General features: G+C 48.3%; 51 protein-coding genes and 1 tRNA gene (2 of these 52 cut by a window edge). 24 read left to right on the top strand and 28 right to left on the bottom strand.

The window, feature by feature from the left end; translation table 11 throughout:
- The 10 genes from KJS94_RS06255 to KJS94_RS06210 all read left to right on the top strand — a co-directional run.
- A protein-coding gene (locus KJS94_RS06255; protein WP_214446454.1) for an aminotransferase class I/II-fold pyridoxal phosphate-dependent enzyme crosses the window boundary here: on the top strand, nucleotides 1-956 show its 3' portion. 154 nt of this gene lie to the left of the window's left edge; only the last 956 of its 1,110 coding nucleotides appear in the window; its start codon lies off the left edge, out of view; the stop codon is at nucleotides 954-956.
- Nucleotides 957-1,314: 358 nt separating this feature from the next.
- Entirely contained in the window at nucleotides 1,315-3,771 is a 2,457-nt protein-coding gene (locus KJS94_RS06250) for a penicillin acylase family protein (protein WP_214446453.1), read from the top strand.
- 28 nt (nucleotides 3,772-3,799) lie between these two features.
- On the top strand, nucleotides 3,800-4,150 hold the full coding sequence (locus KJS94_RS06245) for a hypothetical protein (protein ID WP_214446452.1): 351 nt from the start codon (nucleotides 3,800-3,802) through the stop codon (nucleotides 4,148-4,150).
- 160 nt (nucleotides 4,151-4,310) lie between these two features.
- Nucleotides 4,311-6,791, top strand: coding sequence for a DUF5686 and carboxypeptidase regulatory-like domain-containing protein (locus KJS94_RS06240; RefSeq protein WP_214446451.1), 2,481 nt, complete (start codon nucleotides 4,311-4,313; stop codon nucleotides 6,789-6,791).
- Nucleotides 6,792-6,978: 187 nt separating this feature from the next.
- Nucleotides 6,979-8,010 carry an oxygen-dependent tRNA uridine(34) hydroxylase TrhO gene (trhO, locus tag KJS94_RS06235; RefSeq protein ID WP_214446450.1) on the top strand — a complete coding sequence of 344 codons (1,032 nt, stop codon included), beginning with the start codon at nucleotides 6,979-6,981 and terminating at the stop codon, nucleotides 8,008-8,010.
- Nucleotides 8,011-8,145: 135 nt separating this feature from the next.
- Nucleotides 8,146-9,492, top strand: coding sequence for a sensor histidine kinase (locus KJS94_RS06230; protein WP_214446449.1), 1,347 nt, complete (start codon nucleotides 8,146-8,148; stop codon nucleotides 9,490-9,492).
- 165 nt (nucleotides 9,493-9,657) lie between these two features.
- A complete protein-coding gene (locus KJS94_RS06225; RefSeq protein WP_214446448.1) occupies nucleotides 9,658-10,227 on the top strand; it encodes a hypothetical protein in 570 nt (189 codons plus the stop codon).
- 72 nt (nucleotides 10,228-10,299) lie between these two features.
- Nucleotides 10,300-12,408: an endonuclease MutS2 gene (locus KJS94_RS06220; protein WP_214446447.1), complete on the top strand. Its 2,109-nt coding sequence runs from the start codon at nucleotides 10,300-10,302 to the stop codon at nucleotides 12,406-12,408.
- Between the two features lie 166 nt (nucleotides 12,409-12,574).
- Nucleotides 12,575-13,927, top strand: a complete 1,353-nt coding sequence (locus KJS94_RS06215) for an OmpA family protein (RefSeq protein WP_214446446.1) — start codon at nucleotides 12,575-12,577, stop codon at nucleotides 13,925-13,927.
- 751 nt (nucleotides 13,928-14,678) lie between these two features.
- Entirely contained in the window at nucleotides 14,679-15,524 is an 846-nt protein-coding gene (locus KJS94_RS06210; protein ID WP_214446445.1) for an endonuclease/exonuclease/phosphatase family protein, read from the top strand.
- A gap of 75 nt (nucleotides 15,525-15,599) precedes the next feature.
- On the opposite strand, the gene KJS94_RS06205 is transcribed toward KJS94_RS06210, so the two are convergent.
- Nucleotides 15,600-16,031, bottom strand: coding sequence for a CBS domain-containing protein (locus tag KJS94_RS06205; RefSeq protein ID WP_214446444.1), 432 nt, complete (start codon nucleotides 16,029-16,031; stop codon nucleotides 15,600-15,602).
- Nucleotides 16,032-16,135: 104 nt separating this feature from the next.
- Here KJS94_RS06205 and KJS94_RS06200 point away from each other — a divergent pair, with 104 nt between their 5' ends.
- The 5 genes from KJS94_RS06200 (at nucleotide 16,136) to KJS94_RS06180 (ending at nucleotide 21,605) form a co-directional block, all read left to right on the top strand.
- Nucleotides 16,136-18,742, top strand: a complete 2,607-nt coding sequence (locus KJS94_RS06200) for an MGH1-like glycoside hydrolase domain-containing protein (protein ID WP_214446443.1) — start codon at nucleotides 16,136-16,138, stop codon at nucleotides 18,740-18,742.
- Between the two features lie 204 nt (nucleotides 18,743-18,946).
- Nucleotides 18,947-19,031: transfer RNA gene (locus KJS94_RS06195), tRNA-Ser, on the top strand.
- A gap of 708 nt (nucleotides 19,032-19,739) precedes the next feature.
- On the top strand, nucleotides 19,740-20,234 hold the full coding sequence (locus KJS94_RS06190) for a heavy-metal-associated domain-containing protein (protein WP_214446442.1): 495 nt from the start codon (nucleotides 19,740-19,742) through the stop codon (nucleotides 20,232-20,234).
- Nucleotides 20,235-20,255: 21 nt separating this feature from the next.
- Complete coding sequence (locus tag KJS94_RS06185) at nucleotides 20,256-21,068, top strand: hypothetical protein (protein ID WP_214446441.1); 813 nt, start codon at nucleotides 20,256-20,258, stop codon at nucleotides 21,066-21,068.
- 129 nt (nucleotides 21,069-21,197) lie between these two features.
- Entirely contained in the window at nucleotides 21,198-21,605 is a 408-nt protein-coding gene (locus KJS94_RS06180) for a DUF6010 family protein (protein ID WP_214446440.1), read from the top strand.
- Nucleotides 21,606-21,827: 222 nt separating this feature from the next.
- On the opposite strand, the gene KJS94_RS06175 is transcribed toward KJS94_RS06180, so the two are convergent.
- From KJS94_RS06175 to KJS94_RS06125, 11 genes are all read right to left on the bottom strand, one after another.
- Nucleotides 21,828-22,688 carry a hypothetical protein gene (locus KJS94_RS06175; protein WP_214446439.1) on the bottom strand — a complete coding sequence of 287 codons (861 nt, stop codon included), beginning with the start codon at nucleotides 22,686-22,688 and terminating at the stop codon, nucleotides 21,828-21,830.
- A gap of 294 nt (nucleotides 22,689-22,982) precedes the next feature.
- Nucleotides 22,983-23,963: a CapA family protein gene (locus KJS94_RS06170; RefSeq protein ID WP_214446438.1), complete on the bottom strand. Its 981-nt coding sequence runs from the start codon at nucleotides 23,961-23,963 to the stop codon at nucleotides 22,983-22,985.
- Between the two features lie 129 nt (nucleotides 23,964-24,092).
- Complete coding sequence (locus tag KJS94_RS06165) at nucleotides 24,093-25,394, bottom strand: YeiH family protein (RefSeq protein ID WP_214446437.1); 1,302 nt, start codon at nucleotides 25,392-25,394, stop codon at nucleotides 24,093-24,095.
- Nucleotides 25,395-25,487: 93 nt separating this feature from the next.
- Nucleotides 25,488-28,034 carry a TonB-dependent receptor gene (locus tag KJS94_RS06160; RefSeq protein WP_214446436.1) on the bottom strand — a complete coding sequence of 849 codons (2,547 nt, stop codon included), beginning with the start codon at nucleotides 28,032-28,034 and terminating at the stop codon, nucleotides 25,488-25,490.
- A 454-nt stretch (nucleotides 28,035-28,488) separates the two neighbouring features.
- On the bottom strand, nucleotides 28,489-29,298 hold the full coding sequence (locus tag KJS94_RS06155) for a hypothetical protein (RefSeq protein ID WP_214446435.1): 810 nt from the start codon (nucleotides 29,296-29,298) through the stop codon (nucleotides 28,489-28,491).
- A gap of 121 nt (nucleotides 29,299-29,419) precedes the next feature.
- On the bottom strand, nucleotides 29,420-30,136 hold the full coding sequence (locus KJS94_RS06150; RefSeq protein WP_214446434.1) for a hypothetical protein: 717 nt from the start codon (nucleotides 30,134-30,136) through the stop codon (nucleotides 29,420-29,422).
- A 202-nt stretch (nucleotides 30,137-30,338) separates the two neighbouring features.
- Nucleotides 30,339-31,217: an SMP-30/gluconolactonase/LRE family protein gene (locus KJS94_RS06145; RefSeq protein ID WP_214446433.1), complete on the bottom strand. Its 879-nt coding sequence runs from the start codon at nucleotides 31,215-31,217 to the stop codon at nucleotides 30,339-30,341.
- 164 nt (nucleotides 31,218-31,381) lie between these two features.
- A complete protein-coding gene (locus KJS94_RS06140; RefSeq protein WP_214446432.1) occupies nucleotides 31,382-32,527 on the bottom strand; it encodes a Gfo/Idh/MocA family protein in 1,146 nt (381 codons plus the stop codon).
- Nucleotides 32,528-32,587: 60 nt separating this feature from the next.
- Nucleotides 32,588-33,343 (bottom strand): SDR family NAD(P)-dependent oxidoreductase, encoded by a 756-nt coding sequence (locus tag KJS94_RS06135; protein WP_214446431.1) that lies wholly within the window; start codon nucleotides 33,341-33,343, stop codon nucleotides 32,588-32,590.
- A 20-nt stretch (nucleotides 33,344-33,363) separates the two neighbouring features.
- Nucleotides 33,364-35,079 (bottom strand): IlvD/Edd family dehydratase, encoded by a 1,716-nt coding sequence (locus KJS94_RS06130; protein WP_214446430.1) that lies wholly within the window; start codon nucleotides 35,077-35,079, stop codon nucleotides 33,364-33,366.
- A gap of 607 nt (nucleotides 35,080-35,686) precedes the next feature.
- Nucleotides 35,687-35,959, bottom strand: a complete 273-nt coding sequence (locus tag KJS94_RS06125) for a DUF4242 domain-containing protein (RefSeq protein ID WP_214446429.1) — start codon at nucleotides 35,957-35,959, stop codon at nucleotides 35,687-35,689.
- 79 nt (nucleotides 35,960-36,038) lie between these two features.
- Between KJS94_RS06125 and KJS94_RS06120 the strand changes: the two genes are divergently transcribed.
- Both KJS94_RS06120 and KJS94_RS06115 read left to right on the top strand, forming a co-directional pair.
- Nucleotides 36,039-36,941: a helix-turn-helix domain-containing protein gene (locus KJS94_RS06120; protein ID WP_214446428.1), complete on the top strand. Its 903-nt coding sequence runs from the start codon at nucleotides 36,039-36,041 to the stop codon at nucleotides 36,939-36,941.
- A gap of 93 nt (nucleotides 36,942-37,034) precedes the next feature.
- Entirely contained in the window at nucleotides 37,035-38,417 is a 1,383-nt protein-coding gene (locus KJS94_RS06115) for a vanadium-dependent haloperoxidase (protein WP_214446427.1), read from the top strand.
- Between the two features lie 119 nt (nucleotides 38,418-38,536).
- Here the strand turns inward: KJS94_RS06115 and KJS94_RS06110 are convergent, their stop codons facing one another.
- Nucleotides 38,537-39,052 carry a hypothetical protein gene (locus KJS94_RS06110; protein WP_214446426.1) on the bottom strand — a complete coding sequence of 172 codons (516 nt, stop codon included), beginning with the start codon at nucleotides 39,050-39,052 and terminating at the stop codon, nucleotides 38,537-38,539.
- Entirely contained in the window at nucleotides 39,049-39,342 is a 294-nt protein-coding gene (locus KJS94_RS06105) for a hypothetical protein (RefSeq protein ID WP_214446425.1), read from the bottom strand. Before KJS94_RS06105 ends, KJS94_RS06110 begins: the two co-directional genes overlap by 4 nt.
- A 459-nt stretch (nucleotides 39,343-39,801) precedes the next feature.
- Here KJS94_RS06105 and KJS94_RS06100 point away from each other — a divergent pair, with 459 nt between their 5' ends.
- Nucleotides 39,802-41,106, top strand: coding sequence for a vanadium-dependent haloperoxidase (locus KJS94_RS06100; RefSeq protein WP_214446424.1), 1,305 nt, complete (start codon nucleotides 39,802-39,804; stop codon nucleotides 41,104-41,106).
- A 306-nt stretch (nucleotides 41,107-41,412) separates the two neighbouring features.
- Here KJS94_RS06100 and KJS94_RS06095 read toward each other — a convergent pair whose 3' ends face one another.
- The 3 genes from KJS94_RS06095 to KJS94_RS06085 form a co-directional block, all read right to left on the bottom strand.
- Nucleotides 41,413-42,300 carry a DMT family transporter gene (locus KJS94_RS06095; RefSeq protein WP_214446423.1) on the bottom strand — a complete coding sequence of 296 codons (888 nt, stop codon included), beginning with the start codon at nucleotides 42,298-42,300 and terminating at the stop codon, nucleotides 41,413-41,415.
- Nucleotides 42,293-42,739: a DUF1572 family protein gene (locus KJS94_RS06090; RefSeq protein WP_214446422.1), complete on the bottom strand. Its 447-nt coding sequence runs from the start codon at nucleotides 42,737-42,739 to the stop codon at nucleotides 42,293-42,295. Before KJS94_RS06090 ends, KJS94_RS06095 begins: the two co-directional genes overlap by 8 nt.
- 189 nt (nucleotides 42,740-42,928) lie before the next feature.
- Complete coding sequence (locus KJS94_RS06085) at nucleotides 42,929-43,489, bottom strand: hypothetical protein (RefSeq protein WP_214446421.1); 561 nt, start codon at nucleotides 43,487-43,489, stop codon at nucleotides 42,929-42,931.
- A 218-nt stretch (nucleotides 43,490-43,707) separates the two neighbouring features.
- On the opposite strand from KJS94_RS06085, the gene katG reads away from it, so the two are divergent.
- Nucleotides 43,708-45,930: a catalase/peroxidase HPI gene (gene katG, locus KJS94_RS06080; RefSeq protein ID WP_214446420.1), complete on the top strand. Its 2,223-nt coding sequence runs from the start codon at nucleotides 43,708-43,710 to the stop codon at nucleotides 45,928-45,930.
- A gap of 114 nt (nucleotides 45,931-46,044) precedes the next feature.
- On the opposite strand, the gene KJS94_RS06075 is transcribed toward katG, so the two are convergent.
- From KJS94_RS06075 to KJS94_RS06045, 7 genes are all read right to left on the bottom strand, one after another.
- The gene (locus KJS94_RS06075; protein WP_214446419.1) at nucleotides 46,045-46,380 is read right to left on the bottom strand and encodes a hypothetical protein; all 336 of its coding nucleotides are present in this window, start codon (nucleotides 46,378-46,380) and stop codon (nucleotides 46,045-46,047) included.
- Nucleotides 46,381-46,585: 205 nt separating this feature from the next.
- Nucleotides 46,586-47,293: a hypothetical protein gene (locus KJS94_RS06070; protein WP_214446418.1), complete on the bottom strand. Its 708-nt coding sequence runs from the start codon at nucleotides 47,291-47,293 to the stop codon at nucleotides 46,586-46,588.
- An 80-nt stretch (nucleotides 47,294-47,373) separates the two neighbouring features.
- On the bottom strand, nucleotides 47,374-47,724 hold the full coding sequence (locus KJS94_RS06065) for a bleomycin resistance protein (RefSeq protein ID WP_214446417.1): 351 nt from the start codon (nucleotides 47,722-47,724) through the stop codon (nucleotides 47,374-47,376).
- 157 nt (nucleotides 47,725-47,881) lie between these two features.
- Nucleotides 47,882-48,106, bottom strand: a complete 225-nt coding sequence (locus KJS94_RS06060; protein ID WP_214446416.1) for a (4Fe-4S)-binding protein — start codon at nucleotides 48,104-48,106, stop codon at nucleotides 47,882-47,884.
- A gap of 209 nt (nucleotides 48,107-48,315) precedes the next feature.
- A complete protein-coding gene (locus KJS94_RS06055) occupies nucleotides 48,316-48,975 on the bottom strand; it encodes a DUF6891 domain-containing protein (RefSeq protein ID WP_214446415.1) in 660 nt (219 codons plus the stop codon).
- Between the two features lie 122 nt (nucleotides 48,976-49,097).
- On the bottom strand, nucleotides 49,098-49,877 hold the full coding sequence (locus KJS94_RS06050; RefSeq protein ID WP_214446414.1) for an RMD1 family protein: 780 nt from the start codon (nucleotides 49,875-49,877) through the stop codon (nucleotides 49,098-49,100).
- An 87-nt stretch (nucleotides 49,878-49,964) separates the two neighbouring features.
- The gene (locus tag KJS94_RS06045; RefSeq protein WP_214446413.1) at nucleotides 49,965-50,354 is read right to left on the bottom strand and encodes a hypothetical protein; all 390 of its coding nucleotides are present in this window, start codon (nucleotides 50,352-50,354) and stop codon (nucleotides 49,965-49,967) included.
- Between the two features lie 128 nt (nucleotides 50,355-50,482).
- Here KJS94_RS06045 and KJS94_RS06040 point away from each other — a divergent pair, with 128 nt between their 5' ends.
- Complete coding sequence (locus tag KJS94_RS06040) at nucleotides 50,483-50,998, top strand: YciE/YciF ferroxidase family protein (protein WP_214446412.1); 516 nt, start codon at nucleotides 50,483-50,485, stop codon at nucleotides 50,996-50,998.
- 106 nt (nucleotides 50,999-51,104) lie between these two features.
- Here the strand turns inward: KJS94_RS06040 and KJS94_RS06035 are convergent, their stop codons facing one another.
- Together KJS94_RS06035 and KJS94_RS06030 are read right to left on the bottom strand one after the other, a co-directional pair.
- Nucleotides 51,105-51,719, bottom strand: a complete 615-nt coding sequence (locus KJS94_RS06035; protein ID WP_239804309.1) for a phosphoribosyltransferase — start codon at nucleotides 51,717-51,719, stop codon at nucleotides 51,105-51,107.
- Nucleotides 51,720-51,729: 10 nt separating this feature from the next.
- Nucleotides 51,730-52,368 carry a dienelactone hydrolase family protein gene (locus KJS94_RS06030; protein ID WP_214446411.1) on the bottom strand — a complete coding sequence of 213 codons (639 nt, stop codon included), beginning with the start codon at nucleotides 52,366-52,368 and terminating at the stop codon, nucleotides 51,730-51,732.
- A gap of 162 nt (nucleotides 52,369-52,530) precedes the next feature.
- Here KJS94_RS06030 and KJS94_RS06025 point away from each other — a divergent pair, with 162 nt between their 5' ends.
- The 3 genes from KJS94_RS06025 to ftsH all read left to right on the top strand — a co-directional run bounded on the left by KJS94_RS06025 (nucleotide 52,531) and on the right by ftsH (nucleotide 55,317).
- Entirely contained in the window at nucleotides 52,531-52,716 is a 186-nt protein-coding gene (locus KJS94_RS06025) for a hypothetical protein (protein ID WP_214446410.1), read from the top strand.
- A 120-nt stretch (nucleotides 52,717-52,836) separates the two neighbouring features.
- A complete protein-coding gene (locus tag KJS94_RS06020; protein WP_214446409.1) occupies nucleotides 52,837-53,325 on the top strand; it encodes a YbhB/YbcL family Raf kinase inhibitor-like protein in 489 nt (162 codons plus the stop codon).
- Nucleotides 53,326-53,343: 18 nt separating this feature from the next.
- Entirely contained in the window at nucleotides 53,344-55,317 is a 1,974-nt protein-coding gene (gene ftsH / locus KJS94_RS06015) for an ATP-dependent zinc metalloprotease FtsH (RefSeq protein WP_214446408.1), read from the top strand.
- 68 nt (nucleotides 55,318-55,385) lie between these two features.
- On the opposite strand, the gene KJS94_RS06010 is transcribed toward ftsH, so the two are convergent.
- Together KJS94_RS06010 and KJS94_RS06005 are read right to left on the bottom strand one after the other, a co-directional pair.
- Complete coding sequence (locus tag KJS94_RS06010) at nucleotides 55,386-55,772, bottom strand: hypothetical protein (RefSeq protein ID WP_214446407.1); 387 nt, start codon at nucleotides 55,770-55,772, stop codon at nucleotides 55,386-55,388.
- Nucleotides 55,773-55,898: 126 nt separating this feature from the next.
- Nucleotides 55,899-56,912, bottom strand: a complete 1,014-nt coding sequence (locus tag KJS94_RS06005) for a type-X family DNA polymerase (RefSeq protein WP_214446406.1) — start codon at nucleotides 56,910-56,912, stop codon at nucleotides 55,899-55,901.
- A 43-nt stretch (nucleotides 56,913-56,955) separates the two neighbouring features.
- Between KJS94_RS06005 and KJS94_RS06000 the strand changes: the two genes are divergently transcribed.
- On the top strand, nucleotides 56,956-57,671 hold the 5' portion of the coding sequence (locus KJS94_RS06000) for a carboxylesterase family protein (RefSeq protein WP_214446405.1). 76 nt of this gene lie beyond the right edge of the window; 716 of the gene's 792 nt are visible here — the first part of the coding sequence; its start codon is at nucleotides 56,956-56,958; its stop codon lies off the right edge, out of view.

Here is a 57,671-nt window from a genome sequence, read left to right as displayed (position 1 = left end):
CCCATAACGGTCATGGCAGTGCAGGGTCCAGGCTCCTGGCCGGCAATACTGCCTTCGCCCTTGAGGTAGAAGCCATGATCGCCCGGTTTCATGAAGGGGAAGCAGCTTTGATCTATAATTCAGGCTATGATGCCAATCTTGGTCTACTCAGTTCGGTGGCACAGAAAGCTGATACCATCATTTACGACCAGTTATCGCATGCCTCCATCCGGGATGGGATCCGACTGGGGTTCGCCCAGTCCTTTTCTTTCCGGCATAATGATGTTGAAGACCTGGAAAAGAAACTGGCTTCGGTAAAGGGTGAAGGCGAGGTGTTCGTAGTAACGGAATCGGTCTTCTCCATGGATGGCGACCAGGCTCCCCTGGCTGCAATAGTTGCACTTTGCAAGCGGTACAATGCCCACCTTATTGTGGATGAAGCCCATGGGTTTGGCGTTATCGGGGACAGGGGGGAAGGCTTGCTGCATTCGCTGGGTATCCACCAGGAAGTATTCGCCAGGGTATATACCTATGGAAAGGCGGCAGGTGTGCATGGTGCTTCGGTTGTGGGTAGCCGTTTGTTGAAGGATTACCTGGTCAATTTTTCCCGGTCGCTGATCTATACCACAGCCTTACCACCGGTAGCCATTGATGCCATCAGGTGTGCCTACCAGCTCATCCCTCAGCTGCAGGCAGAGCGGCAGCAACTCGGGGAACTTATCCAATGCTTCAGGAATGCATCCATCCCTTTCCAGAAACTGGATTCCTATACCCCTATCCAGGGGGTTGTGGTTCCCGGGAACGAAGCGGCCAGGAAGGTGGCCAGCTCATTGGCTGAAAAAGGAATGGATTCGCGGGCTATCCTTTACCCTACCGTACCCAAGGGTGGGGAGCGTTTAAGGATCGTGCTGCATGCCTTCAATACGGTTGAACAAATAAATGACTTGCTCACTGTATTGGCCGGTGCCGGGCAATAAAAAATCCCGGAGCAAAGGCCCGGGATTCCATGGCTGAGATAACCAAAACAACAAACGATACTTATTTGAATAGGCTGATGGCAAACAGTCCGATGAAAAGCAGCCCCAGCACTAGTTTCCAATTAATTCCCTTTTTGGTAGATAAGGTGTCCATAACGTCGGTTTTATAAGGTTAACGAATACGATTACCTATATGACATCTGACGCTTTGGTTGGTTTAAAGGTTACCCCTTCTTAACACAAATTTCTGGACTTTGTTGATGGACCGCAATACCCTGAAGGTGGTAGCCAACAAACCGGACGGGCTATTGCGACATTTCAAATAAATGGTACTTTTAACAGGTTATAATTGCTACATATGAGAATTGTATTCCTTACCCTTTCGGCTCTGGTAACAGTCGGTCTGGTCTATTTGCTGGATACCCGTTCTGTATTACCCGCCCCGTTAGGCAGATTGCTTAGTCCCCAGCATGGTGTTTGGCAGAATGCCGAGCCTGCTTATGCCTCTTTTGACGAAGACCTGAGCTTTCCCCAACTCAAGGGAAAAACAGAAGTCTATATTGACGACAGGCTGGTACCGCACATTTTCGCGGAGCAGGAAGAAGATGCCTATTTTGTTCAAGGTTTCCTGCATGCCAGGTTCAGGCTATGGCAGATGGAGTTCCAGACCCATGCGGCCGCAGGCAGGCTGGCCGAGATCCTGGGGGAAGGCCCGGGAGGAAGGATTCTGGAATACGACAGGAGTATGCGCCGCCTGGGCATGATCTATGCAGCGGAGCGTTCCCTTGAAGAGGCAGAGAAGAATCCAGCTTCCAAAATGCAGTATGATTCTTATGCTGCAGGCGTGAATGCCTATCTGGAACATTTACCGGAAAGCCAGCTGCCACTTGAATACAAATTGCTGGGCTATAAGCCTGAAAAATGGAGTCCCCTGAAAACGGCGCTCTTCTTAAAGTACATGAGTTATGACCTCGCGGGCCATGAAGATGACCTTGAGTTTTCCAATGCCCGCAGTTATTTTTCCAAGGCCGACTTTGAGAAGCTTTATTATTACCTGGCTGACTCCTTAAAGCCCATTGTTCCCAATACCCCGGAAACAGCCTATCCAACTACAGGGGCGGTTGATCTGACACCACCCGCAGATGCGGACTCCCTGTATTTTGCCTATAAGAACGATTCGCTGACAAGGGTGGATCCCAATAAACCCAACCCGGAGAACGGAAGCAATAACTGGGCAGTTGGAGGTAGTAAGACCAGCAGCGGAAGACCAATCCTGGCTAATGATCCGCACCTTGGATTGAACATGCCTGCCCTATGGTTTGAGATGCAGATCACTACACCCCAGTTCAGTGCCTATGGGGCCACTTTCCCGGGCTCGCCGAATGTGATCATTGGATTCAACCAGGATATTTCATTTGGTTTCACCAATGCAGGAAGGGATGTAAAGGACTATTATTCCATTGAGTTCAGGGATAGCAATATGGACAGCTACCTGTTCAATGGCGAATGGAAGCAGGCCGACAAAAGGATCGAAGTGATCAAGGTAAAGGGTAAGCCGGATTTTTATGATACGGTAGCTTACACAATATATGGACCGGTGATGTATGACCATTCCTTTAAGGCATCAGAAAAGGACAACCAATACCTGGCCGTACGCTGGAAAGCGCATGATCCCAGCAACGAAGGGGTAACCTTTTATGGATTGAACCATGCAAAGAACTATGATGATTACCTGGCCGCGATCAAGAATTTCACCTGTCCGGGGCAGAACTGCCTCTTTGCCTCCAAGACCGGCGATATAGCCATCTGGCAACAAGGGGAATTCCCGGCGAAATGGCGCCGCCAGGGCGATTTCATCATGCCCGGCAAGGATAGCAGTTACATGTGGAGGGGAATGATCCCACAGGAAGAGAATCCACATATGATCAATCCTTCGCGAGGGTATGTAAGCAGCGCCAACCAATTGTCCGTTGATGGAACCTATCCTTACTATACAGGAACGGTATTTCCCATCTACCGCGGGTTGATCATCAACCGGATGCTGGAAGGGCTCAACCAGATCACACCGGAAGACATGATGGAGATGCAGGTGGATAATTACAATGTAAAAGCCGAGTTTGCAAGGGATGTATTGATCCGCACCCCTGAAGCATCATTGGGTGCTGTAGCTAAAAAGTATTTTGAGATCTGGAAGGCCTGGGACCTGCGCAATGATGTAGACAGCAAGGGTGCAACAGTTTTCAATCTTTGGTGGGGTGCGCTGGAACAGTCGGTGTGGAAGGATGAGTTTGATAAGGCGGGCCTTCCAGTGCCATGGCCCAATGAATATGCGTTGGTGGAAAGCCTGAAGCGGGATAGTGCCTATAGCTTTATTGATGACATCAATACCGGTGAGGTGGAAAAACTGGAAGATATCCTGGCCCTCTCACTCACCAGCGTTGCAGATTCTTTAGCTAAGATTGAAGCATCAGGCAGGCTGGAGTGGGCAAAGTTCAAGGATACCAAGGTAAACCACCTGTTGAAAGTGATGGATCCGCTAAGCAGGCTTCACTTGCCTGTTGGCGGCGGAAGGGGTATCATCAATGCGACGAACCATGACCATGGCCCGAGTTGGCGAATGGTGGTGCATATGACAGATGAGATAGAGGCCTACGGTGTTTATCCTGGTGGCCAGAGTGGTAATCCCGGCAGCCGGTTCTACGATAGCTTTGTGGACCAGTGGGCAGCAGGCAAATACTACAAGCTCTGGTTCATGAAGCCCGGTGAAAAAAATGACCCAAGGGTAAAATGGAAAATGACTTTTTACAAAGGATAAGGATCGATCAACAACAAATAGCACTCATATGAAAATATTCATTTCAATAGTATTGACCGCTTTATTGGCTTTTGCCTTGAGCATTTACCTTCCCTGGTGGAGCATTGCCGTGGCCGCCTTCCTGGTGAGCCTGTTCATTCCCATCAAGCCATGGCAGTCCTTCCTTACCGGTTTCATTGCACTCTTCCTTTTATGGGCAGTAATGGCCTGGTTCATCAATGATGCCAATGAAGGACTGTTGGCATCAAAGGTTTCACAGATCATCCTGAAAAAGGATAACCCAACCATGCTGGTGTTGCTAACAGCATTGCTCGGTGGGTTGGTAGCCGGATTCGCTTCACTGACCGGCAGTTTGGCGAGGGGACTCAGGAATTCCTGATCATCAATCATGATACCTATCAAAACCGGGAACCAGCATTCCCGGTTTTGTTTTTATGGAATGTTAAAACCAGTATGATCCACGAGGAATACCAATTTGCCCTGAAGGTTCTTCTTGCAATGCTGATTATTTTCACCCCCAGACCTAAATGACCACCCGTATGCTTAAACGATTACTCAATGTTGTCTTAGTTCTGGTCTTAACCCTAAATGCCATTGCGGCCACCATTACCGGGAAAGTGTTGGATGCCCAGGGCAAGGCTTTGCCTTATGCATCCATCTTTGTAAAGAATGGCAGGCAGGGTACTACTGCGGGGGTGAATGGGAATTATGCCTTAACCCTTCCCCAGGGAAAGTATGTGCTGGTGGCACAGTATGTTGGGTATGGCCGGCAGGAGAAGGAGATTGTGGTGGAGGAAGGGAAGGATATGGCAGTGGATTTTATCCTGGCCCTGCAACAGGTAAGCCTTAATGAAGTGGTGGTAAAGGCAGGTGGAGAGGACCCGGCCTACGAGATCATCCGTAATGCCATCAGGAAGCGGAAGGAATATGCCAACCAGCCGGCATTCTTCCAATGCGAAGTGTATACCAAGGGTCAGTTGCAATTGCGTGATTTTCCAAAGAAATTCATGGGGCAGAAAGTGGATTTTGAGGATGGGGATACCAGCAAAAGAAAGATGATCTACTTGTCGGAATCCCTTGCGCGTTATTCGGTGAAAGGGGGAAACAAGTCAAAGATCGAAGTATTGTCCACAAGGGTGAGTGGCCAAAGCAATGGATTTGGATTCAGTAACCCGGAAGTGATCAGCTTCTACGAAAACAATATCAAAATCGGCTCCAGCCTCAATCCCCGCGGGTTTATTTCACCTATAGCCGATAATGCCCTCCAGTTCTACCGTTATCGATATGAGGGAAGTTTTTTTGAAGATGGCAAGGAAGTCAATAAGATAACGGTTATCCATAAACGCAAATATGAACCTGTTTTCAGTGGCACCATCAACATAACGGAAGGCGACTGGAGGATCCATAGCCTGCAACTAAAGTTGCTGAAGACATCGCAGATGGAACTGGTCGATACCCTCAGGCTGGAACAGCTCTACACCCCATTGACAAAGGATCAATGGGTGATCCGCAGCCAGGTGATCTATCCTTCAGTGAAGTTTTTCGGTTTCGACGCATTTGGCAGTTTTGTGAACGTCTATTCAAAGTTTGACATCGATCCTGCCTTCCCGACTAAATTTTTTGATAATACGGTCATTAAGTATGAAAAAGGGTCCAATAAATTGCCGGAAGCTTATTGGGATTCCATCCGGCCTTTGCCCCTGGAGCCGGCAGAAATAGTGGATTACAGGAAAAAGGACAGCCTTGAACAGGTACGGCGGGACCCTCATTACCTTGATTCAATTGACCGTAAGCGAAATAAACTGAGTGTTGTTGGATTGTTGCTGACAGGCCAGGGTATCAGCAAGCAGAAAAGGAGGGAGAATTATTTTGTTAGCGGCCTGCTTCAATCGGTAGGATTCAATACAGTAGAGGGCTGGTACCTGAATCTAACAGGGAACTACACCCGAAGACTGGATAGCCAGTTCACGGGTAGGCGGATCAGTATTGAACCGGTGCTTCGTTATGGTTTCAGCAACAGGCATTTCAATCCCTCCATTACCGCCAGGTATAATTTTGGGGAGAAGTATTATACGCAGTTGGAGGTGTCAGGCGGAAAGAAAGTATTCCAGCTCAATAATGCCAATCCCATCAGCAATTTTGGCAATAGCTGGGAGACCCTGTTCCGGGAGAACAATTTCATGAAGATCTATGATGCCTGGTATGGCAGGCTCAGGTACACCAGGGGAGTGGGAAGCGGGTTTACGCTATTGGCTTCGGCCCAATACCAGGACAGGATGCCGTTGGAGAATACGACAGATTATGTGTGGCGCGATTTCAAGGACAGGACCTATTCCCCCAATTACCCTACTGATATCGCCACCAGCAATTTCAGCAGGCACCAGGCTTTTATATTGACTGCGGGATTTAACTGGAGTCCCGGTACGCGTTATATCGCCTTCCCTGACCGCAATGTGAACATAGGTTCGAAGTATCCCAGTTTTTCAGTGTCCATGACCAAAGGCGTAAAAGGGATCCTTGGTAGTGATGTCAACTACCTCAAATGGCGGGTAGGGATGCGCGATGACCTTGACCTGAAGTTGGGAGGGCAGTTGCGCTACCGCTTGTATACCGGTGGATTCCTCCAACAGGATAGGGTAGAGCTGCCTGACCTGCTGCATTTCAACGGTAACCTCTTGCTGCTGGCGACCAATTACCTGAATAGCTTCCAGATGCTGCCTTACTACAAGTACAGCAATGCCAATAAACTTTACGGGCAGGGGCACCTGGAATACCACCTGAATGGGCTCCTCACGAACAAGATACCGGGCTTCCGTAAACTGAACTGGCACCTGGTAGGGGCAGCCAATGCCTTCCTGCTGGATGGAGGGACCCATTATGCCGAACTTTCATTGGGTCTGGAAAACATATTCAAACTGGTTCGGGCAGATGTTGTCTGGGGCTTTGAACAAGGGCTGTTCAGGGGAGCCTATTTCAGGATAGCTGTACCCGGCATTTTGAGTGGAAGTGGTGAGGAGTAAGGAATTGGGTGAGGACATTCCTTTGTAGCCTGGCATTTCCCCTTATCGTTTTTCGTGTAAACTCCTGCCGTCAGGACCTGCCTGGAACAGCCTGATTTAACTGCTGGCAACCTGCCTGAAAAGCCCTATCTTTGCGGCGTTTAAGAAATTTTGTTCACCAGGCAAGTGTCCTTAAAATTTCCATTTAATGGCAGTTTTACACAATCGTATCTCCCAGGCGGAGTTGAAAAAGCGTTTATTCGAAGAAACCGAACCACGCACCACTATTTCCTTCTACCAGTATTTCCCGATTGAGGATCCCCAGCAATTCAGGGATGAACTTTACAAGCATTTGTACGAGCTCAAGGTCTTTGGCCGAATCTATGTTGCCCATGAGGGTATCAATGCACAGATCAGCGTGCCAAGTCCCCATTTCGAGGCCCTGAAGCAATACCTCTATTCCATTGAACCATTGAATGGCATCAGGCTGAACATAGCCGTTGATGATGATGGCAAGTCATTCTGGGTGCTGAAGGTGAAAGTGAGGGAGAAGATCGTTGCGGATGGTATTACTGATCCCGGTTTCGATATGCGAAATAAGGGTAGGTATGTGAATGCCGAAGAATTCAACAAACTGACAGAAGATCCAGACACCATTGTGATCGACATGCGCAACCACTACGAATATGAAGTGGGCCATTTCGATAAGGCCATTGAAGTGCCCAGTGATACCTTCAGGGAGCAATTGCCCATGGCGGTGGAGATGATGAGGGATAAAAAGGACAAGAACATCATCATGTATTGTACCGGCGGTATTCGTTGTGAGAAAGCCAGTGCCTATATGTTGCACAATGGTTTTAAGAATGTGTTTCACCTGGAAGGCGGGATCATCCATTATGCCAATAAGGTGAAAGAACAGGGATTGCCCAATAAGTTCAAGGGAAAGAATTTTGTGTTCGACGAACGGTTGGGTGAGCGCATCAGCGAGGAGATCATTGCCAAATGCCATCAGTGCGGTAAACCTGCAGACACCCATACCAACTGCGCCAATGAAGGCTGTCACCTGTTATTCATCCAGTGTGAGGAATGTGCAGCCAAACATGAAGGTTGCTGCAGCACTGAATGCCAGGATATCATCCACTTACCGGAAGAAGAGCAGGTGAAGATCAGGAAAGGCATTACCAAGGGCCCGAATATCTTCAATAAATCCCGTAGCCGTCTCCGTCCACGATTGAGCTGAGCAGATGCGCTGGTTGGTTTCTGGTCAACCAGTGCAACAGTTTTGCAGCTTTTGGAAGAGCAAAGGAACAATAGGTCCGATTGATTGTTATGTTTGGCATTGTTTAACCATACATTGCTCATAAACAGCCGGCCCATGATCGATCAGTTATTGCTCCAATCAGGTTGGATCCGGGAGGATGCGGTAGAAAATATAGATAAGTTGGTAGATCCTTTGGAGAAACGAAGGATGCGCATTTTCAACCGGCTTAATTTCCTTGGCCTGTTAACCGGTATCCTGTTGCCCATCGCCGGCTTATTGAATAATGATGAACTTCCTGCCATTGCCTGGGTAGTAGCCTGTTCACCGGCCTTTATCAGTGGCACGGTACTTTGGTTAAGTATGCTGGGTCATACCACGGCAGCCCTGATGGTCTATTTTACCAGCTATCCTGTCCTGAGTTCATTGGTATATGCTGCCAACCTTGACCTGGGTATTGAATTGTTCTTCATTCTTTACGGCGTGCTTTCCGTATTCTTCCTGCCCAAATTGTGGCAGGCCTTTTTCTGTGGTGCCATAGCAGCCCTTTGTTACATCCTGGTGTATGTATTGAAAAGGGATTATACCATTCAACTCTCCAGTTTGAATTACCCATTCTTTGTGGGAAATCATTTGCTGGCCCTCTTCTTTATTTTCTATGGCCTTTACCTGATCAAGAAAGAGAACACGGGATACCAGGAAGAACTGATACAGTTCAATGAGAAACTTCAGGCCCAGAAGTTACTGGTGGAAGAGCAATCAGCCCAGTTGAGTGACCTCAATAATTTAAAGGACAAGTTGTTTTCGGTGATCGCGCATGACCTGCGGACACCTATGTATGCTTTGAAGAACCTGTTCCGCAATATTGAGAAATATGACCTCCCTGCAGAAGAGGTAAAGTTGATGATACCCGATATCAACAAGGAGATGCAATTCACCACCAACCTCATGGAAAACCTGCTGCAATGGGCGAAAAGCCAGTTACAGGCAGCAGCGGCCCATCCGGAAGAACTGAACCTTGCCATGGTTACCGAAGAGGTGTTGAACCAGGTGCATCTGCAGGCTTCCGGAAAATCCATTGAGATCCGCAACCGTCTTCCAGGGGAAATAGGGGTTTGGGCGGATCGGGACATGACGCAACTGGTACTCCGCAACCTGCTGTCCAATGCATTGAAGTTTACCCCTGAAAATGGAATGGTGATAATAGGCTCTCGCGAATTAGATGCGCATGTGGAAGTTTATGTAAAGGATAATGGTGCGGGAATGTCGGCCGAAACGATTGAAAAATTACAGGAGAATGCATTTTTCACTACGCAGGGTACCAATAAGGAAAGTGGCACGGGACTGGGGTTGATGTTGTGCCGGGAATACCTTCACCGTAACGGCGGCTGGCTGTCAATCCGTTCCGATTTAGGCCAGGGCAGTGAATTCTGTTTCACCCTTCCAAAGCGCCGGTTGGCCTGATCCCTGCCGTCAACAGCATAGAGGGCAGGTGTCCGGCTTCCGAAACGGTGGTGGATCCTATCCCTTCCCGCAAAGCGGGATTGGCTTGTTTAATCTTTGTTGGACTTCACCAGATCCAGCCTATTCATTTTTTTTCATGCCCTGAATATTTGGTAAATTACTAATATGAAAATCAGGCAAAAAAACCAGGCAGCTGGCATCTTACCATTGGTAGTGCTGGTGATATTTTCCTCCTGTGCCAATTCTTACCGTTATGTTGAGAAAGCCAGGAATAGTCCGGAGTTGAGCGAGGTGAAGGTGTTGGTGCGATCATCGGGTAAGGGCTATGCCAATGGTTTCCTGAACGACGTGCATACCCGTGCACTCAGGCATTTTACAAGGGACTTCCCCGGTGCTACGGAAGTGACATGGTACCAGGATATTGACTCCTCCATCGTTTATGGAAAGCTTCCCCAAATGCGTTTCAAGGCCGCTTATTCAAAGAAAGGGGAAAGGTTATACACCCTTCGTTATTACCTGGATAATTCCTACCCATATTACCTCGATCGTGCGGTATCGGAAGCCTACCCCGGTTCCAGAGTGGGAAAAGTGGCGGAATGGGCCTCCAGCCAGAAAACCATTTACCGCTTGTGGGTGGACCAAAGGGACGGTGCCTCCTTCGAAATGGAGTATGACAACGGGCGCCTCTCGAAGGTAGGTCCGGCAGCAGGATTCTACGGTATCGCTATGTATTAGCCCCTCCTTAAATAGGGTAATTAGGACTAACTTTGCCCCGCGAACCCAAAAGGGTTGGCGGAGTGAAAGAGTATGAGATTATTCCCGGAATCGGCCGTTGTTCAACTGGAGTTTGATAAGATCAAGACCCTACTGGAAGCCCATTGCAAGACCGAGTATGCAAAGGCCAAGGCAAGGGAGTTGCGTATCCATACCCGTCAGGAATTCATCGAGAAGGAACTCAAGCAAAGCCATGAGTACAAGCAACTGCTGCTGAATGGCGTGTATTTTCCCAATGACCATGTTTTGAACCTTTCCCGCGACCTGAAGCTGCTTTCCATTCCCGGTGCAGTTTTGAGTGGGGAGCAGTTCGTGCATATCCGCAAACTGGCGGAGAGCCTGCAAAGCATATTCCGCTGGTTCGATAATGAACGCCGTGTGGCCAATGCCGGCCTGGCCGATGTGATCGAAGGAACCTATTATGAGAAGACGATACAGGAGTTGATCAATGATGTGTTGGATGAGCATGGCAATGTACTCGACAATGCTTCGGAAGAATTGCGCAGGATCCGGATCAGTCTTTATAAGAAACGTGCTGACCTTCGCCGGATGTTCGAGCGGGTGGTACAGAAACTCAATAAACAAGGCTACCTGGCTGATATCGAAGAATCCTTCCTCAATGGCCGTAGGGTAGTGGCCGTATTTGCCGAGAACAAGCGCATGATCAAAGGTATCCTGCATGGCGAAAGCGATACCAGGAAGACTGCCTTCATCGAGCCGGAAGAGACCATTGAGCTCAATAACGAAGTGTATTCCCTCGAGAATGAAGAGAGCAGGGAAGTGTACAGGATATTGCGGGAACTTACTGCCAGGCTTTCCGTATATGCGGAATTGCTAAAAACCTATCACGATATCCTGGGCGAATATGATTTCATCAGGGCGAAGGGAAAATTCGCCCTTGATTATAACGGTGAATATCCACAGGTGAGTGAGAAGCCTTTGATCAAACTGGTGAATGCTTATCACCCTTTACTATTCCTCTATAACAAGAAATCGGGTAAGCCCACCATTCCGGTCACCATCCAGCTGGATGACAAAAGCCGGATACTGGTGATCAGTGGGCCGAATGCGGGCGGTAAAACAGTAACGATGAAGACCGTGGGGTTATCGCAGATGATGGTGCAGGCAGGCTTGCTGGTGCCTGTCCATCCGTCCTCCCAGTTCGGCATCTTCAAACAACTCATGATCCATATTGGCGATACCCAGAGCCTGGAGTTTGAGCTGAGTACCTATAGCTCCCATCTCAAGAACATGAAGTATTTCATGGAGATGGCCAATGGCCGGACCCTTTTCTTCATCGATGAATTGGGTAGCGGTTCAGATCCCAACCTGGGTGGAGCCTTCGCGGAAGTGATCATGGAAGAGCTGGCAAGAAAGCATGCCATGGGTATTGTGACCACCCACTACCTCAACCTGAAGGTGATGGCCAACAAGACCCCCGGTATCATCAACGGCGCCATGGCCTTCGATGAGCATAGTCTTATGCCCTTATACAAACTCATTATCGGTAAGCCGGGAAGTTCCTATACCTTCTCTATTGCCGAGCGCATCGGGTTGGAAAAGCGATTGATCGATCGGGCGAGGAACCTGGTGGATGAAGACCATTTCCGTCTCGATAAACTCCTGAACCGTACCGAGCAGGACCTGCGCGAATTGGAAAAGAAGGAGAAGGAACTGAACAAAATGATCAAGGAAAATGAGCGCCTGAAAAAGGAGATGGAGCAGGTGATGAACAAGGAGAAGCACCAGCAACAGGTAGAACTGTTGAAGCACCAGAATAAGATCACTGAAGATCGGATCAATTACCTCAAGGATATGGATCGCAAGATGAAGCAGATCCTGATCGAATGGAAGAAATCGGAAGACAAGGAAAAGGTGATGAAGGAAATGTTCGCGCTGCTCTTCAAGAAGGATGAGAATAAGGTGGTGAACAAACTGCAGAAGAAGATCGAGTCGAAGTTCGATGAAGTGGGTGGTGAGATCGCGGTGGGGGTTAAAGTAAAGATGCGCCGCAACCACCAGGTGGGAGAAGTGATCGAGATGAGGGGCAAGCGGGCAGTGGTGAAGATCGGGCTCCTGCCCATGCAGGTAGATATTAAAGACCTGGTGGTAGTAAAGGAGAAGAAGGATGTAGAAACCTGATGCCTTTAACAGGGGCGGATTTTATCGATTTATTGCTGCTGTGATACTGGTGATACCCAATCACCTTTTTAATACTGGGACTGCCAATAATTTGGTAACTTATGGTATCCTATTGATAAGCCATTTCCGGTTGGTAGCGATTTCTTTAACCCAAAAAAGAAAAAGCATGAAATGGTTTCATCGGTTATTGGTTGCCGCTACACTTTTCCTTTTCCCCTCTGTCTATTCCACTAGTGAAGCGCAATTTATTAAGGATATCAAACGCCGGGCGGAAGAGAAGCTCAAGCGCAAGGCCGGCGATAAGGTGGAAGAGGGTATTGATAAGACCATTGATGGCACCGGCAAGAAGAAGCCCGATGGCAGTGGCAATAATTCCGGCACAGCTTCTTCAGACAAGACCGGAACTGCAAACAAGAAGGGTGGTGCAGTGGTAGTGGAGGATGATGCTAATGCTAATGCTAATGCAACCCCAACACTAAAGTCCTATTCCAAGTTTGATTTTGTTCCCGGCCAGAAAGTGGTGGCCATGGAAGATTTCGGCCAGGATGCCATTGGTGATTTTCCTGCCAAATGGAATACCAATGCAACAGGGGAGATCGTGAACCTGGATGGGCAGCAGGGAAAATTCCTGATGTTATCTAAGGAAGGGGTATTCATGCCGGAATTCATCACCAAACTGCCAGATAATTTCACCCTTGAAATGCAGGTGTTCTGCAATCCAGAGTTCAGTTTCTACAGTAGCGGACTTTATTTCATGTTTGCCGCATTAAAGGACAGGGATAAAGAATTTGGCAACTATAAGATGTATGGCCAGGCCAACCGTGAGGCGGTGGAAGTGTCCATCCATCCAACCGATGCCGGTGGCAACAGGGGACATTCCACCTTTAAGGTTTGGGTGGACAATAAGGAGACCATTAAGAATGAGGCCAGCAATAGCAAGTTCCATGCGAAGACCCATAACCAGGTGAAGGTTTCTATCTGGCGGCAGAACCAACGCCTTAGGGTTTACCTGGATGATGAAAAGATTTGGGACATCCCGCGGGCATTCACGATGGGTAAGGATTACAACAGCCTGCTCTTCATGATGGGCGGCACCCACCAGGCCATCGACCGGTATGTGATCGGTTCCATCCGCCTGGCCATCGGGGCTCCGGATACCCGCAACAAACTGATCAATGAAGGTAAGTATTCTACTACCGGTATCCTCTTCGATGTGAACAAGGACCAGATCAGGCCGGAAAGTTTTGGCACCCTGAAGGATATCGCGAATGTATTGAACGAGAATGCAGCAGTAAAAGTGAAGATCATCGGCCATACCGATAGTGATGGGGATGATGCGGCCAATCTGGAACTTTCCAAGCGCAGGGCCGCAGCGGTGAAGAGTGCCCTGGTGAACGAATTCGGAATCGCTGCCGACCGCCTGGAAACCGATGGCAAGGGCGAAACCCAACCCGTTGGTGACAATACCAAGCCCGAAGGCAAGGCGCAGAACAGGAGGGTGGAGTTTGTGAAGATGTGAATTTTGCGCTAACCAGGGGAGGATGTGGAAATGTGGAAATGTGAAAATGTGATCTTTGCGCCAACCATAGGAAAAGGTTTGGGGACTTGCCTGAGCTTTTGCGTAAGCAAGAGTCCAAATCTTTTCACCTCATCAGGGTCTCCCGCAGGGGACCCTGATGAATGGAAGGATGGAATTCCATCGGGGGCCTCTAGGACCGCGCCCGCTGAGGTATTATACTTTCATATCAGCAAGCAAAGTTGACACAAGTTGACTTCAGGAGCTGTTGGTGATAACGCACAACAGCGGCTCAGAATATAATTGCTTCTTTATAATCAACGACGCAGATCACTTATACCCGCCCCCGTTGCGTCTTATGACCAACGGGTAGTTGGAATCGGATGTACTCTAGATGTTTTTTCACAATAAGAATAGACGATGATGATGGTTTTGCTTTTATTAGCTTTTAATGATAGAAAAAACTTCGGCGATCGGTGGTATTAGCGTACATCGTTTTAGTTACCAAGCAAAAGGCTCTCGTTAAGGATCCATAAGGGTATCATCCTACTATTCATCAGGGTCCCTTTCAGGAGACCCTGATGGGGTGAAGAGTATACCCTGGTGGGGAATATGAATCACCTCTTCACGCATCGCCCGCAACAGCTTTAGCGTACACAAGAGTCTACATCTTTACACCTCGCCCGCCGCAGCTTTAGTGCAGGAGGGTGTTCACATCCCCACATTTCCTACCTTCACCCAACAGTACTACCATATGAAAAAGTTGTTTTTTATCCTTGCCGTTCAATTATCAATCGCCGCTGCCATGGCACAGGACCTCAATGTAATGAGCTTCAATATCCGCCTCCATACGGCGGCGGATAGCCTCAATGCCTGGCCCTACCGCAAGGACCTGGTTGCTTCCCAGATCCTTTACCATGAGGCCCATATCATTGGCGTGCAGGAGGCCTTGCACGACCAGATGATGGACCTCCAGCAGCGGCTGCCGGGTTACCAATATGCAGGTGTGGGCCGGGATGACGGTAAACAAAAAGGGGAGTATTCCGCGATCTTTTACGACACCAAACGACTGGAGGCCCTGGAGAGTGCCACCTTCTGGTTATCGGAAACACCGGAAGTGCCGGGAAGCAAAAGCTGGGATGCAGCCATCACCCGTATTGTGACCTGGGTGAAATTCCGGGACAGGAAAACGAAGAAGACCTTCTACGCCTTCAATACCCATTTCGACCATATGGGCAAGCAGGCCAGGAAGGAGAGTGCCCAACTCTTACTCCGCCAGGTGGAAGCCATTGCCGGTAAGATCCCGGCGGTGATCACCGGTGATTTCAATGCCACCCCTTCCGATGAACCCATCAGGGTGATCCTGGATAACAGCAATTCCCTGCACCTGAAGGATTCCAAAGGGTTATCCGCAAGCCCGCATTACGGACCAACCGGTACATTCAATGGCTTTACCAGTAAGGAGCTGAATAATGAACCGATCGATCATATTTTCCTGAAAGGAAACTGGAAAGTGGGCAGCCATGCCACGATCTCCCAAACCTGGCAGGGCCGATTCGCTTCTGATCATTTTGCGGTCATCGCGCGGCTCGTTTTGTAAAGAATGAGTTTTCCTCAAATGAAAAATGCTTACCACTTGGGTAAGCATTTTTTATGCAGGGTCAACGTAGAGACTTCAGGAATGGATATAGGACTGCAAATGGGAAATGGTAGCAGCCTGGTTGGCGATCACCGCCTTAATGATATCGTTGATGGATACGATGCCGACCAGTTCGTCGTCGCCCTTAAAGACGGGCAGGTAACGGATATTGTTCACCGACATCAACTGCATACATTCATCAATGGAGCTGTCGGGGGAAATATGGGGCAGGTCGGTAGACATGATATCCATCACCTTGGTGTCGGTGGAGGATTTGCCTTTCAGGATCACTTTTCGGGCATAATCCCTTTCGGTCAGCAGGCCGCGGTAATCCTCACCGCTTAATACCAGGATAGAGCCTATGTTGTTATCGGCCATGATCTTCAGTGCATCCAGTACGGTGGTCTCAGGAGCTACGCTAACCAGGCTCCGGCTCTTTACTGCCAGAATATCGGCAACCTTTTTCATGTCTTAGTTCTTTTGGTTCACCCATAAGTTACATATTTAATTTGAAATGAATAAATGGTGTTGGGGCTTATCTTTACCCCGAACAACGTAAAACCAAGTGACTAATGGGAGCAGAGCAGGACAGGCTGAAAGAGCCGCACTGGAAAAAATGGGGCCCCTACGTATCGGAAAGGCAATGGGGAACCGTTAGGGAGGATTATACCGAAGACGGCAATACCTGGGAAGGAGTTACTTACGATATGGCCAGGAGTTATGCCTATCGCTGGGGAGAGGACGGGATCGGGGGAATCTGTGACGACCAGCAGCACATCTGTTTTGCCCTGTCTCTCTGGAATAAAAAGGATCCCTTCCTGAAAGAGCGGTTCTTTGGGCTGACGGGGCCACGCGGGAACCATGGGGAGGATGTGAAGGAACTTTATTACTACCTCGACAATACGCCCACGCACTCCTACATGAAGATGCTGTACAAGTATCCGCAGCAGGAGTTTCCTTACGAAAGGCTTTATGCCGAGAACGACCGCCGGTCCAGGCAGGAACCCGAGTTTGAACTGGTGGACACCGGGATATTTGATGAAGGTGCCTATTTTGATGTGTTCATTGAATATGCCAAGGCCGGCCCGAAAGACATCCTCATCAAACTTTCAGTAGCCAACCGCTATAAAGAAGCTGCTTCATTATCACTGCTGCCCACCGTCTGGTTCCGCAACACCTGGTCCTGGGGAAATGACGACTACAAACCCGTAATGCTGGCGGATGGGCCCAATACCATTGTGCTCAACCACCAGCGGACAGGAAAATACTATCTCTATTGCAACGGCAATTGCGACCTTCAGTTTTGTGAGAACGATACGAACTGGAAAAGGTTCCTCAATAAAAAAGGCATCCAGCCTTTAGCCAAGGATGGCATCAATGATTTTATCGTCAACAAGAAACGCATGGTGACGAGCAAATCGAAAGAAGGTACTAAGGCCGCTGCGCACTATAACCTGAACATCGGCCCGGGTGAAACCGTGACGGTCCAATTGCGCCTGACAAATGAAGCCCTTGATTACCCTTTTCATGACTTCGATGCAATCTTTTGGAGAAGGATAGCAGAATGTGATGAGTTCTACGCTGGTCTGCAACACAATATCCCTTCTGCAGAAGATAGGAAAATACAACGCCTGGCTTTTTCCGGGATGTTATGGACCAAGATGTTCTACTATTATGATGTTGAGCAATGGATCATGGGTGACCCTAAAAGGCCGGCTCCCGGTAATCGTATATGGGGGCGCAACAATGAATGGATGCATTTGAATAATGCAGATGTCATTTCCATGCCAGATAAATGGGAGTATCCATGGTATGCAGCATGGGACCTGGCATTCCACTGTATTCCCCTGGCTGTGTTGGACGCCCAATTCGCAAAGAACCAGTTGATGTTGCTGACGAGGGAATGGTATATGCACCCGAATGGCCAACTCCCTGCCTATGAATGGAATTTCAGTGATGTTAATCCTCCATTGCATGCATGGGCTACCTGGCGGGTGTATGAGATCGATAAGCATGCCAATGACGGGAAGGGGGATATCGCTTTCCTGGAGGCCCTTTACCATAAGCTGCTGTTGAATTTCACCTGGTGGGTGAACCGTAAGGACCACGATGGTAACAATATCTTCCAGGGAGGCTTCCTTGGACTCGATAATATCGGGGTCTTCGACCGTAGTGCGCCTTTACCGGGCGGTGGTCATTTGGAACAAAGTGATGGTACAAGTTGGATGGCCATGTTTGCCCTGAACATGCTCAGGATATCCGTTGAGCTGGCTACGCACAATGAGGTGTATTCGAATATGGCGACCAAGTTCCTCGAACACTTCATCTATATTGCCAAGGCCATGAACAGCATAGGGGAGACCGGCACCGGGCTTTGGGATGAGGAGGATAAGTTCTTTTATGATGCCCTGCGCAAGCCTGATGGCAAGGAACTGAAGCTGAAGGTAAGGTCGATGGTGGGGTTGATCCCTCTATTTGCAGTGGAAGTGATAGACCATGCCTTGTATGATAGCATCCCGGATTTCGAGAAGCGCATGGCCTGGTTCCTGAAGCACAAATCGGCCTATGCCAAAGTGGTTTCGGAATGGGGTGATATCCGCTCCGAATCCAAGCACCTGCTCAGTATCATCAGGGAAGACAAGCTGAAGGCCATTTTGCAACGGGTATTGGACGAAACCGAATTCCTGAGTGATTACGGGGTGAGGGCCTTGTCGAAATACCATGAGAAGCATCCGTTCCATATTGAAGTGGAAGGCAATCGGTTTGGGGTGAGTTACCTACCGGCAGAATCAGACAGTTCGATGTTTGGTGGCAACTCCAACTGGCGTGGACCGATCTGGTTCCCGTTGAATTACCTGCTCATTGAATCATTGCAGCGCTATCATTATTTCTATGGCGACTCCCTGAAGGTTGAATGTCCGACCGGATCCGGCAATTACATGACCCTGGATGGGGTAGCCGACGAATTGTCGAAGCGGCTCGTTAAACTCTTCCGCAGCACGGATGAAGGGGAACGGCCGGTGTATGGCGATTATGAATTGTTACAGAAGGATCCTTACTTCAGGGATTATATTCTCTTCTATGAGTATTTCAATGGCGATAATGGTAAGGGACTGGGGGCTGCCCACCAGACAGGTTGGACAGGCCTGGTGGCGAAGTTGTTGCAGCCAAGGCATTGAGTTTAAGCAGTCAGGAAAGGGAATATGTTAGTAAAAAACCTGTTGTGTGAAAACGCGACAGGTTTTTTGTTGATGTGCTATAATCCTTTCTGGTAAAGGGTTTTGGAGGATATTTACAGTAGGGTTGAGGGGCATGATTTGATGCCTGAAAAAAAAGTTGGAGATTTTTTTTGGAGAATGGTTCCAAACCCTAATTTTGCGCCCGGAGAGATGGCAGAGCGGTCGAATGCGGCGGTCTTGAAAACCGTTGACTGTAACAGGTCCGGGGGTTCGAATCCCTCTCTCTCCGCCTTCGGTCGCTGAAGCGACCTTCGGCGGACAAGGTCCGCAGAAGTTGCGAAAGCGATGTAAGCCAGCTGAAGTTTTATACTTCAGCTGGCTTTTTTGTTTATGGAACTATCTTCTCTCTTGTACCTCCTTGCATCAATATAGACCAAGTGCGACACTATTTCTTTGGTCTGATGCCTCCTCATTAAGGATCACCGAAGCGAAGTGTCGGATTCTCCCGCTTCTCCATCAAAGGTTGCTAAGGCAACAAAATTCAGTGGATTATCCAGGATTATGCTGCCTTTTTGGGGCCATATCCTATACTAATAAGCGCTCTAAAAAGACCTCCACAAGCATATATATAAGACCGCATTGGTAAGCCTGTAAGTACAGGCGAAGCTGATAAAGATTACTGGAATAGGGTATCCGTCAGTATTTCCGGTAATTATATAAATCCATCCCTCCATGGTATACAGTCAGGCCAATTCCCGAATCTAGCTTTGTGTTGTGAAATTATTCTTCATGGTTTAAGAGATCATAAATGGAAACAATAATTAAAATTTCGGCTATGCAGTGACATTGAAATCTACTCCCTTTAGTTCCTAAGGTATTGGTAGCGATATATAAGGAAACAAAAGTGGTTCACTGTTCCATTTGAAAACGGGTAATCGCCCGTTAGGGTTTCTTCCAAAATGATCAACTAAACTCATTACTTAAAAAATTGATGCTGATGAGAAAGATTATTCTAATTGCAGTCCTCTGCTTTTCTTTCATCGCCAATGCGCAAATTAATAGTGTAAGCCTGCAGGCAAGTGGCCTTACCTGCAGCATGTGTAGCAATGCCATCAGTAAAGCATTGAAGTCGCTCGATTTTGTATGGAAAGTTGATCCCGATATTAAAACGTACAGTTTCGAGATTTCATTTAAGCCAGACAGTAAAATTGACTTTGAATTGATCAGGAAAAAAGTAGAGAGTGCAGGATTTTTTGTTTCTGCTTTTTATGTAAGCCTGAGTCTTGATAGTATTCCTGTAAGTTCCGGAGTACCTTTTGTTATTCAGGATATGACATTTCTGTTTGTGAAGGAGAATTACCGGGTTCCCTTTGGAAATGGGAAAGTAAGGATTTTGGATAAGGGATATGTTCCATTGGAGGAATATAAACGGAATAAGTATCAGGTCCAATCTTCACAAGTCTATCATGTTGCCCTGGTAGCCAATCAATAAAATAATTATAAATAATTTTCAATGAAAAGGCTTGTTTTAATTATCTGCATTTTTCAATCCTTAACAGCAGGAGCACAAGAGCTCTTTACTATGACCGATCCTGCAAGCAATATTGCTGCCAAAAGTATTTCAGTAAGGGTTGATAATTCGATAATGGATGAGGTCAATTCTTCAAAGATCAACTATCACCTTATTCCTGAAGTAGCATTGGGCCTGTCAAAGAAATTGATGTTAAGGGGTAGTACTTTTTTCAGTAACCGAAATGAAGTTTTCAGAAATGAAGGGGGTAGTATCTATGCTAAGTATCGGTTCCTGAGCAATGATGCCATTCAAGCGCATTTTCGTATGGCTGCTTTCCTTACGATCAGTTACAACAATAGTGATGTCCACCAGGAAGAAATAAGTATGTATGGACATAATACCGGAATGGAGGCAGGTATTGTGGCTACTAAGTTGTTACGAAAAGTCGCCTTATCATCTTCAGTCTCATATGTGAAAGCATTGGATAATGGCAATAATAACAAGTTCATTTATGGGCAGGAAAACAGTAAGGCCATTAACTACACTTTCTCTTTTGGAAAACTTATGCTGCCGAAAGAGTACAGGGATTATCGTCAGACGAACTTTAACCTGATGGTTGAAGTATTGAGCCAATTCAATACCGGTTCAGGTAAATATTATGTAGATATAGCCCCTGCAATGCAATTTATATTTAATAGCCAAAGCAGGTTGGATATAGGGTATAGAAAAGAGATCAGCAGCGATCAGGAGCGGACTGCCCCAAATGGTTTTTTCATCAGGTTAGAGCATAATTTCTTTAATGCTTTTAAATAGGCAGTCATTCCCTTTGTATGTGAGTTTAAATAAAAAAATTTCTTTATGATCCAAAGCAGCCCTGGAATGCTTTAATCATTATATCGGTTCAATTTTTCAATACATCTTTTAATTCAAATTGTAAATAGGATGAATGCAGCAATTATTGGGATATCATCAGGCTTTTTAGCTATTATTTTTATCCTTCTGAAGCGGTATGATAAGAGGGTAGTATATGGCTTGTTGCTTACAGGTATCGGATTCCTATATGTCGGATTTGCATGGACAAATGTGCGGGAATTGATCATTAATGTGGTTCAGGCTGTTTTGTTCCTGAATATTGCCTATTTCGGGATAAAAAAGAATATTTACCTGCTTGCTGCCGGTTATTTCCTGCATGGTATTTGGGATTTTTCTTATGGTTATTTCTGTGATCCCGGACTTGTTCCACCCGATTATGATTTGTTTTGTCTCACATTCGATTTTGTAGTTGGGATTTACCTGGTGCTTTTCAAAAAGCAGATAATGAGCAAAGGGCTAAGCAAAGCTATTTGTTAGTGCTGCTTTTCGTATCAATTTACATTTATAGGTGTTATATAAGGGCATATTTTCAATCATTTCAAATCGTTGTAGGCTACAAATTCGCTGAAAGCCAATACTGAAAATGCTTTCAAAGAACTATTAAATTCATCATCAAAACGCTGGTGACAGTAGGAGAATATTGAAATCGCTCATCGTGGGGCAATATATTAGTATTCTTTCGTTAGGCTGGCAATGACTTTACGATGATTTGATCATCATCAACAAGACAAAAAGGGATGCGATAGCTTGCTGATCGGCGGCTTGAACATCTTTTCGTATCCATACATAGAAGGGGTTGGAGAGATCGCCCGCAGTTCCAGACTTCAATGCAGCGAGATGGGTTCCTTTACTATCGTTAATGAATATTCCTTTCTGGTATTGAAAAGAATATTTTTCAACCTCCTTGCCAATTTGTTGCATTATGGGTTCAGCAAAAAGGGAATCACTTCCGGTTATTATATAGGCAGTGGTCAGTCTTTTTGAGTCATTAAAATAGCCTTGTGGAACATCTTTTCTGCTGAAACTATCTTCGATGAGGAAACGCCACGAAATGGAGTCAGTTCCAATCGCAATAATGCCAGATGCTGTTTTCTTATAACCGAGGGTAAGGTTTTTCCCTTCATCGTCCTTGCTCATCATTTCCCCGAAAAATGTTAGCTGCTTATCATGGGATACACTGTATAGGGAAAACAAAAGTTCCGTGGTGTCACTTTCTGCAGCAACCATCATTCGGTATGCTTTCTTTGTTTCTGTTGCCTCATATTTACTGAAATCCCAATCCCAGCTTTCACTCGAAATGATCGCCCCTCTATATGAGCCTTCTTTGGTTCTCTTGCGAAATACGGGGGAATCAGTCTTTTCCACATCGAGAGTAACGTAAGGCCCGAAGGATGGTTTTCCCAAGCCAAATCCTTTGTGCATTTTTACTTTCCATTTTTCACTGTTGGCTTCCAGCGTGGAGTCTAAGGGAGGTGTTTTACTCTTTTGGGCCGAAATTACCAGGCCGATAAAAATAAATGAAGTAGAAAGTAATACTGCGGTAAGGTGTCTTGTTCTCATAACCCAATAATTTAACCTGGTACTTGATATTGGATTTGAGTAATCCTTTCAGTTATTATTTCGTGATGACAGGTTACGGAATTAGATAGGTTATTTATGCAAAAGCCTGTTTATTGCCTAACCTTATGGCCATTTATTCAATATAAAGTTAGCTACTTAAGCTGATGGACTAAAAGTATTTTTACAAAAATCATTCCTGGTATTTTGTCTGGAATGCTGTGCTCATTTGATCCTAAAGGGAATGCCAGGGATGTTATTGGAGCTGATAAATGCATTGTAAGCCAATGGGTAATATTACCTGTCATTCCTGATGGTCAGTACACCATTATCCGAAATAGCCGTGCCCCATTTTTCAGCTAGCGCTTTCATGTTTTGTATGCTCCATTGTCTGGCTTCTTTTTGGGCGAGGTTTACCTGGTATTGGGTGATCAATACCGGAATGAGTTCCAAGCTGGTTGGTCCATACTTGTCCACCATTACCCGGTAGAAAAAGGAATGGTCGTTCCGGAAGAAAGGATCTACGCGGTAATCATCCACGAAATCACCGGTATCATAGAGGATCAGTTTTTCCTGATAGACTTCCACTCCTTGAAAGTTGTGGGCACTATGCCCATGGATGATAGCCGCGCCTGCATCTGCCATTTGGTGGGCAAAGTCTACAAAAGTTGCTGATGGTTCCGTATTCATGTTCGGTCCCCAATGAATACTGACGATCACAATATCTACTTCTTGATTTAATTGGCTGATCGCTATGGTCGCATTTTTGCGGTCTCCTTCATCATCAATATCAATATAGTTCACCCCGCAGCGGTCCGGACCTGCTTTCCAGGAAGGTTCATTATCGGTAAAGCCTAGTAAGCCGATGGTTAGTCCTTTGCTTTGGATGACCACTGGCCTTGCTGCTTCTTCTGCATTCCTTCCTGCACCTGCATGCTTTATGCCGGCTTTGTCAAGGGTGGCAATGGTTTCCAGCAAACCTTCCTCATGGTAATCGAGGATATGGTTGTTGGCCAGGTTGGCAATGGTGATGTTCGCAGCAGTAAGGGTATTGACCTTATCGGGTGTTGCTTTGAAGTTGAAGGTCTTTAAGGCTTGGTGGTTGCTATTCGTCAGGGTGTTTTCGAGGTTGATGATATTGATGTCCGTTTTTTTTAAAAAGGGCAGCGTATTGCCCCACGCATAGAGGACACCGTTCTCATTTAGTGCTTCATCCACCCCGCGGCCGATCATGACATCACCGGTGAAGCCAATGCATATGGTCGTTTCTACTGCCATTAAGGTTTGTGGTTGGCAACATGGAACTTATGCTGCCCTTTCTTACTAATTTACTTGGGTCTGTTCAACCTTTGGCAGAGTTGGGTCACCATTTGGACTGATTGTGATCAACCATCCACAGGTGCTGGTTTATTGGATATTGGGAATACTGAATAAGATCCCGCTGAACAATAAGTAGGCGATCAATAAGGTCCAGATGATATTGAATACCTGTGCAAGACTGAAAGCAATGGCAGGGCGGCCATCCTGTACCTTGACCAGTTCAGAGAATTTAGCCTCCATGCCAATGGATACAAAGGCCAATGCAAACCATAGGGTCCGTATGCCATTCAGTAGGCCACTGACTTGTTTAGTAGTGCCAGCAGGAATGATGAAGGAGAAAAGGAGGGAGGCCAGGATGAATCCGACTACAAATTTGGGAAAGCGCTCCAGGATGGTCTTCCAGGCCGGGATAGTGCTATCATTGGCGGGCTGCCCATTCTTATTTCGCAATACCCACCAGGAGGTGATCAGGAATCCTGCTACTCCGATCAATACATTTTGGGAGAACTTGATGATGACACCTACTTTAACGGCCTGGGGACCCACTAATTCAGAAGCCGCTGTAACGGAAGCGGTGGTATCCAGTGTTCCTCCCAACCACGCGCCACCCACTATTTCAGGGATCTGGAAATAGCGGATGATCCAGGGCTGTAATAACAACATGGGTATTGCTAATAATAGTACCAGGGTAGTTACATAGGAAAGTTTTTTCTTATCGCCCTGAATGGCACCGGCCGCAACGATGGCCGCTGATACCCCGCAAATCGATACTGCCGACGCGATCATGATACCGAACTCATCATCCACCTTATACTTCCTGCATAGCCAGAGGGCAACAAACCAGACAACGGAAACGACCAATACTGCCTGCAAGATCCCTGGTAAACCTGCTTTGATGATATCGCTGAACAACACACTGGTGCCCAGGATGATCAGCCCGGTTTTAATGTACAACTCCGATCGAATGGCCTGCCTGAACCAATCCGGGATTCGAAAGAGGTTATTGAGGATGATACCAATGAACAAGGCGAACAATACATATTCCAGGCCCAACTGGTTCATGAGCGCATTGCCTGCAGCGATAAGCGAAAGAATGGCCAGTAAGTAAAGCAACAAGATGGCGGATAGCGCAACGAAGATGTTTTTTCCCTGCTGGACAATGGCGAATGCTGATAAGGCCATCAATGCCAATCCGGCGATGGCTATGCCTTTCAGGTTGCCGGGACTAAGGACCTTATCCAACAGTTCTTGCTGGTCCTTCCATTTGAAGGTGGGGAATTTGATCCCTGTAGTATCGAACAGTGTTGCTGCAATTACTACAATGGTAATAATGATGGTGGCCAACAGTACGGCCCATTGGTCTTCCTGCAGGGTGATTTTTCTACTCATGGATGGGAGTGATCATTCATTCAGATGAAAAAGGGCTGGTACATGCATTCCATGACCAGCCCCCTAAAATACAACGCTATGCCAAAACAAAACTTATAAGGAATACCTCAAGGTGATACCATAGGTCTTGGGGTCGCCCAACACACCGGCATAATGCCCGGCATTACCTGCTGCGGGCAGGAGTTGTTCATAATAATCCTTGTCCAGGATATTCCTTCCCCAGAAGAATACCGAAAACCCTTCTTTTGAACGATACCCGATCCTGGCATTCAGCAAGGCATAACCGGCAACGTTCAGGAATTTGGAAGGCGTGGGGCTGGAAGAGAAACCAGAACGGGCAAATCCATCCACTGCAAAAAAGTAACGACCGGGCTGGCCAAAGGCTTTCTTCAGGGCTGACTGGATCTCACCACCATAGGAACCGGCCCATTTGGAGATGCCGGGCAGAACGCCGGAAGAGGCATCCTTAAAGGATTGTGCCCTTCCTGTTTCTTCCAGTGGCAATGGGGCATTGGGGAAGGAAACATATTTTCCATCGGTATAGGCCACACTACCGTAGAAGTATAAACGCTCATTCACCCTGATGTTACCATCCAGTTCAACGCCCCATACCCTTACCTTATCTGCATTGGCCAGGTAACCCCTGTTTACGCCAACTTCGGGAGATTGCACCTGGGTCTGGTAGTCCTTGATATCGGTTTGGTGGGCAACGAAATTCAGCGTGGAGTTCTTGGTTGGATTGGTTTTGATGCCGACTTCATAATGGGTCACAAATTCCGGTTTGATCACCGCAAGTTCTGTCATGGGATTGCCACCGGAGGTTGGTAAGCCACCAAGGTTGATGCCGACAGGTTTATAGCTCATTGAATAAGTGGCAAAGGCATTGATCTTACCGGAGGCTTTGTAAGCTACCGTAATCTGGCCGGAGAAATTGCTGGAGTCTACTTGGGCAGCGAAGGCCTGGTCGGTATAAACAGAACGTTTCAAGGCCAGCAAGGCCGGATCATTGGTTTCCAATCCACCATAGGTCTTTCTTTCAAAGTCCACCTCCTTCTTGTCGTAATTGTAACGGAGACCGGGAAGAAGGTGAAGTTTTTCGGTTATGGCCCAATCCAATTGGCCAAAAATGGCGGCGCCAAATGTTTGCAATCGGGAATTGGTCCGGATGCCATAGCCATCAAAGAGCCCGGGTGTTTTCCAAAGATCGCTCCTCGTGCTTTGGGAGAAGCGCCATTGGGCATTACCGGATTCTTCAACATGGAAGGGATCGGTCTTAAGGTCCTGGCCGATCAGGAAGACCCCGATCACCCCGCTGAGCCGGGAAGAGAAATCACCGGCATAACGCAACTCCTGTGTCCATTGCTGGTGCTTGGAAGTGGCCTGGGACAATTGCAATACAGACAGGCCGGTAAAATCGCGGTCATTGGAGGGATCCCAGTTCCAGTAGCGCCAGGCTGTGGTGGAGGTTAGGGTTCCGTTGCCAATCTTGGCATCCACATTTACGGATGCGCCTCCCAGCTGGTTACCTGAGCGCCAGGGGGTGTTATGGTCGATGATTCGGTCAAAAGCATTGCGGGTGGGCAATTGGTAACCAAGGTCTGCAATGATGGAGTCGAACTGGCGGTAGCCAGGCCTTTCCGTTTTCACGACCCCGGCGATCACCTGTGCATAGCCATCGGGTTTTTGATCGGTGATATCACCGATGAAAGTGATCTTGAGGTTTTCTGTTGGGGCATAGAGCAGTTGACCGCGTACACCTATATTGTTGAGGTCATTCACAGGCTTCTGGGTGGCGATATTGTAAAGCAGGCCATTCCTTTGGGTACCGGAAAAGGACAACCTTCCGGCTAGTTTCTTGGCGATCTTGCCGGTAACCGAAGCCTTGGCCTGGACAAATCCATAATTACCGTAGCTGACCTCGAAAGTGGCGCCAGACTTGAATTTGGGGGCCCTTGAAGTAATGTTGAAAGCACCGGCGGTAGTGTTCTTGCCAAAAAGGGTTCCTTGGGGGCCACGGAGGATCTCCACCTGGTCAACGTCAATGAAATCCAGTGCAGTTGCAGCGGCGCGGGCATAATACACACCGTCAACATAAAAGCCTACACCGGGATCAATACCATCATTGGTCAGGCCAAAGGTGGAACCGAGGCCGCGGATGTTCAACGTGGTATTCCTGGGGTTGGATGAATACAATTGCACAGTTGGTACCATTTCTTTCAGGCGGTTGACATTGAATGCACCTGCATCTTCTACCTGTGCGCCACCCACTACAGAGATGGGGATGGGTACTGACTGGGCAGTTTCGAGACGGCGCCTGGAGGTGATCACTACTTCCGACAGTTGGTTATTGTCGAGCAGGATAATGGTCAGGATGGAGTCCTTCAGTGCGCTGATCTCCACTTCGCTGGCTGCATAGCCTGCCGAGGTGATCTGCAGGGAATAGGGCAGGGTGGAAGGGGTTTTGATCGTGAATTTTCCATTGAGATCGGCAATGGCATGGGTTCCGGTTTCTTTTACTTTGATGGTGGCGCCATCGACCGGAGAACCTTTCTCGTCCTTGATGGAGCCGGTGATGGATTGAGCCGCCAGGTCGAGCAGCAAAAAACTGAAGAAAGTACTGAGTAGAATGATCTTTTTCATTGGTGAATAGGCATAATGGTCCTGTACGTGCCCGGTTGGGGTCGTTCAGGGAATCATGAAAATTTGTTTGCTTATGGATGAATATGGTTAGCCCTCACAACATCGGGCGAGAATGGCCTGGGGAAGAAGGCAATACTTTTTAGTGGTCATGGTCTGATTGATTTGGTGCACAGCTATTATTTTCCGTTGGTTTTTTATGGATCCGGGATCCTCCTTATATGGCTATGCAAGTAGGCATTCAATAGGATTTGGCGAAGAAAAAGTCTATAAACCTATTAGAAAAATAGACTAATTGAGTGCAAGATAGTAATTCCTACAAAACCTACAAGTTTTGTAGACTAAATTTTTATTAAAGGCCTGGTTTGCGTTAATTTCAAGGGCCTTCCTGCCTTTGGGTTCCTGTATGGAGAAGATCAGTTGGTTTAATCTTCCTACTGGAATAGTTAGCCCAATATTATTGGGAAGGGGGTGCTGGTTTGGGTTTTCTTTTGAAGAGTTTGTTTTTTCCCTTGTTGGCCCCGCAACCGCCCAGGCAGGCGAAGGGAGGGGTAAATAACATTATCCCGAATTCAAAACCCGCGCCGTTGGTACCGTTGAATTCCTGGCCGTAGGTAAGGGCAAAAACGGCAAACTGGCTGGGTTCCCAGCGCAACCCAATCTTGTATTCCGGTATACTCTTGGTTTCGCCGACGGTACCAAACACTTCCCCAACTATGGAAGTTTCGGGGTTGAGTGGATACCACGCAATACGGGTGGAATAAGTAAATGAAAAAGCTGTTTTTTCCTCATCCCCGTAATCCTTTGTCATGCTTGCTCCCGGCATGATATCCCAGGATACCTTATTCTTGAAAAGCGGTAGGGTAACGGGCATGTTCATCCAATAGGTCTTGAACGCATCATTACCCCCATTATCCCCTTTCAGAACACCAGGAAAGAGGCCCGTTCCTGCTTTTATGGCTGCCCCTCCCGTCCTGTCTTTGTTCTCATAGAACATGAATTTGCCAAAAAAGGATAAGGAATAGCCATCGTCCGTTTTGGGATCATTATCATTATTATACATATAGGCTGCCATGGTGAATTCCCATTTGGGGAAAAGGGAATAGGTATTCATGAGCATGGAACTTCGCTGGCCGAATGTGGGGATGATGGTTATGGTACCGTGAGGCTTGGATAGCCAACTGTCTGAATTGTATTGCTGGGCATGTATGGCAAGAAAAGGGAATTGCCAAAGGACTGCCAGCATAAATATCTTTCGAATATTCATAGCAAAGGATAAGGCCAATAATCAATGAAGTTACTTTGTACAAAAGGGTGGGGCAAGGTTGAACCGTTAAATCAAGAATTTTCGACTGCATGCTAAATGACCTTCTTTTCGCAGCATTGTATTAGGGGATATTCGCAGGAGCAGGCTTTTTCTTTCGCATCAGAAAATACCTTGTCCCCAGTTCCAGGTCCCATTGGTACCTGCCGGGAAAGTTCCCGAACAAGCCCACTCCGCCTGCCAACCAAATATTGAATCTTGGTGTAGGGGCATAACCGGTCCTGGTTTCCAGGTTCAGGGAAACGTCATCACCAATATAGTCGATGAACATTTCAGGGGCCAGGATGGACCAAATCCTGCGGGACCACATGTGAATGGCAAATGGTTGAAGTTTGGTATAATTGAAGTCATTCCGTGATTCATCACCACCCATGGAGAAACCTTGTTGGGCAATAATGCCAAGGATCAGGTGGTGCTGTGGAACAAGCCTGCTGAAAGTGAGCATTGGGATCAGGATATTCTTGCCAGTTCCTATTGAAGGAGAGGCCGCTGTATTCAGGCTGATCTCAACCGAAGCAGTGAGGGCAGTAAGTTTGGATTCAACAATCTTGTAACCCAGTAACCGGAAAGAAATATCGCCCAGTCCAAATTGGCTATAACCCGCTGGGGATTTACGTGAGTTATAGGTGAAGGGGATATCTACCCTGGTGGTAAATCTTTTCCCGATCTTCACAATCATGCGCAGGGTAGATTGATTAAGGGAAAAATCTTTATCAAAATGCTGGGTTTCATTGATGACCTCCACACGTGTCAGGAATTGGGATGGGTCCTCTGCAGCCATGGCATTTTTGGCAGGTTCAAGGGAATCACCAGATGTTTGTGCGCCGCTCTGAATCGCCAGGAAGGATATAATTAATATCAGGTATAATCTGATCAATGAATTGGTTCAGTGTTAGTAAGGGTTTCCAATGTTTCCTGTAACCTGGCTAAAGATATATATGAATCATTCCCTTCCACATGATTATGGTCAGGTAGATACCTGTTTAATGATAACGGAATGGGGCAAATCCTTTACTCCCGCAATTGCGGATCACAAATAGGGCGCCGGCATGCGGTTGTTGCTCGATTTGTTCAGCTGATAATCCCTTGCGGGCTGAGGTAATGTAAAGGTCAGATAGTCCCTGTCCCCCGAAGCAGCAGGAAGTTATTTTGGCAGCAGGCAGGGAGAAGCTTTGCAGTTGCCTGCCGGAAAAGGGATCCCAGCGACTTACCTTCCAACCAGCCCAGTGTGCGATCCATAGCTTGCCTTCGCTGTCTATGGTCATCCCATCCGGATATCCTTCCTTTTCCGGGATCCGGATGACCACCCTTGGCCGGCTGATATCCCCGGTAGCGGGATCATAGTCGTAGGCCATGACCACAGAGGTAAGTGTATCTATATAATAGAACAAATTCCTCTCAACATCCCACGCCAGTCCATTGGAAATACTCACCTTATTGATCATACGATGAACGCTATGATCGTGGTCGATCCTGTACAGGCTTCCTGCCCCTTTTTCTTCTTTCAGCGACATGCTGCCCACCCAGAAGCGACCGGAAGGGTCCGGTTTGCCGTCATTATAACGATTACCAATAAGCGTAGATTCGGGATGTGCGACCGGTTGGATTCTTCCGTTCTTCCTGTCCATCAGCACTATGCCATTACTGAGTGCTGCAATGAAGTTACCGTCCCTGGTCAGTCCGACCGTGCCTACCATATCATGGCTATCGTAGCTTTGATGTGTTTGGGTTGGTTCATGGTATTCATGAATGTGCCCGTTGAGGATATCCACCCAAATAATGCTTTGCCGCTGGTCGTCCCAAACGGGTCCCTCGCCTAAGAGACAGGTGTGATCGTAAACAATTTCATATGGCGCTGGCATAATGAGAAGGATTGTTAAAAAAGGGCACTACCCCCAGGCAAGGGGGTAGCGTGTTGAAATCAAAATATAAAAAGCATAATATTCAAATGACCCATGGTTTCAACTTCCAGATCAAACAGCCTGTAGGCTGATTTCTGCGCGGAAGGTTTTCCCATAGTTTAAGCCTAGGATTTAAATTTTGTCCACTTGCATTGCTTGCCGCTGGCAATAACTGTTTCAATGAACTGCATACCACGGATACCATCATCGATGGTGGGGAAATCGAGGTCCAGTGCGGTAGGTTCTTCGCCATTCATGCGCTTACGTACGGTCCTTGCGAAATTGCGGTAAATGTTGGCGAAGGCTTCCAGGTAACCTTCGGGATGGCCAAAGGGGATACGGGTATTCGCATTGGCTTCATCGGACAACTTACCAACATTGGGTTGGTAGATCTTATGCCCATCAATGCTCTTATGGTGCAAATATTGAGGGGTTTCCTGGCGCCAATGTAAACTTCCCAGTTCCCCGTAAACGCGGATATTGAGTCCATTCAGGTCGCCATTGCAGATCTGGCTGCAATGCAGGATGCCCTTGGCGCCATTATCGAAATGCAGCAGGATATTGGCATCATCGTCCAATACCCTTCCTTCCACTACTGAACTCAGATCGGCGCAAAGTTCCGTAATCCTCAAACCGGTCACAAATTCAGCCAGGTTTTCCGCATGGGTGCCGAGGTCACCAACGGCGCCTGCTACTCCCGATTTGCTTGGATCAACGCGCCACTCTGCCTGTTTGGAGCCCTGCTTTTCAATGGGGAAGGAGAGCCATCCCTGTGGGTATTCTACCACCACTTTGCGGATCTTTCCCAACGCGCCATTACGGATCAGTTGCCTGGCTTCCTTCACCATCGGATAGCCGGTGTAGTTATGCGTCAATGCAAAAGTGAGGCCAGTTTTCTGGATGATGTCTTTCAGTTTTTTGGCTTCCTGCAAGGTAAAAGTAACAGGCTTATCGCAGATCACATGGTAGCCATTTTCCAATGCCAGCTTTGCGGGTTCGAAATGCATATGGTTGGGGGTAACGATCGATACCACATCCATTCTATCCTTACGTTTCTTTTCTTTTTTGATCATCTCCTTAAAGTCGGCATAACACCTATCAGGGTCCAGCATCAGGTCCTGACCGGATGCGATCGATTTTTCGGGGGAAGAACTAAAGGCCCCACAGACCAATTCTATTTCCCCGTCCATTGCTGCTGCGATCCGGTGTACGCCACCAATGAATGCGCCCCTGCCGCCGCCAACCATGCCCATTCTTATTTTTCTTGCCATAACAGTGTGTTTTGTTGTGATGTATGCTTATGTTTTTCTTTTTGACAATGGAATCAAATTCTATGGGTTGGGACTGATACTGGTCCAGCCACCGTCCACCACCAGGCTCTGGCCGGTGATATGCCTGGCTTTTTCTGATACAAGGAATAAGGCAGCATTGGCTATATCGGTAACGGTGGCTGGCCTGCCCATCGGGGTCAGCTTTGACCAGGTGACTGCATAATCCTTGTCTTCCATTGTCCGTTCCGTCATGGTTGCCCCTGGAGCTATGGTATTTACGGTTATGCGGTACCGTGAGAGCTCTATCACCAGGTTTCTTGCCAGCATTTCGAGTGCCGCTTTGCTCATGCCATAGGCTGCCAGGTTCTTATGGGCCTGGTGTCCTGTAACGGAGGAGGTGAAGAGGAGGGAGCCCCCACCGGCTTGCTGCTTCATTTGGTTGGCTGCTGCTTGTGCCAGGAAAAATGTTCCTGCCAGGTTTACGTTCATTACCCGGTCGAAAGCCTCGCGGGTATAAGTAAAGAAATCCCCATAAAGGGTGATACCTGCATTGCCGATGGCAATATCAAGCTGACCATAGCTACTAACGGCAAAGTTTACCATTCGGTCAATCAAGGCCTGGTCACTGGAATCACCGGCCATCGCCATACAGGTCCCGCCTTCCCCGGTGATCAAATCCGCGGCTTGGTTGCATAGGGTTTCATCCAGGTCGTTGAGAATGACCCTTGCACCCTGCCGGGCCAATTGCCTACAGATCTCCAGGCCGATACCCTGTCCCGCCCCGGTAACGATAGCTACTTTTTTATCGAAGTCCATGGTTGCTTCCTGTTAACAAGTTAATGAGAATCTTTATTGACAGCTGAACCCGAGCCGCCTTTCAGGAAATCCAGGTCGGCGCCAAGGTGGGCCTGTTCAACATGATGCTGGTAAAGACTGGTATAACCGCGGTCACTCACGGTGATGGATGGTTGCCATTCAGCCTTGCGACGCTTGAGTTCTTCCTCGCTTACCAATAGTTGCAGGGAACGGCTAGCCACATCCAATTCAATTGTATCGCCGGTCCTGACAACAGCGAAATTGCCTCCCAGTGCGGCTTCCGGTGAGGCATGCAGGATTACTGTGCCAAACCCGGTACCGCTCATCCGGCCATCGGAGATCCTGACCATGTCTGTAATGCCTTTGGCCAGGAGTTTAGCCGGTAAGCCCATGTTCCCAACCTCCGGCATTCCTGGATATCCTTTAGGGCCAACATTCTTCAGGACGAGCACCGAGTTTTCATCTACCCCCAGGTCGGGGTCATCGATCCTTGCTTTATAGTCATCAATGTTTTCAAAGACCACGGCTTTTCCTTTATGGTAAAGCAGGTGTTCACTGGCCGCCGATGGTTTGATCACGGCTCCGTGTTCACAAAGGTTTCCGTTCAGCACGGCCACACCACTGCTGGCTTTGAAGGGATGGCTTAAGGTGGCGATCACGTCGCGGTCAAAGCATTCGGCGTTGGCATTATTTGCTCCTAATGTTTTTCCGTTGGCTGTAATGCAGTCGGCATGTAACCTGCCTTCCAGTTCCTTCATTACTGCCGGAAGCCCACCTGCATAATAAAGGTCTTCCATAAAGTATTGTCCTGATGGTTGCAGGTTAGCAATGAGTGGGATATCCCTGGAGAAACGGTCGAAGTCCTGCAGTTCCAATGGCACCCCGATCCTTCCGGCGATGGCCAGCAAGTGAATGATGAAATTGGTAGAGCCACCGATAGCTGCATTGACCATGATGGCATTCTCAAAAGATTTTCGTGTAAGGATCTCCGATAGTTTCAGGTCTTCTTTTACCATTTCCACTATCCGCCTTCCGGATAATTGTGCGAGTACCTTTCGCCTGGAGTCAGCGGCTGGTATGGCGGCATTGCCGGGTAAGGAGAGTCCCAATGATTCTACCATGGCAGCCATGGTGGAGGCCGTACCCATTACGGCGCAATGTCCCTTGCTGCGGCACATGCCTGCTTCTGCCAGTTCCAGTTCAGCCTGGCTCATGGAGCCGGAACGAACGGCTTCACTGAAGCGCCAGATATCACTGGTGCCGATATCCCTGCCCCTGAACTTGCCCGTTAGCATGGCACCGCCCGATACCACAATGGTGGGGATATTGACGCTGCAGGCACCCATGACCAGGGAAGGGGTGGTCTTATCGCAGCCGCAGAGCAACACCACACCATCGAGTGGATTGGCGCGGATGGATTCTTCCACATCCATGCTAACGAGGTTTCGGTAAAGCATGGCAGTGGGTTTGATCAGGGTTTCGCCAAGCGACATTACGGGGAATTCAACAGGGAATCCGCCGGCTTCATAGATGCCATGCTTTACAGATTCAGCCAATTCGCGGAAATGGGCATTGCAAGGGGTGAGTTCCGACCAGGTATTACAGATGCCGATAACGGGCCTGCCGTCGAAAGCGTCGGGGGGTATTCCCTGGTTCTTCATCCAGGCACGGTAAATAAATCCATCCTTACCTGTCTTGCCGAACCAGTTGCGGCTGCGTAGGGGTTTGTCCTGCATATATGGCGATGATTAGGGCAATCGATTGGAAGATAAATATAAGAAGATGAGAAGATGTGGAAATGAGAAGATGTGGAGATGTGGGTACCCGCCTGCGCTAAAGCTCCGGCGGGCGAGGTGTGGAGACGTGAAGACCTGCCTACACCAACACTCCGCCAAACATTGATTAGGAAGATGATGGCATTCGCCAACGCGAATATTGTTGAATCCCATCGGGGTTCCTGAAGGGGCAACCGTTTACCCATATCTTCACCTCAGCAGGGTCTCCCGCAGGGGACCCTGATGAATAGTAGGATGGAGTTCCAGCGGGGTCCTCTACGACCGCGCCCGTTGAGGTGTTATAGTTTCATATCAGCAAGCACGTTGATAAAGGTTGACTTTAGGAGCTGTTGGTGATAACACACAACAGCGGCGCAGAATATAATTGTATTGTTACAATCAACGGCGCAGATCACTTATACCCGCCCCCGTTGTGTCTTATGGCCAACTGGTAGTTGGAAGATGAGCTTAGCTGTTGGATGCATACATATTTCGCCTTTTACACATCGGGGTCCCCTTCGGGAGAACCCGATTGGGTTAAAATAGATGTGGGTGCGTCAAAAAAATATTACTCCGCTGTAGTGGGGTCAATTATGGCAGCCACCTCATTTACTGCATTGGCTGGGAAGCCTCCCTTCTGAGCATGCTCCAGCACTTGCTCCTTGTTCTCGGCAATGTACACACAGTAGATCTTGTCGCCGGTAACATAACTCTGAACCCATTGGATCTGAGGGCCCATACCGGACAACACACCGCAAGAGGTTTGGGAGATGGCCTTCAGTTGTTCGGCGCTTAGTTTGCCTGCCCCGGGGACTTCCCTTTCGATGACATATTTCGGCATATTTTGTAATTTTATTATATATGGAAATTAACCCTTTTACCGGCACAGTTTGTAATCCTGAGGGAATTAATTTTTTCGGATGGCGTCGGGCCGGAAGGCACACCACCAGGTCCTGTTGTTTGTTGAAACCAATCCTTGTACACCTGAAATGATCTATAAACACTATCAACCAACAGCCCGCACTGCAGCTTTTGTGCAACGCTATGAACTCAGGCATTTCCGGTTCAATGGCCTTTCCAATCTTCCATTCAAGCCTTTTCCAGCCAGTCCCTTTCCCTATCTGCATTTTTATCCCCGGGGCTTTGAAACCATGAAAGACCCATCCAATGACAGTTCATTGGTGAAAAAGGATACAGCCATTTCAGCCCTTTTTTCGCATAGATATGATCGTTATGTTTCAGAGGAATTCATGCTCATAACGGTTATTTTGAATCCTGGTATCCTGCATTGCCTGGGTGGCATGGGCATGAGGGAAATGGTTGACCAGCACCTTAATGCCGATGAGGTTTTTGGTAACTGCTTTCGAACTATCAATGAAAAGTTGCAGTCGGTTGAAGATTATCCGACCCTAATCGCAATGGTAGATGATTTTCTCCACTGTTTTATGAACGAAAGGTTGGTGGGAGCAAAATTGCCCATGGCCCAACTGATCGGTAGGATGGTAGCCGATCCCTCCGGTACAGGAATTGAGCAAATTGCTTCAGATGCCTGTTTGTCCTATCGCCAGTTTGAAAGGCGGTTCATTGAATATACCGGTTTGTGCCCAAGGTCATACCAGCGGATAGCGAGATTCCATTACGCCTATACGCTGAAACAACAGCAACCGGAATGGGATTGGTTAAGGATTGCCATTGATGCAGGTTACACTGATTACCAGCACCTGGCTAAGGATTTTATCGCTTTCGCCGGTACCACCCCTCCAAGGTATTTCAAGGAGGATGATAATGCTCCCGGCAGGTTATTGGGATTGAGGAAACGATGAAAAGAATGTCGTTTTCGTACCAATAGGGGAATGAGCGTTTGGGGAATTTTACATGAAGGTTAACCCCATTGTAGAACACCTCAAACTAATCTTATGCAAGTTAAGATGCATTATGGGAAAGGGCCGAAGAAGTGCCAGTTCCCATTCAATAATTTATTCATGGTCTCTTTTTTGGTCATCGGATTTATGATTATGGGTACTGCCTGCCAAAAGCCTGCAGAGCCACTGGTAACGCCTGAAGAAGTGCAGGCCATTGCCCAAAAGGACAATAATGGCTGGCACTCCCCTGATGTAGTGATGGCCTGGAATAATGCCATTCAAACAGCCTATACCTATCCTGTTGGTGTTGGATTTCCACCGCCTATCATTTCAAGGTTCTTTGCCATGTACCATGTTGCCATGCATGATGCACTCAACAATATCAAGCCAAAGTATGCTACCTATGCCTACCACCAACGCGATAAGGACGCCGATCCGGATGCGGCGGTAGCGCAGGCCGTACATGATGTTCTCAAACAGATCGGTCCACAGGGAGCAGGATTCCAGCCTTTTACCAACCTGCTCTCGGGTACCCTGGCCGCCATCCCTGATGGTGATGCCAAAACAAGGGGGATCGCCCTGGGTAAAGCAGTTGCCGCTGCATTGCTGGCCAAGCGTAGTGCAGATGCCCCTTTTCTTAACCTAAACTATCCCACAGCCCCGCCCAATGGAGATGAACCAGGCGAGTACCGCTACCTTCCCCCTTTCAATACTTTTGCTTTAGCCGGGTTTCACCTGCAACAGACCTGGGTCATTCCTTCCGGTGATTATTTCAGGCCCGGACCGCCTTATGCCATCAATAGCGATGAGTACACCAATGATTACAATGAAGTGAAGGATTATGGGTCACTGAACAGTACTGCCCGTAGTCCGGAACAATCCGAGATCGGTGTTTTCTGGGCAGAGAATTCTTCCAGGGGTTGGAATTCGATCACCAGGGATATTATCCTTAAACGCCCTGGAAAAAGCATGGATGCCTGGAAAACTGCGAGGTTGTTGGCGCTGGTGCATATGGCCATCGCCGATGGATACATTAATGTATTTGATACCAAGATCCACTACAATTACTGGCGTCCTATTTCCGCCATTCGCCTGGGGGAAAGTGATGGTAATCCCAATACTTCAGGTGATCCAAATTGGACACCGGTATTACTGACTCCGGCAGTAGGCGAATATTCATCGGCCCATGCCCTTACAGGTGCTGCGGCCGGCAGGGTGCTGATGCGTTTTTTTGGAACGGATCGTTTGCCTTTTACCACCAATAGTGGCTATTGGCCAACCCCGAGGTCATATTCCAGTATGGCAACCGCTATCAGGGATAATTCCCTTTCAAGGATATATATTGGGTATCACTTCCGAAAGGCTGTTGATGAAGGGCAAAAGACCGGTTACCAATTGGGGGATTATGTTTATGAACATGGATTGGCAGAACAATAATGCCCCTGGCCTTTGACCTGAACATACAACCGTGGCTGGATACAGGAGCTTTCATTGAGGTGTTCCTGTTATCTGGCCGCGGTTCCTGGAGCCCGGTCAATAATGGTTGCCTTGTTGTTCTATTGATTCTCTTCCGTGGACCTTGACTTTTTTACCTGAAAATTGAAATGTTTGTATTTCCCCTCCCTATCCAACAGGTAGATCTCTTCCAGCCACCATCTGTTATCTACCCTTATATAATGATATTCATAAGTATCGCCATTGCCGGGTTGCTTTGGGTTGGTAGCCATAGTGGTCACCACTGCTGTATTAGATTTAAGGCTGGTGGACTTGATCTTTTCAAATGAAGGGGAGTGTAGGGGATCGCTGCCATAGGAGGCACCGGAATAGGTCCTTCCCGGAAGGCAATAATGCATCACCAGTTGGTGATAGGTTTCTTCTATCATGTCAAACTGATGGCAATCCTCTTTCTCGGTCATCCGAATGGCGTCTGCATTCCATTTGGCATAGTCATCCAGGAAACGAAGGGTGATCTCTTCAGGAGTGGCGGTATTAGGGATTGGGGCAAGGTTGAGCTGTGCGAAGCTGAAAAACGGGAAGCAGGTGAGTAAAAGGAAAGAAAGAATGGCGTTCATCGTTTCAGGGAATTTCTGTTCATTCTCCAGAAAATTACAATAAATAGCACAACAAACACACCGATGGTAAGCGGCCAGATATTGGTACTGCTGGTGCCGCCTTCATTATCCCAAATGACACCCATTTGAAGGACTGCCAGGACCGCATGGACTGCACCAATGAAAAAACGTCCGAGGATGCCGCCCAATGAAAAGGAGCAGTCCGGGCATTTGACGAATCCATACAGGAAACCACTGACGGGAAGGCACAGGATACAGGAAAGGATCAGTGGCAGCAGTAGTTTTTGCATATTGACTGTTTTTACGATCTGACAACCCTTGAGTAGTGGATGGTGGATCATTGAAATTGAAGCGACCGGATTAATTGGGAAAGTAGTGATTCCTCATATTCCGATGAATAAAATTATGACTTTGGTTTGGAATCAACCAGTGGTAAAAACTCATGGCTAAATATCGCCCTTTTGCCAGTTCAGTACTATGGTTGCCTTCAGTGCTATTTGATTAATTATTTGTTTTTTCTCACTTTAAATAGACATTGCCTTGCAACCAGGAAGAGCCCCGACATGTAATCGTTTTATAGAGCGGCTGCTCAATATTTCAACTGCCTGATTTTCCGATCTAATTAGACCCAAATTGTCGAATTCGTACCAGCCACGAATCCTTTTCCCCGCGATATTTGTATCAGTCCCTGCGATGACTAAGGGAATCTTACCCTGCCTTTTTTAAATCTTCACCTCAAACCTTGTTTTATGAGAAAGCATCCTGTTTGGCTATGCCTTATAGCCTCTTTAATTGTGGTTGGATCAATGTCTTGCAATGACGATGATCCTGTTGTTGATAATGATGGAGACATCACTGGCTATCCCTCCACTCTTGCGACAAAATGGTTTGACCTTGGGGCAGACTTGTCCAGGGTCACTCCTGGTTTCGGGCCGGGTATGGTGGCCCGCACCATGGGTTATTCAGGTTTGGCGCTTTTTGAGTCCATTGCCCCGGCTGAAGTGGTATTGGGAAGGGTCTTTTCCAGGCTTTCCGGCCAATCGGTTGAACCCGATCCGGGCAAGCGGTATTATTGGCCTGCTGCAGCCAATGCGGCGTTGGCGCATAGCTTCCGGCGGTATTTTGCGGCCGCCAGCGATGCCAATAGGGCAAGGATCGACAGTCTGGAGAATGCCCAGTTAAACGAATTGAGATCGGGTGACGATACAGTTGGAATTGGTAATGCCATTGATTTTGGTGTGCGGGTGGCCGAGGCCATATTTGAATGGAGTAAATCCGATAAGGTATTGGACACCTGGCCGCCATTTTCAGCGCCTCCTGGTCCGGGCAAGTGGGTTCCAACACCTCCTGCATTCGCGCCAGCAGTTGTACCCTATTGGGGGGAAAGCAGGTCTTTTGTTCCCGGTATTGCAGATATGTTAGACAAGGATTTTTCAATCCCTTATGATGAAAAGCCGGGTTCCGTATTTTATGCCATGGTGGATTCTGTTTACCAGCAATCAAAAAAACTTACCTTACGCGATACGCTTTTGATAAGGACCTGGGCTGACCTGCCTATCAATTACAATGGCCCTGCCCATATGACCAAGGTATTGACCTCCCTGATCAGGAAGGAGAACAAGGATTTGCCAACCGCTGCTGTTTTATATGCCCGGCATGGGATGGCCATGTTCGATGCAACAGTGCTGGTGTTCAGGATGAAATACAAGTACAATCTCGTCAGGCCTATTACCTATATCCGCAACGTAATGGGTCATACCAACTGGAATACTGTTGTCGTTACACCTCCACATCCTGAGTATCCATCAGCCCATTCGCTGATCAGCGGTGCAGTCGTTCCTATTCTCGAGAATGATTTTGGAACCAGTTATGCATTTACTGATCAGACCCATAATGAGCTCTATGGTTCATTTGAATATAAGTCTATCGATGAATATGGAAGGTCTTCGGGTTATAGCAGGTTCATAGCCGGCATACATTACCTTTCCTCTGTGCATACGGGTTATGACCTGGGTAAGAAAGTGGGTGCTGAGGTATTGAAATTGCCGTTCTGATCAGGAAAGGTAATGGCAGTATGAAGCGGAATTGTTTGTTCTGTGGGGGTTCATTGGGAGGGTAAGGTTGTGGCGCTGCCAATGGTGATTTGTGGTAACGCAAAGGATATCCCCCGACTAAATGATTGGGTTTCCTTTGCGTTACCTTCCTGCTGGACGTTTTGCATTCCACCTCTTCCTATCTCGTCCGCCATGGCTTCAGCGAAGGCAGGCCATTTTCTTTAACCATTCAGATGGGCTGTTCCCGGTTCATTGGGTTTAAGGGCAGACCTGGCTAATATTTTAGGCAATGCTATTGTAGCGGTATTACTGGTCTTTCATCAGGATGATCAATACCGAGCCAATGATCATAATGATGGAACCCAGCAGCTTTTTGCGGATATCTTTTTCCTGGAATATCTTATGTCCAAGCCAAACGCTGACGATGGCAGAGAGCTGGAAGAGTGACAATACATAGCCAACCGGCATATGGTCGAATGCATAGTTGGTGGTGTATTGCATGAGGCCGATGCAGAGCACCAGAAAGAAGAATTGTCGGTAATCATTTGCGCCCAATCGCCTGATCGAAGCTTTCAGGTTTATCCTGTTGGACAAAAGGAAAACCAGTGAGAAAAGGCCACCAAAACAACACCAGCTTACCATGGCCATATTGGTATCGGAAGCCTGGATCACTTTCTTCACGAACACGGCTTCTACTGCCGTGAGCACCATCGCCCCGATCCGGTATTGGATGGCAGGTTGTTTGAGCAGGGACCAGCTGAACCTTTCCTCGGTGGTGTCCAGCACGAAATAGCTGCCATAAATGATCAGGGCTATGCCTGCCAGTCCCCAGGTATTGGGGAATTCACCGAGCAGGAGGATGCCCGTGATGATCCCTACTACTGACTTATAGGCATTAATTGGTCCCAATACTGATAGGTCGCCCTTTTGCAGTGCCTTGACCAGGAAACCGTTCCCCAGTCCGCCTACAAGGCCTCCCAATATTGCATACAGCCAGAAGTCGAAAGGTAGTTCCCTTTTTTCCGTCAACAGCAACCATAACAGGCAAGGGATGGAAAGAAAAAAATACGTAAGGAAGTTCACCACCAGGGGATGGTTGCGTTCAACCGTGAGTTGTTTCTGGATCACATTAGCCAGCGGATTCACCAGGATCCGAAGGCTGATGGCCAGGAAAAGTCCGATGGCGTCAGGCATCTAGTAATCTCCTGTGGTAATTGATCTGTCCCAGGTGGTAAGCAAGGTGGGTGGCGAGGTGTACCAATACATATCCCTTACTGGTCTTGCTTTCCCAGATGATGATAGGATAATCTTCCTGAAGGTCTTCTTCCTTCATTCCGGCAAGGGTATTGTCCACCACATCCTTTGTTTGAATGATCATATCCAGCAGCTGGCTGCGGGGAACATGCTTGTTGGAGAATTCCAACTCACGGTTACGAACATAGGAAGAGCTCCCCAGGTGAACACCAATATAGGTATTGAGGTTGCCAACGAGATGCAGGCATAGGTTACCGCCAGAGTTGGCGATCTGTTTATCTGTCACCCAGAGGGAAGGTTCATGGGTATAGGATTCCATTTCTTTATAGAGCCTGTTCAGGTCCCTTTCAAATAATTGCCTTAATATGGGAAGAAGCATAGTCTTAAATTAAGGGCGGAAAGTTACTGGAATAGTTTTGGAAGGGGCTAACCTTGAATAGGGTATTTCCCCTTTGGTACTAATGTAATATAAGCGGCCATTGATCAGGATGAAGATCAATGGTCGCGGGTATTATATAGATGCAGCGGGTGTTCTATGGACTGCATCCATTGGGTTCTTCGCTGTCAATTACAATAACTCTTTAGGAATGATCTTCTCGAGTAAGGGCTTTTGCCTTTCTTCGATCACCAGGAACTTCCAGTTCTTCGTGTCCTTTGAATTGGCGATCACCTTCTTGAATACCTTGACCGCGTAACTATCTTTTTGGGTGTTATAGCTCACATTTTCTTCTCCAAATTGGCCCTGGAGTAAGCCCAGCATCATGGTACTGTCTTTTGGGGCAATTTCCCCTGACTTGTATTTCATTTCCATGATATTGGTGTATTCAAACTTAACATAGTCGATTCCTTTGATGGTCTGTTTATCGTTGATGGCCAGGAAGGAGGGGGGCTGGAAATCAAATGCTACTTCCTTGTTGTTGAAGGCCTGTTCCATTACGTTGATCAGTTGGGCTTTAGGGAGAATGGTGAACATATCAGGGTTGATGTACTCTACCGCCTGTGGGAACTCTTTTTTTGAAAGGTGTTCGGTATACCTGAGGAACTGGCGCTTCAGGTCTTCTTTATAATCCTGGCTGGAAGCGGTTAATAGGGAAAAGGAGAAGAGAAGGCATAGGATCAATTTACGCATGTCTATTGGGTTGTTGGTTGTTCAAAGGTTAGGTTGACCTAACAATGATAGTGAATTAATTTGGCGCTCCTAAGGACTGGGTGCTTTTTTCTCCCCGCAGAAAAAGTGGGGGATTTGATAGATTTTATCTATCTATTTATCAAATAAATAAATAAATCTTTTGGCGAAATCATTAATAAATTTGCTTTCCATCTCTTAAAACGTTAAACAATTGCTATATGGATAAGCATCAACAAGCAGCTTCAGGTGACCTGAGCAAATGCCCATTTCATAATGGGTCAATGAAACAAGCCGCCGGCGGTGGTACAAGGAACCGCGATTGGTGGCCCAACCAGTTAAAATTGAACATCCTTCGCCAGCATTCAGAACTGTCCAATCCCATGGACAAGGATTTCAACTATGCCAGGGAATTCCAGTCCCTCGATTTGAACGAAGTGAAGAAAGACCTTGCGGAACTGATGACCAATTCACAGGATTGGTGGCCTGCCGATTATGGCCATTATGGTCCCTTTATCATTCGTATGGCCTGGCATAGTGCCGGTACTTACCGTATTCATGATGGTCGCGGTGGCGCCGGAACAGGAACCCAGCGCTTTGCGCCACTGAACAGCTGGCCTGATAACGCCAACCTCGACAAGGCCCGTCTCTTGTTGTGGCCTGTAAAGCAGAAATATGGTAAGAAATTGAGCTGGGCTGACCTGATGATCCTGGCCGGTAATGTAGCCCTCGAAACCATGGGCTTCAAGACCTTCGGTTTTGCCGGTGGCCGTGAAGATGTGTGGGAGCCGGAAGAAGATGTGTATTGGGGTTCTGAGAAAGAATGGCTGGGTGACAACCGCTATACAGGCGACCGCCAGCTGGAGAATCCCCTGGCTGCTGTTCAGATGGGTCTCATTTATGTTAACCCAGAAGGTCCTAATGGTAAGCCTGACCCCCTGGCTGCTGCCCGTGATATCCGCGAAACCTTTGGTCGCATGGCCATGGACGATTATGAAACGGTTGCGCTGATCGCAGGTGGACACACTTTCGGTAAGACCCACGGCGCTGCTGACCCAGGCAAGTATGTTGGTAAGGAGCCTGCTGCAGCGGGTATCGAAGAGTTGAGCATGGGCTGGAAGAATACCTATGGAAAGGGTAATGCCGGTGATACCATCACCAGCGGCCTGGAAGGTGCCTGGACCACCACGCCAACCCAATGGAGTAATAACTTCTTCGAAAACCTCTTTGGCTACGAGTGGGAACTGACCAAGAGTCCTGCCGGCGCCTACCAGTGGAAGCCCAAGGATGGAGCCGGAGCAGGTACTGTACCTGATGCACACGATGCTGCTAAGCGTCATGCGCCCACCATGCTGACCACTGACCTGGCCCTGCGCATTGATCCCATTTACGAGCCCATCTCCAGGCATTTCTATGAGAACCCTGAGGAGTTCGCTGATGCTTTTGCCCGTGCATGGTTCAAGCTGACCCACCGCGATATGGGTCCTCGCGCCCGTTACCTGGGACCTGAGGTTCCTGCAGAAGAACTGATCTGGCAGGATCCCATCCCGGCTGTGGATCATGAACTGATCAATGAGCAAGATATCGCTGCCCTGAAAGGACAGATCCTGGCTTCCGGACTTTCTGTATCAGAACTGGTGTCCACGGCATGGGCATCTGCTTCTACCTTCCGCGGCTCTGACAAGCGCGGTGGTGCCAATGGTGCCCGTATCCGCCTTGCTCCCCAGAAGGATTGGGAAGTGAACAACCCTGCCCAGTTGTCCAGGGTATTGGGTGTGTTGGAAGGTATCCAGTCTGCTTTCAACAAGGCACAAACCGGTAACAAGAAAGTATCCCTTGCCGACCTGATCGTTTTGGGTGGTGCTGCAGCCATTGAGCATGCAGCCAAGCTGGCCGGCCATACCGTAACCGTTCCATTCACACCTGGTCGCGCAGATGCTTCTGCAGAACAGACCGATGTAGAGTCTTTTGCCGTACTGGAACCAACAGCTGATGGTTTACGTAACTATAGCTCTGCACGTGCTATTGCCACCGCAGAAGAGATGCTGGTGGACAAGGCCCAGTTGCTGACCCTTACTGCTCCTGAAATGACGGCGCTGGTGGGTGGTATGCGTGTGCTGAATGCCAACTACGATAACAGTGCGCATGGTGTATTTACCAACAAGCCTGGTGTGTTGACCAACGATTTCTTTGTGAACCTCCTCGATATGGGTACTACCTGGAGCGCTACTTCCGACAGCCAGCAGCAGTTCGAAGGCCGCGACAGGAAGACAGGTGCAGTAAAATGGACCGCTACCCGTGCCGACCTGATCTTTGGTTCCAATACCGAACTCCGTGGGATCGCTGAAGTATATGGATGCGCTGATGGCAAGGAGAAATTCGTGAAGGATTTCGTTGCTGCCTGGGTTAAGGTGATGAACCTGGACCGTTTCGATCTCGCATAAAAAAGGTGATGGTTTTGATCATAGAAGTGGCCCCGATGAGGGGCCATTTTTTTTGGGGAAGGGAAAGTAAAGCAACCGACCGCAGGATCATTTAAAGAATGCGAAGGGAGTCATTTAATTCCACATCGTTCCATCCAGTCCCAGTACTACTCCCAGCCAGAGTACGATAAGGAACACTAGCAGACCAACTGTAATGGCCATGATCTTTATAACTCCTCCTTGCTGGCGGAAGGATTCCAGTGCTCCGTAAAAGAACCCGCCTAAAGCGCCGGCCAGTGGGGTGATGATCAGGGGACGGGCCATCCAATACCTCGGCCATTCGGGGTTGGGGTGATCCACTCCCAGCACGAAAAAAGAGATGACAGCCATTCCAATGGCCGCGCCAATGATGGCATACCTGAGCAGGGTGGCAGGATGCAGGGAGGTCAGGAGTTGCTGGAGCATTTTCATATTGATTATTTGAAATGAGTTGGTTTTAAAAGCACTTTGTATTTCAAAGTAAATATAAATTTTAAAGAATTGCAAGGATTGGAGCGGTTTTTTAGGGGATGGTTGGAATGGTGAGTGAGGGGTGGACGATTTTGGAGCTACCGTTATTCTAGGATGGTTTAAACAACAATAATGCAGAGTCCGCAAAGGGAAGCGATTATGATATCTACTTCTCCCTCGACCAGATCTCATAAATAGGCTTACCAGTTGAACTGGTCCCGCTATGGTGCCAGTCCTTGCCCATTACCTCGCCCTTGAAACTGAGGCTGGCGCCAACACGGGAAGCGTCACGGGAGAAGAATTCGATATACTCGGTATATGTGCCATTGGTAAAGGTGTAGGTTCCGCCACCCGTACCAAAGAATTCGTGGGTGGCTGTATTGATGGCCGCCCATTGGAATCGGGTACCTGACAGGATCTTGAGGGTCTTGCGCGGACCCGGCTGGATGCTCCGCAAACTATCGCCTTCTTTCCGCCCCGTGATACGCCAGTTGCCTGCCAGGCCGGTATTGCCGTCATCTACCCGCTGCCATTGGGTGCTGACTCCTGCATGCTTCCAGGTCATGCCCTTTTTGTCGATGTCCAGCTGAAAGTTCCGTTCTTTTCCGACCGTTTCCGGTGCGCGGGTGGAAAATTCCAGTCGCTGTACTAGAGCATCCCCCTTCACCTGGTAGGTACCGCCTTCACTGTACTTAAATGACTTCTGGTCCACCAGGTAAACCGCATGCATGAAATACCCATCCTGCAGGATGAGGCTGTGTTCACCTTCCTGGTCCTTATGGTAGAAAGCCCCTTCGGGTATTGGACTTTGCTGCGCCAATGCTAGCTGCCCAAACAGCAGGATGGAAAAAAGTTGAAGAAGTTGCTTAAACATAGACTGGCTATTTCGGTTATTTGTCAACGCTAGTTTATCGACCGTTTGCGATATTGGATTCCTTACTTACCTATTCTTCTTTAAACAGCCTGCCCGAAGGTCAGTAAGTTATGGTCCGGGTCCAGCAGCGCGAATTCCTTTTGTCCCCAGGGTTTGGTTTGCAACGGACCATTGGGATGAATGGGTACCTTGCGGTCCAGCAAGGATTGGTAAAGCGCTTCAATAGCATTGGTGCGGATATAGACCTGGCCATAATTTTCCAACGGGTCGAGGTCCCTGAAAGCAAAGAAATGCAGCTGGATCCCATCCTTTTCCAGGATCAGGTAATCGGGATATTCGCCCGCCACCGAAAAACCGAGCTGGTCCTGGTAATAGGATTTGGTAGCAGCTAAATCTCGCATAGGTAGTTTGGGATGTACCTGGGTAAGCATAAAGGATCGGGTTTTAAGATGAAGGCTGTTTAGTTCTATATACTGGTGAATGAAGCGGAATCAAAAGGTCGTATTTAGATAAGTCAGTTCCGGGTCATAAATTGTCTGACTCATACTTCAATCTTTAATTATTCCTGGCGCTTTTCCTGCTACCAGCTTATTCTTCCTTCTTTATTGACAAGGCACCTGAGGGACATTTTCCCACCGCTTCAATGATCGCCTGGCTACTGGCATGTTCCAACTGGATCCAGGGTTTTTCCTTTGGCCGGAAAACCGAACCGAGGTTACGGACACAATTGCCGGAATGCTGGCATAAATGGGGCTGCCAGATCACCGTGATCTCGCCATTGGAATAGGCTCTTTTATCAGATTCAGCGGACATACAATAAGGTTTTGTACTTGGAGATATCCTTAAAGTTACCACAATACCGGCAAAGGAGATTCACATAACCTTCCAACCACAATTGAATCATTTACCACAGGGGGCGCTTGTTTAATTAGTTGCAACAAGCAAAACAGCCTGTTCAAAGGTGGTGATAATTTTTACCTGCAGCATTATTTTGCTTAATCTACTAATCAAGACAAATAGGTCTACCAGAATTTCCAAAAAGGCTTCTTACCCTTGCCTTCGCCTGTCATGATGCGGATGACCCTTTCTGAACGCCAATTTTCATGGTCTGGCACCTTTTGCCAATTAATATTTACAATCTCGATCCTCTGGTCAGCAGTGCCTGCCCAGTTGACTTCAAAAGCATGCTTCCTCAGTGTATCAACTACGAGGTCGGCTATAGAAATATCATCCTTCTCCCTTTCGCTTGTACTGCCAAAACCCAGGTATAAATTCCTGATATTAGGGTCAATGGCCCGGGCCAGGTCTTGTGAGTGGTAATAGCAATACCCTAATGCATGGATCCCCATTTCCTTCAAGTTATCAATGGTTGCCATACAATCTTCCACGCCATCCTGTCTGGTATGACCGGCATGGTGAAGGCAAACGATCCTGGCTGCTATCAATTCATCAAATGCTTTAGCCAGGCGGTCGAAGTCGGTTGGTCTTTTCCAGCCAAGGCTCTCTTCCTGGTGTTGTTGGTATTGTTCTGCAATGACTTTCCTTAGCCAGTCTTCATCAAAATCTTCTACATCATAGAACATATCGCGTATGCTGTCAAAAAGTTCGGCTTCCTGTTCAAAACCAAACCGGATATCCAGGGCGAGCTGTTCGAGGGCTTCGGTTTTAATGGAGGGAGACATGAATCGATTATTTTTATTGATTAGTAAGTATCCTTAGTTTTTGAATCACCTGCATTGTTCTGTTTCCTTTAATTGTAAGGTAGTATTGGCATTTGGGCTGATCAGGAAATTTATTTGGATTGTCATTTGATCAACTTCTCCAGGAAAAGATTGATCACTTCAACCGCGATCAGGATGATGATGATCCATTCCAGCGTAGTGCTGTTGCGGTTTTGGAGGAGGTCCTTGAAGAGTTCGAGGTTTTCTTTCACAATGGCCAACCCTTCCTCAATGGTTCGGAACCTGGCTTGGATATCGAAGGTGCGTTTGAGGCCAAGGTCGAGCTTGTTGAGGTTCTCGTCCTCCCAGGTTTCTTCAGGTGAGTCGAAGATATAGAGGTTCTCGGCGATCCGGTTCTTTAGGTTGAGGGTCTTGCCAATATAGCGTTTCAGGTTGGTGCCGCCCAATTCCAGTTTTCCCTTTACTTCCAGGGTCTGGGTATGGGTATTGGCCTCTGCGATCAATTGGTCGGTCAGTTGCTCAAAATGGTCGAGGGCAACCGACTGCGATACGTGCATCATAATGAGCCGCAGCATTTCCGGGTCGGCACTGGGGATCCCCACCTTATTGAATTCAAAATAGATCCTGTCCGCATTGGTATCAATATCGATCTCTTCACTCAGTCGCTTGTCGAGCGGATAACGGCAATAGGGGGCAATGAATTGCAGGAAGGTTGACATCTCCACTTCTGTCTGGTTCAGGAAGGAGACCACTCCGTATTTGATGACAAAGATGAACTTATCCTCTGCGATCCGGTACAATACCTCATCCGAATCGGAATGGTAGATCTCACCGGTAAAAGCAGTCTTGAGGTTTTTGATGTCTATGCTGTCTGCAACCTGGAAGGCCAATACTTTGTACATACACTGTATTTCGTTTCCCCCGGCGGGTGACCGGTAAAGGATCGGTTATACCTGTAAGATAGCAAAGATTCCCTTTCAGTGGTTGACTTATAGCCACTTCCCAACATAGTCGTTGATGGTATCGCGGAACTCACGGACATCTTTCTGGAAGTAACCCAAGCGTTCGTGCAGTTCTTTTGTTGGCTGGAGGTCCAATTCCACCAGCATGCCACGGATGCGAAGTTCATCCGCCAGGTGCCTGCCTTCTTCCATGAAATCGTTTTCGAGTGCAAGGCCCCTTTCATGGAGATCATTGATATTGAGGAGCAGGGTATTGCCCTGGGTATTGACCGGCCGATCCGTGTATCGGGCCAGCACTTCTCGGATGCGCTGTTCCCATACCATCAACTCGTTACGGTAGAATCCTAGCTTGCTGATACCATCCTTCACTTCGCTATGGATGGCATCGGCCTGGTGGTATGTGCGTTCCGTTGACATGGACTTATTTTTTAGTGAAATAAACCTATTGCAGGCAGATTGGGTTTGATAGCAATCATCGGCCGTCTTGACCTTGGTCAAAGTTATTGCCGCTATGAAGGACTAAATTGAATCCTAAATCCTGGCGTATGGAAAAGATCAGGGATATTGTGACGCTCTATGATCTATTGATCATGGAATTAAAGAGCCTGCATGAGGGAGAAGCCCATTGGGCAAAGGAATTGGAACGCATGTCGAACCATGCCACGGAACTGGAGTTGGCAGCCTTGTTCATCCGCGACAGCCAGTCGGCGCAGCGCCATGCAGGGAAATTGAGGATGCTATTGGAATCCCTGGGCAGCTCGGCAGCTGGACATAGGAATGCGGTGATCGGGGGTATTGTGCATGAACTGAATGAGTTAATGGCGAAATCTTCTGACCACGAGGTGCTGAATGCGGGAATGATCCTGATACAGCAGTGTGTGAATCATTATAATATTGCCAAGTACGGTACCCTGTCGGCTTATTGCAGGTTGCTGCAAAGGGAGGATTTTGCCGGGGAACTGCACCTGATGTTATTGGAAGAAAAGGAGCAGGATGAGCTATTGTCACGCCTGGCGGAGGAAAAGATCAATAAACAGGCAAAGTCTTCATTGATACTATAGGTGGGTTTTGCCACGAAGGCTCGAAGGCACGAATTTGCACAAAGGGCACAAGGTCTTCGTGTGTACTTAGTGTCTTAGTGTCTTCGTGGCCATCCCTAAGAAAGGCCTATTTTTTCTTCAACCAGGCGAGCACCTCATGGTCTTCTACCTGGGGAAAATCGTCATAGAATTGCCCGACGCCATAGAAAGTATCTGGTACCGATAGGCATACCAGATCATCCACCTCCGGTTGCAGTTTGGCTACCGCGCTATCGGAAGCCACGGGCACCGCCACCACCAGCCTGGCTGGCTGTGATTTCTTCAACATCCGTACTGTGGCCATCATGGTACTGCCAGTTGCCAACCCATCATCTACAATGATCACCACCTTTCCTTTCAAGTCGGGTAGGGGTTGATCATTCCTGAAGACCTTGTTCATTTCCTTCAGCCTCACCCTGGCCTTCTCGGTCGTTTCGCGTATATAGTTGTCCGTTACATCGGGATGGGGAACCATATAGGCATCTTCCAATCCCGCTGCGCCAATAGCATATTCTGGGTTGCCGGGATAGCCGATCTTCTTGGTAAGGACAATATCCAGTGGCATGTTCAGGGCCTTTGCCAATACATAGCCCATGGGAATGGCTCCGCGTGGAACGGCCAATACGATCCCTTCCTTGCCTTTATAGGCCTGGAGCCTGGGGACCAGTTGTTCGGCTGCGTCGATCCTGTTGCGGAACATCATGGGTTGGGCTTTAAAAGAGGTATTTGGTAAACCAATCGCCGGCCAACCGGCAGACTTCTTCCATCTTACCTGCTTCCTCGAAAAGATGGGTGGCACCTTCCACAATGGATAACTGTTTTATGCCCGGTAATTCGGCATAGGCAGTTTCATTCAACCGGAGCACATCATGGTCGCGGCTGCCCACAATGAGCAGGGTAGGTGCATTCACCAGGTGCAATTCGTCCATAGCGAGGTCGGGCCGGCCACCCCGACTTACTACGGCAGTGGTGGCGGGCAAATGTGCAGCAGCCTTTAGGGCTGAAGCCGCACCGGTGCTGGCACCGAAAAAGGCGTAGGGGAGGGCCTTGGTATTGGGTTGCTGGATGAGCCATTCTGTACCAAGCACCAGCCTTTCCGTCAGCAGGGGAATATTGAAGCGCATGGAATAGTCAATGTCTTCCATATCGGTCAGCAGGTCGAATAGCAGGGTGCCAAAATGCAGGCCATTGAGGAATCGGGCGACCATCTGGTTACGGGGGGAGAAGCGGCTGCTGCCACTGCCATGGGAAAAGATCACCATCCCTTTCGGGTTGGGGGGCAGGATGAGTAGTCCATCCAAATGGGTTCGGCCAACGGGTATCCTCACCGAGGCCTGGTCGATATTGGCCATGTTCATGCTTTGTTCAAATCTAGCGCCTTGGCGGGGTGGTCCGGCTGACCATCATCACGGCGGGGCTTGACCTTACTCATGGGATATGGGGGCCATTTCGGTTAACTTTAAATACCCTGTTTCAAAAGGCAGCGGAATTGGTCTAACAGTTAAGTATAAGCGATGTTACCTAAGAAACAATATCCCGGTCAGCCAGCAGAGATACCGGTGCCGGAAGAAGAGCCGGAACTGCAACCTTTCGAGGAGCCTGAGAGCCCGGCATTACCGGAGGAAGAGCCATTGGTTTTCCCCGAGGAAGAACCAGGCACGGATGAACCGGAGGAGATACCCCCACCGGGGAAGGAGTGAGGTTGGGGGCCACGAAGGCACAAAGGCAGTAAGGCAACACAAAGACCTTATGACCTTCGTGTGTACTTAGTGTCTTCGAGTCTTCGTGGCGAAAAAAACTTATCCTAAAATTGACCTGCCATGAGCCACCAAGCTTACCACGAAGAGTTATCCTCCGCACTACACTATGTGCCACTTACGGTGACAAGTGAAGCTTTCACCGAGGAAGGGGAGATTCCCCACCGCTATACCTGCGATGGTGCAGGTGTAAGTCCGCCATTGCATATCGGCGGCCTGCCCGAAGGTACCCAATCCCTCGCCATCATCGTGGATGATCCCGATGCCCCTGTTGGTACCTGGGTGCATTGGCTGGCCTGGAATATGCCCGCCACGCAACTTCTTAAGGAAGATGTGCATCCACCAGTGCAGGGCCGTAACGATTTCGGCGATAACCGCTATGGCGGACCCTGTCCACCAAGAGGCCCAGCCCACCATTACCATTTCAAGGTCTATGCGCTGGGTACCCAACTTGGCCTTGGGGAAGGAGCCCGGAAGATCGAGCTGGAAAGGGCCATGGGCAGCCATATCATTGGCTTTGGGGAGTTGGTGGGATTATACCAAAGGAAATAAATCCGCAATTGAACGACCATGAGCAATACTCCCCCAACCTCCCCAAATGGAAAAGACAGGTCGAAGAAAGGGCTGCCTGGCCCGGCCAGGTGGTATTGGTTCTATATCCTGCTCCTGGCATTGATCCTCCTGCCATACCTCTTTGGCAAGGGTTTAGGGGCTAAACAATTAAACTGGCAGGAATTCGAACAGTCCATCCTCCCCAAACATGCCGTAGAAAGGATCGTGGTGGTCAATGGCCAAACAGCACAGGTATACATTAAACCTTCATTCGTCAATGACCCTTATTTCCGCGAGGTGCTGAAGCCGAGGTTTGGCTCGGGTATCAGGCCCGGACCGCATTACGAGCTGGCCATTGGTACCATCGATTTGTTTGAACGGAAGATGGCCGATGCGCAACGCAATACCGCTGACAAAGAAAAAATCCCTATCACATACGAGACTACCCGTAATTGGGGCATTGCGATCTTCGAGTGGATATTACCGTTAGTCATCATGCTGGTGCTCTGGCGTTTCCTCCTGGGAAGGATGGGTACCGGTGATATCGGTGGGGGTTCTTCCATTTTCAATTTCGGGAAATCAACGGCCACCCTTCATGAGAAGGAGGACAAGAGTACCGTGACCTTTGATGATGTGGCAGGATTGGAGGAGGCTAAGACAGAAGTGAAAGAAGTAGTGGACTTTCTCAAGGACCCTGCACGTTATACCAGGCTTGGTGCCAAGATCCCCAAAGGTGTGATCATTGTTGGTCCACCGGGAACGGGTAAGACCCTACTCGTTAAAGCAGTTGCCGGCGAAGCACAGGTGCCTTTTTTTTCTATTAGTGGTTCCGAGTTTGTGGAAATGTTCGTAGGGGTGGGTGCTTCCAGGGTACGCGACCTTTTCCGCCGTGCCAAGGAGAAAGCGCCTTGTATTGTGTTCATTGATGAGATCGATGCGGTGGGCCGCTCAAGGGGAAGAAATGCTTTTTATACTGGTGCCAATGATGAGCGGGAGAGTACCCTGAACCAGTTGCTGACAGAGATGGATGGTTTCTCCACCAATAGCGGCGTCATTGTGCTGGCGGCCACCAACCGTGCTGATATGCTGGATCCAGCCCTGCTGCGTCCTGGTCGGTTCGACCGCCATATCTACCTGGAATTACCCAGCCAATTAGAGCGCAAGGCCATCTTCAAAGTCCATATGCGGCCGCTGGTGATGGCCGGGGATGTAGATGTGGACTTCCTGGCAGCACAAACACCGGGGTTCTCGGGGGCCGATATTGCCAATATCTGCAATGAGGCGGCATTGATTGCGGCTAGGAGGAAGAAGGATAAGATCGAAAGGGTTGATTTCATGGATGCCATCGATCGCATCATTGCGGGTTTGGAGCGGAAGAGCAAGATCCTCTCACCAACGGAGAAGACGATCATTGCCTATCATGAAGCAGGGCATGCGGTGACCAGTTGGTACCTACCGCATGTTGATCCGCTGTCGAAAGTATCCATTATACCGCGAGGCAAGGCCCTGGGGGCGGCCTGGTACCTGCCGGAAGAAAGGCAGCTGAGGACCGAACTGGAATTGACGGAAAAGCTTTCTGCAACACTGGGTGGCAGGGCTGCAGAACAGTTGGTGTTTGGGGAGGTTACTTCTGGCGCCCTCGATGACCTGGAGAAAGTGACCAAGGAAGCCTATAAGATGGTGGCCTACCTGGGCTTCAATGAAAAGATAGGGCAGGTAAGTTTTTATGATTCCACGGGTACGTATGAATCTTCCCTGCAAAAGGCCTACAGCGAAGCAACGGGAAGGTTGATCGATGAGGAAGTGCGCAAACTGGTGGACAAGGCTTACCAGGCAGCCCTGGAATTGTTAACGGAGCATCGCCCGCAATTGGAGGCATTGGCGCAATTTCTCTTGAAAAAGGAAGTGGTGTACCAGGAAGACCTGGTGGGGCTTTTGGGTAAACGACCTGTGGCAGAAGCGCAGGTAATAGAAGGGCCACAAAGTCACTAAGGCTCCAAGAAACACAAAGACCTTTGTGCCTCTTCGTGTCTTCGAGCCTTCGTGGCATAAAAACCAACCTAACGGTGATGCGTAGCCAAAAACTGCTGGCAGCTGTATTTGAGTTCAATAAAATGCTGCTCAACCGTTTTCATCCTGTCACGCAGGGTGTTCTGCTGTTGGGTCACCTGGGAAGCATATTTTACATCCTGCTCCATTTTTTCTTTCTCTTCGAGCCTTGCTTCCTGCGCAGCCAGTTCCATGCCAATGCCACCAAACTCGGACCGCAGGCCCGAAAACTGGTTCAGGAAATACTCCGCATTCTCAGCGAGGTGGGGAATGGTATTGCTGTGGATCAGGTCTGAGAGACTGGCTTCAAAACCTTCTATCTCACCGGAGTAGAATTCGATGGTGTTGTGCCAGTCCTCCAGTTCCTCATGGTAGTGGTTAATGATTGAATTGGGCATGGGTTGTTCGTTCGTTAAAGAGTATTAAAAAATTTGGGCCACGAAGACACTATGGCTCGAAGGCGCACAAAGGTCTTAGGAACTTCGTGTTACTTGGTGTCTTCGCGCCTTAGTGGCAAAAAAGAACTACAATTTCACCAACTCATCCTTCCCCAACCGTTTCTCAGGTGGCACATATTGCAGTCCCAGAAGCTGGTAAATTTCCTCCTCTGTTTCACCGGCCAGTCTTTTATTGGTGGCTGAATCGAAGACACCGTATTCGTTGATCTTCCAGCCCTTGTTCTTCGCGATCGTGCGCAATTGGATATTGTGTTCCTTGCTTCCGGTGAAATAAAGCAGGGCTGCCCCGTATTCATAATCATGCACGATCCGGATATCCACTTGAACCCCGCCATCCTTCAATACCACGCTGGCCCGGGTTTCCCCGCTGGCCAACACCCGTTCTACCTGTGGCAGGGAGGTGAATTGTTTCACGATCCGTTTCCATTCCCTTCGATCTGCCGTAAGGATGATATCAATATCCCCAACCGTTTCTTTCTTCCTTCTCAAACTTCCTGCCAGGTAGGCGAGATGTACCCCACTGATACGCCGCAATTCCTCCAGCATTACCTGGCCTATCCGTTCCGCTGTTGCCAGGGGCATCCGTGCTTTTTCCTGGCTGACCTTCAAAACCTTCTTCAGGTTATCGATCTTCTTTTGGGCAAAGCCCTTAAGGCCTTCCAGTTTCCCTTCAGCCACGGCCCTGGAGAGTGCCTCCCGGTTCTCCACTTTCAATGTGTCGTGCAGCGTCCTTACTGTTGCGGGACCAATGCCTTCTACATCCATTAGTTCCAGCAGGTCCAGTGGGACCTTCTTCCTTAGTTTGTCAAAGGTCTTGATGCTGCCAGTGTGCAGGTATTCGTTGATCTTTTCCGCAATGCTTTCCCCCACACCCTTCAGCTCATCGAGTTGCTTGATATCATCCATCATTGTGTCGATGGGTTCTGACATATTGCTGATGGTACGGGAGGCTGTTTCATAAGCGATGGCACGGAAGCGCTCACCTGGTCCAAGGTAACGGTAACAGTCTGCCATTTTCCGGAAGATCGCTGCTAACTCCTTGTTGTGGTTGGGGGATTTTATGGTTGTTGAATTGGCCATAAATTGCTTCCTATAAGTTACGACAATATTGTAGTTTACAGGTATGAAAAAGATCGTTTTACTGTTCATTGTTGCCTTGCTTCCTGCATTCATCCTCAGGGCGCAGGATATGGGCCTGTTTGAAAAGAAGCAATTCGTGAGTTCAAAAGGCGATACCCTTCGGTACAGGATCCTGCTGCCTAAGCAATACGATCCATCCAGGAAATACCCGCTGGTAGTATTCCTGCATGGCGCAGGGGAGCGGGGCAGTGACAATGAAAAGCAGTTGACCCATGGTGCCAAACTTTTCCTTGACGAGAAGAACCGCGAGCAATTCCCCTGCATCGTGGTATTCCCGCAATGTCCCGCTAATGACTATTGGGCCTCTGTAAGCATAGACCGAAGCAAGCAACCGCTGCTGATGGATTTTAACTATACCCGCCCGATGCGGGCCCCATTGGTGTCCGTGATAGAGCTGACCAATAGTTTGCTGAATGAAAAACTAGTGGACAAAAAGCATGTATACATCACCGGTCTATCAATGGGGGGTATGGGCACCTTCGAAGCTGTTTACCATAATCCCCGCCTTTTTGCCGCAGCGCTTCCGATCTGCGGTGGGGGAGATGCCAATAGTTACAATAAGAATACTGCACGTATTCCTTTCTGGATCTTCCATGGCGATGCCGATCCTGTTGTGGGTGTTGCCGAATCAAGGAAAATGGTCGATCGGTTAAAGAGCCTGAAAGCATCGCCTCGTTACAGTGAGTATCCGGGAGTTGG

This window comes from Flavihumibacter rivuli (assembly GCF_018595685.2).
GTDB lineage: Bacteria > Bacteroidota > Bacteroidia > Chitinophagales > Chitinophagaceae > Flavihumibacter > Flavihumibacter rivuli.
This window is presented reverse-complemented; position numbering and strand designations above follow the sequence as displayed.

Coding starts and splice junctions, on each gene's coding strand:
- KJS94_RS06250 (WP_214446453.1), top strand. CDS start 1,315: ATGAGAATTGTATTCCTTACCCTTTCGGCTCTGGTAACAGTCGGTCTG.
- KJS94_RS06245 (WP_214446452.1), top strand. CDS start 3,800: ATGAAAATATTCATTTCAATAGTATTGACCGCTTTATTGGCTTTTGCC.
- KJS94_RS06240 (WP_214446451.1), top strand. CDS start 4,311: ATGCTTAAACGATTACTCAATGTTGTCTTAGTTCTGGTCTTAACCCTA.
- trhO (WP_214446450.1), top strand. CDS start 6,979: ATGGCAGTTTTACACAATCGTATCTCCCAGGCGGAGTTGAAAAAGCGT.
- KJS94_RS06230 (WP_214446449.1), top strand. CDS start 8,146: ATGATCGATCAGTTATTGCTCCAATCAGGTTGGATCCGGGAGGATGCG.
- KJS94_RS06225 (WP_214446448.1), top strand. CDS start 9,658: ATGAAAATCAGGCAAAAAAACCAGGCAGCTGGCATCTTACCATTGGTA.
- KJS94_RS06220 (WP_214446447.1), top strand. CDS start 10,300: ATGAGATTATTCCCGGAATCGGCCGTTGTTCAACTGGAGTTTGATAAG.
- KJS94_RS06215 (WP_214446446.1), top strand. CDS start 12,575: ATGAAATGGTTTCATCGGTTATTGGTTGCCGCTACACTTTTCCTTTTC.
- KJS94_RS06210 (WP_214446445.1), top strand. CDS start 14,679: ATGAAAAAGTTGTTTTTTATCCTTGCCGTTCAATTATCAATCGCCGCT.
- KJS94_RS06205 (WP_214446444.1), bottom strand. CDS start 16,031: ATGAAAAAGGTTGCCGATATTCTGGCAGTAAAGAGCCGGAGCCTGGTT.
- KJS94_RS06200 (WP_214446443.1), top strand. CDS start 16,136: ATGGGAGCAGAGCAGGACAGGCTGAAAGAGCCGCACTGGAAAAAATGG.
- KJS94_RS06190 (WP_214446442.1), top strand. CDS start 19,740: ATGAGAAAGATTATTCTAATTGCAGTCCTCTGCTTTTCTTTCATCGCC.
- KJS94_RS06185 (WP_214446441.1), top strand. CDS start 20,256: ATGAAAAGGCTTGTTTTAATTATCTGCATTTTTCAATCCTTAACAGCA.
- KJS94_RS06180 (WP_214446440.1), top strand. CDS start 21,198: ATGAATGCAGCAATTATTGGGATATCATCAGGCTTTTTAGCTATTATT.
- KJS94_RS06175 (WP_214446439.1), bottom strand. CDS start 22,688: ATGAGAACAAGACACCTTACCGCAGTATTACTTTCTACTTCATTTATT.
- KJS94_RS06170 (WP_214446438.1), bottom strand. CDS start 23,963: ATGGCAGTAGAAACGACCATATGCATTGGCTTCACCGGTGATGTCATG.
- KJS94_RS06165 (WP_214446437.1), bottom strand. CDS start 25,394: ATGAGTAGAAAAATCACCCTGCAGGAAGACCAATGGGCCGTACTGTTG.
- KJS94_RS06160 (WP_214446436.1), bottom strand. CDS start 28,034: ATGAAAAAGATCATTCTACTCAGTACTTTCTTCAGTTTTTTGCTGCTC.
- KJS94_RS06155 (WP_214446435.1), bottom strand. CDS start 29,298: ATGAATATTCGAAAGATATTTATGCTGGCAGTCCTTTGGCAATTCCCT.
- KJS94_RS06150 (WP_214446434.1), bottom strand. CDS start 30,136: ATGGCTGCAGAGGACCCATCCCAATTCCTGACACGTGTGGAGGTCATC.
- KJS94_RS06145 (WP_214446433.1), bottom strand. CDS start 31,217: ATGCCAGCGCCATATGAAATTGTTTACGATCACACCTGTCTCTTAGGC.
- KJS94_RS06140 (WP_214446432.1), bottom strand. CDS start 32,527: ATGGCAAGAAAAATAAGAATGGGCATGGTTGGCGGCGGCAGGGGCGCA.
- KJS94_RS06135 (WP_214446431.1), bottom strand. CDS start 33,343: ATGGACTTCGATAAAAAAGTAGCTATCGTTACCGGGGCGGGACAGGGT.
- KJS94_RS06130 (WP_214446430.1), bottom strand. CDS start 35,079: ATGCAGGACAAACCCCTACGCAGCCGCAACTGGTTCGGCAAGACAGGT.
- KJS94_RS06125 (WP_214446429.1), bottom strand. CDS start 35,959: ATGCCGAAATATGTCATCGAAAGGGAAGTCCCCGGGGCAGGCAAACTA.
- KJS94_RS06120 (WP_214446428.1), top strand. CDS start 36,039: ATGGCGTCGGGCCGGAAGGCACACCACCAGGTCCTGTTGTTTGTTGAA.
- KJS94_RS06115 (WP_214446427.1), top strand. CDS start 37,035: ATGCAAGTTAAGATGCATTATGGGAAAGGGCCGAAGAAGTGCCAGTTC.
- KJS94_RS06110 (WP_214446426.1), bottom strand. CDS start 39,052: ATGAACGCCATTCTTTCTTTCCTTTTACTCACCTGCTTCCCGTTTTTC.
- KJS94_RS06105 (WP_214446425.1), bottom strand. CDS start 39,342: ATGCAAAAACTACTGCTGCCACTGATCCTTTCCTGTATCCTGTGCCTT.
- KJS94_RS06100 (WP_214446424.1), top strand. CDS start 39,802: ATGAGAAAGCATCCTGTTTGGCTATGCCTTATAGCCTCTTTAATTGTG.
- KJS94_RS06095 (WP_214446423.1), bottom strand. CDS start 42,300: ATGCCTGACGCCATCGGACTTTTCCTGGCCATCAGCCTTCGGATCCTG.
- KJS94_RS06090 (WP_214446422.1), bottom strand. CDS start 42,739: ATGCTTCTTCCCATATTAAGGCAATTATTTGAAAGGGACCTGAACAGG.
- KJS94_RS06085 (WP_214446421.1), bottom strand. CDS start 43,489: ATGCGTAAATTGATCCTATGCCTTCTCTTCTCCTTTTCCCTATTAACC.
- katG (WP_214446420.1), top strand. CDS start 43,708: ATGGATAAGCATCAACAAGCAGCTTCAGGTGACCTGAGCAAATGCCCA.
- KJS94_RS06075 (WP_214446419.1), bottom strand. CDS start 46,380: ATGAAAATGCTCCAGCAACTCCTGACCTCCCTGCATCCTGCCACCCTG.
- KJS94_RS06070 (WP_214446418.1), bottom strand. CDS start 47,293: ATGTTTAAGCAACTTCTTCAACTTTTTTCCATCCTGCTGTTTGGGCAG.
- KJS94_RS06065 (WP_214446417.1), bottom strand. CDS start 47,724: ATGCTTACCCAGGTACATCCCAAACTACCTATGCGAGATTTAGCTGCT.
- KJS94_RS06060 (WP_214446416.1), bottom strand. CDS start 48,106: ATGTCCGCTGAATCTGATAAAAGAGCCTATTCCAATGGCGAGATCACG.
- KJS94_RS06055 (WP_214446415.1), bottom strand. CDS start 48,975: ATGTCTCCCTCCATTAAAACCGAAGCCCTCGAACAGCTCGCCCTGGAT.
- KJS94_RS06050 (WP_214446414.1), bottom strand. CDS start 49,877: ATGTACAAAGTATTGGCCTTCCAGGTTGCAGACAGCATAGACATCAAA.
- KJS94_RS06045 (WP_214446413.1), bottom strand. CDS start 50,354: ATGTCAACGGAACGCACATACCACCAGGCCGATGCCATCCATAGCGAA.
- KJS94_RS06040 (WP_214446412.1), top strand. CDS start 50,483: ATGGAAAAGATCAGGGATATTGTGACGCTCTATGATCTATTGATCATG.
- KJS94_RS06035 (WP_239804309.1), bottom strand. CDS start 51,719: ATGATGTTCCGCAACAGGATCGACGCAGCCGAACAACTGGTCCCCAGG.
- KJS94_RS06030 (WP_214446411.1), bottom strand. CDS start 52,368: ATGGCCAATATCGACCAGGCCTCGGTGAGGATACCCGTTGGCCGAACC.
- KJS94_RS06025 (WP_214446410.1), top strand. CDS start 52,531: ATGTTACCTAAGAAACAATATCCCGGTCAGCCAGCAGAGATACCGGTG.
- KJS94_RS06020 (WP_214446409.1), top strand. CDS start 52,837: ATGAGCCACCAAGCTTACCACGAAGAGTTATCCTCCGCACTACACTAT.
- ftsH (WP_214446408.1), top strand. CDS start 53,344: ATGAGCAATACTCCCCCAACCTCCCCAAATGGAAAAGACAGGTCGAAG.
- KJS94_RS06010 (WP_214446407.1), bottom strand. CDS start 55,772: ATGCCCAATTCAATCATTAACCACTACCATGAGGAACTGGAGGACTGG.
- KJS94_RS06005 (WP_214446406.1), bottom strand. CDS start 56,912: ATGGCCAATTCAACAACCATAAAATCCCCCAACCACAACAAGGAGTTA.